This is a genomic window from Paenibacillus radicis (ex Xue et al. 2023) (assembly GCF_024722015.1).
GTDB lineage: Bacteria > Bacillota > Bacilli > Paenibacillales > NBRC-103111 > Paenibacillus_S.
In genome coordinates, this window is sequence record NZ_JANQBD010000027.1 from 57,672 (window position 1) to 115,342 (window position 57,671).

At 41.9% G+C, this 57,671-nt stretch carries 53 protein-coding genes and 1 riboswitch (1 of these 54 only partly in view); of the genes, 46 read left to right on the top strand and 7 right to left on the bottom strand.

Annotation, left to right across the window (positions count from 1 at the left end; genetic code table 11):
* The first annotated feature begins 343 nt into the window (after window positions 1–343).
* The 13 genes from NV381_RS29690 to NV381_RS29750 all read left to right on the top strand — a co-directional run bounded on the left by NV381_RS29690 (window position 344) and on the right by NV381_RS29750 (window position 13,697).
* The gene (locus NV381_RS29690; RefSeq protein ID WP_258216932.1) at window positions 344–982 is read left to right on the top strand and encodes a NeuD/PglB/VioB family sugar acetyltransferase; all 639 of its coding nucleotides are present in this window, start codon (window positions 344–346) and stop codon (window positions 980–982) included.
* Window positions 983–1,191: 209 nt separating this feature from the next.
* Entirely contained in the window at window positions 1,192–1,926 is a 735-nt protein-coding gene (locus tag NV381_RS29695; protein WP_258216933.1) for a glycosyltransferase family 32 protein, read from the top strand.
* Window positions 1,927–1,951: 25 nt separating this feature from the next.
* Window positions 1,952–2,584, top strand: coding sequence for an acyltransferase (locus NV381_RS29700; protein ID WP_258216934.1), 633 nt, complete (start codon window positions 1,952–1,954; stop codon window positions 2,582–2,584).
* A 32-nt stretch (window positions 2,585–2,616) separates the two neighbouring features.
* Window positions 2,617–3,843: a glycosyltransferase gene (locus NV381_RS29705; RefSeq protein WP_258216935.1), complete on the top strand. Its 1,227-nt coding sequence runs from the start codon at window positions 2,617–2,619 to the stop codon at window positions 3,841–3,843.
* Window positions 3,844–3,845: 2 nt separating this feature from the next.
* Window positions 3,846–4,889 (top strand): glycosyltransferase, encoded by a 1,044-nt coding sequence (locus tag NV381_RS29710; protein ID WP_258216936.1) that lies wholly within the window; start codon window positions 3,846–3,848, stop codon window positions 4,887–4,889.
* 1 nt (window position 4,890) lies between these two features.
* Entirely contained in the window at window positions 4,891–6,051 is a 1,161-nt protein-coding gene (locus NV381_RS29715; RefSeq protein ID WP_258216937.1) for a polysaccharide pyruvyl transferase family protein, read from the top strand.
* A 15-nt stretch (window positions 6,052–6,066) separates the two neighbouring features.
* Complete coding sequence (locus tag NV381_RS29720) at window positions 6,067–7,263, top strand: glycosyltransferase (protein ID WP_258216938.1); 1,197 nt, start codon at window positions 6,067–6,069, stop codon at window positions 7,261–7,263.
* A gap of 6 nt (window positions 7,264–7,269) precedes the next feature.
* Window positions 7,270–8,451: a glycosyltransferase gene (locus NV381_RS29725; protein WP_258216939.1), complete on the top strand. Its 1,182-nt coding sequence runs from the start codon at window positions 7,270–7,272 to the stop codon at window positions 8,449–8,451.
* 24 nt (window positions 8,452–8,475) lie between these two features.
* Window positions 8,476–9,648, top strand: a complete 1,173-nt coding sequence (locus NV381_RS29730) for a glycoside hydrolase family 88 protein (protein WP_258216940.1) — start codon at window positions 8,476–8,478, stop codon at window positions 9,646–9,648.
* 19 nt (window positions 9,649–9,667) lie between these two features.
* Window positions 9,668–10,213, top strand: a complete 546-nt coding sequence (locus tag NV381_RS29735; protein WP_258216941.1) for an acyltransferase — start codon at window positions 9,668–9,670, stop codon at window positions 10,211–10,213.
* A 25-nt stretch (window positions 10,214–10,238) separates the two neighbouring features.
* The gene (locus tag NV381_RS29740) at window positions 10,239–11,801 is read left to right on the top strand and encodes a lipopolysaccharide biosynthesis protein (protein ID WP_258216942.1); all 1,563 of its coding nucleotides are present in this window, start codon (window positions 10,239–10,241) and stop codon (window positions 11,799–11,801) included.
* A 52-nt stretch (window positions 11,802–11,853) separates the two neighbouring features.
* The gene (locus tag NV381_RS29745; protein WP_258216987.1) at window positions 11,854–12,600 is read left to right on the top strand and encodes a glycosyltransferase family 32 protein; all 747 of its coding nucleotides are present in this window, start codon (window positions 11,854–11,856) and stop codon (window positions 12,598–12,600) included.
* Window positions 12,601–12,638: 38 nt separating this feature from the next.
* Entirely contained in the window at window positions 12,639–13,697 is a 1,059-nt protein-coding gene (locus NV381_RS29750; protein ID WP_258216988.1) for a glycosyltransferase family 2 protein, read from the top strand.
* Between the two features lie 92 nt (window positions 13,698–13,789).
* On the opposite strand, the gene NV381_RS29755 is transcribed toward NV381_RS29750, so the two are convergent.
* Window positions 13,790–16,210: a right-handed parallel beta-helix repeat-containing protein gene (locus NV381_RS29755; RefSeq protein ID WP_258216943.1), complete on the bottom strand. Its 2,421-nt coding sequence runs from the start codon at window positions 16,208–16,210 to the stop codon at window positions 13,790–13,792.
* Between the two features lie 201 nt (window positions 16,211–16,411).
* Between NV381_RS29755 and NV381_RS29760 the strand changes: the two genes are divergently transcribed.
* The 13 genes from NV381_RS29760 to NV381_RS29820 all read left to right on the top strand — a co-directional run bounded on the left by NV381_RS29760 (window position 16,412) and on the right by NV381_RS29820 (window position 30,551).
* Window positions 16,412–16,702, top strand: coding sequence for a hypothetical protein (locus tag NV381_RS29760; RefSeq protein ID WP_258216944.1), 291 nt, complete (start codon window positions 16,412–16,414; stop codon window positions 16,700–16,702).
* Window positions 16,703–17,231: 529 nt separating this feature from the next.
* Window positions 17,232–19,058 carry a polysaccharide biosynthesis protein gene (locus tag NV381_RS29765; RefSeq protein ID WP_258216945.1) on the top strand — a complete coding sequence of 609 codons (1,827 nt, stop codon included), beginning with the start codon at window positions 17,232–17,234 and terminating at the stop codon, window positions 19,056–19,058.
* 30 nt (window positions 19,059–19,088) lie between these two features.
* The gene (gene galU / locus NV381_RS29770; protein WP_258216946.1) at window positions 19,089–19,967 is read left to right on the top strand and encodes a UTP--glucose-1-phosphate uridylyltransferase GalU; all 879 of its coding nucleotides are present in this window, start codon (window positions 19,089–19,091) and stop codon (window positions 19,965–19,967) included.
* Between the two features lie 41 nt (window positions 19,968–20,008).
* A complete protein-coding gene (locus tag NV381_RS29775) occupies window positions 20,009–21,163 on the top strand; it encodes a glycosyltransferase family 4 protein (protein ID WP_258216947.1) in 1,155 nt (384 codons plus the stop codon).
* A complete protein-coding gene (locus NV381_RS29780) occupies window positions 21,148–22,257 on the top strand; it encodes a glycosyltransferase family 1 protein (protein ID WP_258216948.1) in 1,110 nt (369 codons plus the stop codon). Before NV381_RS29775 ends, NV381_RS29780 begins: the two co-directional genes overlap by 16 nt.
* A gap of 5 nt (window positions 22,258–22,262) precedes the next feature.
* On the top strand, window positions 22,263–23,159 hold the full coding sequence (locus tag NV381_RS29785; protein WP_258216949.1) for a glycosyltransferase family 2 protein: 897 nt from the start codon (window positions 22,263–22,265) through the stop codon (window positions 23,157–23,159).
* Between the two features lie 28 nt (window positions 23,160–23,187).
* Window positions 23,188–24,270: an EpsG family protein gene (locus NV381_RS29790; protein WP_258216950.1), complete on the top strand. Its 1,083-nt coding sequence runs from the start codon at window positions 23,188–23,190 to the stop codon at window positions 24,268–24,270.
* Window positions 24,271–24,283: 13 nt separating this feature from the next.
* The gene (gene galE / locus NV381_RS29795; protein WP_258216951.1) at window positions 24,284–25,330 is read left to right on the top strand and encodes a UDP-glucose 4-epimerase GalE; all 1,047 of its coding nucleotides are present in this window, start codon (window positions 24,284–24,286) and stop codon (window positions 25,328–25,330) included.
* Between the two features lie 188 nt (window positions 25,331–25,518).
* Window positions 25,519–26,496 carry a hypothetical protein gene (locus NV381_RS29800; RefSeq protein ID WP_258216952.1) on the top strand — a complete coding sequence of 326 codons (978 nt, stop codon included), beginning with the start codon at window positions 25,519–25,521 and terminating at the stop codon, window positions 26,494–26,496.
* A gap of 30 nt (window positions 26,497–26,526) precedes the next feature.
* Window positions 26,527–27,126, top strand: coding sequence for a sugar transferase (locus NV381_RS29805; protein ID WP_258216953.1), 600 nt, complete (start codon window positions 26,527–26,529; stop codon window positions 27,124–27,126).
* A gap of 45 nt (window positions 27,127–27,171) precedes the next feature.
* Entirely contained in the window at window positions 27,172–28,344 is a 1,173-nt protein-coding gene (locus NV381_RS29810; RefSeq protein WP_258216954.1) for a DegT/DnrJ/EryC1/StrS family aminotransferase, read from the top strand.
* A 52-nt stretch (window positions 28,345–28,396) separates the two neighbouring features.
* The gene (glmS, locus tag NV381_RS29815) at window positions 28,397–30,202 is read left to right on the top strand and encodes a glutamine--fructose-6-phosphate transaminase (isomerizing) (protein WP_258216955.1); all 1,806 of its coding nucleotides are present in this window, start codon (window positions 28,397–28,399) and stop codon (window positions 30,200–30,202) included.
* A 4-nt stretch (window positions 30,203–30,206) separates the two neighbouring features.
* Window positions 30,207–30,551 carry a helix-turn-helix domain-containing protein gene (locus NV381_RS29820; protein ID WP_258216956.1) on the top strand — a complete coding sequence of 115 codons (345 nt, stop codon included), beginning with the start codon at window positions 30,207–30,209 and terminating at the stop codon, window positions 30,549–30,551.
* Between the two features lie 19 nt (window positions 30,552–30,570).
* On the opposite strand, the gene NV381_RS29825 is transcribed toward NV381_RS29820, so the two are convergent.
* A complete protein-coding gene (locus NV381_RS29825; RefSeq protein ID WP_258216957.1) occupies window positions 30,571–30,726 on the bottom strand; it encodes an anti-repressor SinI family protein in 156 nt (51 codons plus the stop codon).
* Window positions 30,727–30,977: 251 nt separating this feature from the next.
* Between NV381_RS29825 and NV381_RS29830 the strand changes: the two genes are divergently transcribed.
* The 8 genes from NV381_RS29830 to NV381_RS29865 all read left to right on the top strand — a co-directional run bounded on the left by NV381_RS29830 (window position 30,978) and on the right by NV381_RS29865 (window position 36,694).
* On the top strand, window positions 30,978–31,313 hold the full coding sequence (locus tag NV381_RS29830) for a helix-turn-helix domain-containing protein (protein ID WP_258216958.1): 336 nt from the start codon (window positions 30,978–30,980) through the stop codon (window positions 31,311–31,313).
* Between the two features lie 272 nt (window positions 31,314–31,585).
* Window positions 31,586–31,670, top strand: a riboswitch (cyclic di-GMP riboswitch).
* Between the two features lie 38 nt (window positions 31,671–31,708).
* Entirely contained in the window at window positions 31,709–31,951 is a 243-nt protein-coding gene (locus NV381_RS29835; protein ID WP_258216959.1) for an anti-repressor SinI family protein, read from the top strand.
* A 52-nt stretch (window positions 31,952–32,003) separates the two neighbouring features.
* On the top strand, window positions 32,004–32,186 hold the full coding sequence (locus NV381_RS29840; RefSeq protein ID WP_258216960.1) for a hypothetical protein: 183 nt from the start codon (window positions 32,004–32,006) through the stop codon (window positions 32,184–32,186).
* An 89-nt stretch (window positions 32,187–32,275) separates the two neighbouring features.
* Complete coding sequence (locus NV381_RS29845; RefSeq protein WP_258216961.1) at window positions 32,276–33,058, top strand: hypothetical protein; 783 nt, start codon at window positions 32,276–32,278, stop codon at window positions 33,056–33,058.
* Window positions 33,055–33,324, top strand: a complete 270-nt coding sequence (locus NV381_RS29850) for a PqqD family protein (protein WP_258216962.1) — start codon at window positions 33,055–33,057, stop codon at window positions 33,322–33,324. Before NV381_RS29845 ends, NV381_RS29850 begins: the two co-directional genes overlap by 4 nt.
* A complete protein-coding gene (locus NV381_RS29855; protein WP_258216963.1) occupies window positions 33,299–33,781 on the top strand; it encodes a signal peptidase I in 483 nt (160 codons plus the stop codon). The genes NV381_RS29850 and NV381_RS29855 overlap by 26 nt, the downstream gene beginning before the upstream one ends.
* Window positions 33,778–35,580, top strand: a complete 1,803-nt coding sequence (locus NV381_RS29860; RefSeq protein WP_258216964.1) for an ABC transporter ATP-binding protein — start codon at window positions 33,778–33,780, stop codon at window positions 35,578–35,580. Before NV381_RS29855 ends, NV381_RS29860 begins: the two co-directional genes overlap by 4 nt.
* Window positions 35,570–36,694, top strand: coding sequence for a nucleotidyltransferase family protein (locus NV381_RS29865; protein WP_258216965.1), 1,125 nt, complete (start codon window positions 35,570–35,572; stop codon window positions 36,692–36,694). The genes NV381_RS29860 and NV381_RS29865 overlap by 11 nt, the downstream gene beginning before the upstream one ends.
* On the opposite strand, the gene NV381_RS29870 is transcribed toward NV381_RS29865, so the two are convergent.
* The gene (locus NV381_RS29870; protein WP_258216966.1) at window positions 36,672–37,523 is read right to left on the bottom strand and encodes a metallophosphoesterase; all 852 of its coding nucleotides are present in this window, start codon (window positions 37,521–37,523) and stop codon (window positions 36,672–36,674) included. The genes NV381_RS29865 and NV381_RS29870 overlap by 23 nt on opposite strands.
* 237 nt (window positions 37,524–37,760) lie before the next feature.
* On the opposite strand from NV381_RS29870, the gene NV381_RS29875 reads away from it, so the two are divergent.
* From NV381_RS29875 to NV381_RS29885, 3 genes are all read left to right on the top strand, one after another.
* Complete coding sequence (locus tag NV381_RS29875; protein ID WP_258216967.1) at window positions 37,761–38,402, top strand: futalosine hydrolase; 642 nt, start codon at window positions 37,761–37,763, stop codon at window positions 38,400–38,402.
* On the top strand, window positions 38,399–39,238 hold the full coding sequence (locus NV381_RS29880) for a 1,4-dihydroxy-6-naphthoate synthase (protein WP_258216968.1): 840 nt from the start codon (window positions 38,399–38,401) through the stop codon (window positions 39,236–39,238). The genes NV381_RS29875 and NV381_RS29880 overlap by 4 nt, the downstream gene beginning before the upstream one ends.
* 388 nt (window positions 39,239–39,626) lie before the next feature.
* Window positions 39,627–39,842 (top strand): hypothetical protein, encoded by a 216-nt coding sequence (locus tag NV381_RS29885; RefSeq protein WP_258216969.1) that lies wholly within the window; start codon window positions 39,627–39,629, stop codon window positions 39,840–39,842.
* Between the two features lie 553 nt (window positions 39,843–40,395).
* On the opposite strand, the gene NV381_RS29890 is transcribed toward NV381_RS29885, so the two are convergent.
* A complete protein-coding gene (locus NV381_RS29890; RefSeq protein ID WP_258216970.1) occupies window positions 40,396–44,775 on the bottom strand; it encodes an NEAT domain-containing protein in 4,380 nt (1,459 codons plus the stop codon).
* Window positions 44,776–44,887: 112 nt separating this feature from the next.
* Window positions 44,888–45,289, bottom strand: coding sequence for a hypothetical protein (locus NV381_RS29895; RefSeq protein WP_258216971.1), 402 nt, complete (start codon window positions 45,287–45,289; stop codon window positions 44,888–44,890).
* A gap of 541 nt (window positions 45,290–45,830) precedes the next feature.
* On the opposite strand from NV381_RS29895, the gene NV381_RS29900 reads away from it, so the two are divergent.
* Window positions 45,831–46,628 (top strand): hypothetical protein, encoded by a 798-nt coding sequence (locus NV381_RS29900; RefSeq protein WP_258216972.1) that lies wholly within the window; start codon window positions 45,831–45,833, stop codon window positions 46,626–46,628.
* Between the two features lie 77 nt (window positions 46,629–46,705).
* On the opposite strand, the gene NV381_RS29905 is transcribed toward NV381_RS29900, so the two are convergent.
* Window positions 46,706–48,073: an MATE family efflux transporter gene (locus tag NV381_RS29905; RefSeq protein ID WP_258216973.1), complete on the bottom strand. Its 1,368-nt coding sequence runs from the start codon at window positions 48,071–48,073 to the stop codon at window positions 46,706–46,708.
* A gap of 155 nt (window positions 48,074–48,228) precedes the next feature.
* Here NV381_RS29905 and NV381_RS29910 point away from each other — a divergent pair, with 155 nt between their 5' ends.
* The 6 genes from NV381_RS29910 to gudD all read left to right on the top strand — a co-directional run bounded on the left by NV381_RS29910 (window position 48,229) and on the right by gudD (window position 54,783).
* Window positions 48,229–49,104: a helix-turn-helix transcriptional regulator gene (locus NV381_RS29910; protein ID WP_258216974.1), complete on the top strand. Its 876-nt coding sequence runs from the start codon at window positions 48,229–48,231 to the stop codon at window positions 49,102–49,104.
* Window positions 49,105–49,144: 40 nt separating this feature from the next.
* Window positions 49,145–50,164, top strand: coding sequence for an SDR family oxidoreductase (locus tag NV381_RS29915; RefSeq protein WP_258216975.1), 1,020 nt, complete (start codon window positions 49,145–49,147; stop codon window positions 50,162–50,164).
* 78 nt (window positions 50,165–50,242) lie between these two features.
* Window positions 50,243–51,415: an acyl-CoA dehydrogenase family protein gene (locus NV381_RS29920; protein WP_258216976.1), complete on the top strand. Its 1,173-nt coding sequence runs from the start codon at window positions 50,243–50,245 to the stop codon at window positions 51,413–51,415.
* Between the two features lie 351 nt (window positions 51,416–51,766).
* Window positions 51,767–52,450, top strand: coding sequence for a FadR/GntR family transcriptional regulator (locus tag NV381_RS29925; protein ID WP_419182316.1), 684 nt, complete (start codon window positions 51,767–51,769; stop codon window positions 52,448–52,450).
* A gap of 29 nt (window positions 52,451–52,479) precedes the next feature.
* Window positions 52,480–53,403 (top strand): 5-dehydro-4-deoxyglucarate dehydratase, encoded by a 924-nt coding sequence (gene kdgD, locus NV381_RS29930; RefSeq protein ID WP_258216978.1) that lies wholly within the window; start codon window positions 52,480–52,482, stop codon window positions 53,401–53,403.
* Window positions 53,404–53,427: 24 nt separating this feature from the next.
* Window positions 53,428–54,783, top strand: a complete 1,356-nt coding sequence (gene gudD, locus NV381_RS29935; protein WP_258216979.1) for a glucarate dehydratase — start codon at window positions 53,428–53,430, stop codon at window positions 54,781–54,783.
* Window positions 54,784–56,102: 1,319 nt separating this feature from the next.
* Here gudD and NV381_RS29940 read toward each other — a convergent pair.
* Window positions 56,103–56,684: a TetR/AcrR family transcriptional regulator gene (locus tag NV381_RS29940; RefSeq protein WP_258216980.1), complete on the bottom strand. Its 582-nt coding sequence runs from the start codon at window positions 56,682–56,684 to the stop codon at window positions 56,103–56,105.
* A gap of 99 nt (window positions 56,685–56,783) precedes the next feature.
* Here NV381_RS29940 and NV381_RS29945 point away from each other — a divergent pair, with 99 nt between their 5' ends.
* Together NV381_RS29945 and NV381_RS29950 are read left to right on the top strand one after the other, a co-directional pair.
* Window positions 56,784–57,428 carry an NADPH-dependent F420 reductase gene (locus NV381_RS29945; protein ID WP_258216981.1) on the top strand — a complete coding sequence of 215 codons (645 nt, stop codon included), beginning with the start codon at window positions 56,784–56,786 and terminating at the stop codon, window positions 57,426–57,428.
* Between the two features lie 155 nt (window positions 57,429–57,583).
* On the top strand, window positions 57,584–57,671 hold the start of the coding sequence (locus tag NV381_RS29950) for an MraY family glycosyltransferase (RefSeq protein ID WP_258216982.1). The gene runs 881 nt beyond the window's last position; the window shows 88 of its 969 coding nt (coding positions 1–88); its start codon is at window positions 57,584–57,586; the stop codon falls past the right edge of the window.

The following is a 57,671-nucleotide window of genomic DNA, read 5'->3' on the forward strand; positions in this document are numbered from 1 at the left end:
GATGGGAAATATTGTATTGACACGTTCTCTATAAAGAACTAATATAAGATTGTAAGCAGCGAAATATAGTTCAGTGGAAAAAATTTTTGCGTCATCGTTCTATATATAGAACGACATGCAATGGAGTTTATTATATTTTGGTGATGTCTCCTAACCATTATCGATGGAGGCACTCGATCATGCTGTGGGTTGAAATAAACCTTAGACGCCAGTCGTCGGTAGTGTGGTGTGAGGGAGGGTTAGATGCCCTGCTTTAAAGTTTTTAACTATGTGATTTTTGATAAAGACCCTGTAGTTAAGAACTTTAATCAAACAGTAACATTTGAGAATAGGTGGTTAAAGGATGTCGGGATTATTAATACTTGGCGCTGGGGGACTTGGTAAGGTTATTGCCGAAATTGCTGTGTTGATGGGGAAATGGGAGAGGATAGCTTTTCTGGATGACAGGGTCGAGCTCAAGGAAGTCATGGGTTTCCCTGTGATTGGCAAGCTTACAGATTTGGATTCTTATATCAAGGATTACAATAATGCCTTTGTAGCCATAGGTCATAATCATACAAGATTAATGTGGCTGCAACTGATCGGAATTTCCGGATTTATTATTCCTGCATTAATTCATCCGTTAAGCATAGTAAGCAAGTTTAGTTCCATAGGTGAAGGCACTGCCGTAATGGCGGGGGCCGTAATTAATACAGATGCTACTATAGGCAGAGGCTGTATTATCAATACGTGTGCAAGCATAGATCATGATTGTACTCTGGAGGATGGGATTCATGTTTCTCCTGGAGCACGTGTCAGCGGCACAGTAAACATTGGTCGATGCAGCTGGGTATGTGTTGGTTCGACTATTGCTAATGATATTAGAATTGGCAGTCATGTTATTGTTGCAGCAGGAGCGGTTGTCGTTCGCAATGTACCCGATAATGTTATGGTAGCCGGAGTACCTGCAATGCTAAAAAAGGTGATAGCTGTCAGGAATTGATGAGGGGCTGTACGTATATCATGAGGTGGTGATGTTAGGCATGATAATGGTTTATTGCATGAAATGCCAAAAGTTGGTTGATGAAAAGCTGGCTGTCGGAATAATGAAAACCGGTTTCTATAAAAAAGATATTCCTGTTGCATTACAATGCGTCGATTGCATTGAGAACGGAAACAGAAAGCAAGAATCTTCCTGAAGGAGAAATTATTATGGACGCGAGTAAGGATAAAATCGACAAAATTCTTCATTATTGTTGGTTTGGCGGGAAAGAAAAACCTGACATAGTAAAACGATGTATGGATAGCTGGAAGCAAAATTTATCGAACTATGAAATCATCGAGTGGAATGAGGATAACTTTGATATTAGTTCTATTACATACGTAAGAGAGGCTTACGAAGCAAGGAAATTTGCATTTGTCAGTGATTACGTAAGAGTATATGCCTTATATCATTTTGGCGGAATTTACCTGGATACAGATGTTGAGGTATTCAAACCCTTCGATGATTTATTGCATCATGATTCGTTCTGGGGGTTTGAGCAAGAGAATTATGTGGCTACAAGCACGATAGGCGCGGCTAAAGGGAATCAACTGATAAAGACATTTTTAGATTCATATGAGCAAAAAGCTTTTATCAAGGATGATGGCACACAGGATGACTTAACGAATGTGGCTATCATAACCCGAATCCTTCAAGACATAGGCGTTAAAGCTAATGGAGAATATCAAGAATTAGAGGGTTTAGCAGCATTTTATCCTCAAACTTACTTTTCTCCCTATGATTATATCAACTGCAGAAAGTTTATAACTGCGGACACTTATGCTATGCACCATTTTCACAAAAGCTGGCTGCCGCCTAAAGCGAGATTGAAAAGTCGAGTCAAGCTGGCATTAGCCAAAATTATTGGTGGCGACAATATTGCAAGACTGAGGAAGTACATATAGATGCCGCTTTTTAAGGAGAATGAACATGGTACACCTATTGAAAAAAATAATGTCGGTACTTGCGGCTGAATGTCGTACAAGGGGTGTTTATTTAACCTTAATTATGAATATCTCTCATGTAATAGGCTTCGTCAGAGGCTGCTTATTCAAGCTGCTGTATTTCAAAAATATTCGATCCTCCTTATTCTCTCTTCAGGCCCATAGCAGAATTGAGATTTTTAACAAGAAATCCAGAGTCTACATAGGGAAATTTGTTTTTATAAGAAAAAATGCAAGCATCCGGGTAGATTTTAACGGGGAGCTCACGATTGAAGAAAAGGTTTTTATCAATGATAACTGCAACATTAATTGTGTGAATAAAGTATGGATTGGCAGAAATACCAAAATTGCTCCTAACGTGTGTATAAATGATCATGATCATAATTATAAAAATACGGCAGATGGCCACCTGATAATGGGTGAGGTCATAATTGGGGAGAATGTTTGGATTGGTTCCAATGTAGTTGTTCTGAAGGATACCACTATAGGGGATAATGCCGTGATTGCAGCTGGGAGCGTTGTTAAGGGAAATGTCCCCGCTAATACTCTTTTTCTTAACAAGAGAGAAAATAAATGCATACCGTACGGTGTATCCAAACCATTATCTGAGGTTATCTAAGGAGAACACTACATGAATTAGAGGGGAAAAATATGAAGAAGAATATTTTAATTTCTGTTTATGATATGGAAATTGGCGGTATTGAAAGAAGCTTAATTAACATGCTGGAAAGCTTTGATTATGACAGGTATAAGGTCGATTTATTCATTTGTAATCATGCAGGTGACTTCATGAGCCTAATACCTAAGCAAGTTCATGTGCTGCCGCAAATCCACAACTACTCGGTTTATAGAAAGCCCATACTTCAATGTATAAAAGAAGGCCATTATTCGACCTCGATCATAAGAGTCTTGTGCAAATATATAGCCAAAATTAAAGCTTTGTTCAGAAATTTGAAAGAAGGCTCCGGGTATATTCAAATGCAGCTTGTTTCCAAGTACACCTCTTATTGGATGCCCAAAATAGCTCAGAAGTATGATCTCGCCATCAGCTACGCATGGCCTCATGACCTCATTGCTCAAAAAGTAACGGCGGATAGGAAAATTGCCTGGATTCATACCGATTACAGCGAGCTGGAAATCGATAATAAACTGGATTTGAATGTTTGGAATAAATTTGATTCCATAGCGGCGGTTTCGGAGGCTTGCAGCAGCTCCTTTCTGACGGTATATCCTTCTCTGGAAAAAAAAGTGATAGTGGTGGAAAACATAACTTCACCTGCATTCATTAAAAAAATGGCTGCGGAGACCAACTCTATCCCTAAGAATACAGCTGAGGCTTTTCATATTGTATCCGTGGGCCGATTGTCCTTTGTGAAAGGCTTTGATATGGCGGTTGAAGCCTTGAAGAAGCTTCATGTTAAAGGATATACGAATATTAAATGGTATGTCATTGGTTATGGCGGGTATGAAAATGAACTGAAACAAATAATAGCTGGTTTTAAATTGGAGGATAGCTTCATCCTGCTGGGGAAGCAAACCAACCCGTATCCATATATCCAGGCCTGTGATTTATATGTGCAGCCTTCCAGATATGAGGGGAAAGCCGTTACTGTTACGGAGGCCCAAATATTAGGAAAGCCTATACTGATAACTAATTACCCGACAGCGAAAAGTCAAGTTGAAGATGGTGTGGACGGGTACATTTGTGAATTAAGTGTCGATGGAATTGTTGAAGGCGTACAGAAATTTGTTGAAAACGATGAATTAAGGAGAACGCTAACGGATCGAATAAAAGATAAGGATTATAGCAATACATTCGAGCTGGATAAGCTGTACGAAATCATGGAGGATGTAAGGCTTAGCAAAGGTGTGATATAACGATGTACAAGGTTAGTGTAATAATTCCTGTATACAATGCAGATGCATATATCTCCGAATGTATAGAGTCGCTATTGAATCAGACGCTGCAGGAATGTGAATTCATATTTATCAATGATGGCTCGACGGATAACAGCAGACAAATTATCGAGAGCTATATGAACAGCAGCACGAGAATTAAGCTGATCAATCAAGCAAATCAAGGTGTGAGCATAGCGAGGAATAGGGGGCTGCAAATAGCTGCTGGAGAATATACGGGATTTGTAGATGCTGACGACTATATTAAACCGGATATGTATGAAACCTTATACAATGCGGCCAAACAAGGCGATTGCGATGTAGTGATTTCCAATTTTGAAGGTGAGCTAGATGGACATAGGGTTAGCTACAAATATCTGTTTCCTGACAATGTGGTTCTTCCGCGAGCATACATAGAAGAGGAGATGCTGCCCTACTTCATCAAGACGGATAATTTAAATACCGCATGTAATAAAATCTACAGACAACAAATAATAAAAGAACATAACTTATCCTTTCCAGAGAAGGTTGCTTTGGGCGAGGATGGTATGTTTAACATGCTTTTTTTTAGTTATGCCCTCAATATGAAATATATCGATTATTCAGGCTATTATTACCGGGAAGTAGCGGGAAGCGCAACAAGAAACTTGATGGAAAAGGATTATTTTGAACGAGCGCTTGAAGTGTTCAAGCTGGAATTGCCTGAAATCCATACAGGTAAACTCGATAGGGTTAAGCTTTATCGGCTAAAGTCCATCAAGCTTATACGAAGCGTAATGTCGTACATTCATATTTATTTTATTCCGTCCAAGGAAATAAGCTTCAACCAAAGATATACGTATGTCAAAAATATGATTAGTAATAAATATGTCAGAGATGCATTATCCGTCTATTACAGCGAAAGCTACAGCACTTCAGCGAGATATGAAAAATTAGTAACAGACATGATCCGAAGTCAATCTGCTGTCGGATTATATTGCGTTACAGCTTACAGCAGACTTAGAAACAGGGATGGAAGGGGCAGATGAAATGAAAATAATGATGTTTGCGCACGACGGAAGCCTGAATAGAGGATGTGAGGCTATTGTACGGTCTTCAACGAGCTTGATTAAAGAGAAAATAAATGGCGCTCAGGTCTATCTGGCATCAGGAAAGCCTGAAACCGATGAAATGATTTCCAAGCTCGATGGAATCTACGATGGATCTGCTAGCGGGATTAAAAAATATTCGTATGAATGGTTATTTTCCGCAGTGAAAGTGAAGCTTTTTAATGACGAGACTTATGCATTGGGTAAAATCCACAACAATATTGTTAAGCATATTCATAACATGGATGTATGTTTATCGATAGGCGGGGATAATTACTGCTACGGAGAACAGCCTGGTTGGTATGAGATCAATCGACGGGTGAAAGCCCAAGGTAAAAAGCTTGTCTTATGGGGCTGCTCGATCGGTCCAGAGGACATGTCGGACAGGAAGCTTCAGGATCTTAAGCAGTTTGATTTGATACTGGCGCGTGAAAGCCTGACTTACCTTATGCTGAAAAGCAAAGGCTTAAAGAATGTGAAGCTTTGTGCGGATTCCGCTTTTACCATGGAGAAGGAAGAGCTGGAGCTGCCGGAGGGCTGGCAGGTGGGGAACACGGTAGGTCTTAATTTCAGCCCCTTGGTTTGGAAAAGAAATAAGGAATCACAAACGGCGGTTAAAGACCTTATCAACCATATTTTATCTACTACGGATATGACGATCGCGCTGACCCCGCATGTTATGGAAGACGGCAATAATGACTATGAAATTCTTCACAATTATTATGAGCAATTTAAAACCAATAGCAGGGTTCTTCTTTTGCCTAATCATTTAAATGCCATTCAATATAAGGGATTTATCTCACGAATGAGGTTTTTTGTAGGTGCCCGAACTCATGCGACAATAGCAGCTTACTCCAACTTTGTTCCAACCATGGTGTTAGGCTACAGTGTTAAGTCCAAAGGTATATCCAAAGATATTTTCGGTGAAGAGAAATTGGTATTAAGCATAGATGAAATATCGAATAGCAGCAAGCTTAAATCCAAGTTTGATGAAATGGTAAGAGAGGAAAAGGAAATCAGACGAAAGCTGCAAAAATCTATTCCTAATATTAAGAAAATGTCCTACAAAGCAGTAGAGTATTTAGATAAGCTAATTCAATAAAAATTGAGGTATATGATGAAAAAAAATTTACTGTTTATTATGCCCAACTTGACCTCGGGCGGTGGAGAGAAAAGCTTGGTCACCTTGCTGAGCAAGATCGATTACAATCTGTACAATGTGGACTTGTTTTTATTGTATCATAGTGGCCTATTCCTGGAGTTTATCCCGAAGGAAGTGCGGCTTATCCCAATATCGGAGAACTTTCAGTTGTTTACTCTGCCTTTATTACAAGCTGTCAAGAAGCTTCTACTGAAGGGAAAGGTCAGCTTGGCCTATAACCGGTTGATGTTTTCCTTGAGGCATAGAAACATCTCTAACGTTTCCCAAAGAGAGCAGTACAATTGGAAATACCTTGCTAAATCATTAACTAAAAATGAGAAGAAATATGATGTAGCCATTGGATTTCTGGAGAAGACGGCAAGCTATTATTGTGTGGATAAAGTAGATGCTGCCAAGAAAATAGGTTGGGTGCATATTGATTATGATCAGCTCGGTATGGATCCTCAATTCGACCACAAGTATTTTGAGCATATGGATAGCATCGTTACGGTGTCAGAGGAATGTGCCCAAATACTCAAAAACCGATTTCCCGATCAAAAAAATAAGGTGAAGGTTATTTATAACATTGTTTCGCCAACGATGATCTATCAAATGGCCAATCAGGATAATAACGATGTATTCAACCGCAAGGATGATGAATTCAACATTCTTTCCATCGGTCGGCTGCATTATCAAAAAGCTTTTGAAATAGCGGTTGAGGCTTGCAGGAAGCTGATTGATCGTGGCTATAAAATAAAGTGGAACATTATTGGCGACGGCGAAGAAAGGGAAAAGTTGACGCAGTTAATTGAGCAAAATCAATTGGAAAATCATTTTAAATTACTGGGCTTAAAAACGAATCCCTACCCTTATTTGAAACAAACCGATATCTATGCTCAAACCTCCAGATTTGAAGGAAAGTCAATAGCTATCGATGAGGCCAAAATATTGCACAAGCCGATTATAGTTACGAATTTCAATACGGCGAAGGATCAGATTAATGATGGAACGGATGGACTGATTGTCGATATGAATGCGGATGCCATGGCTGTCGGGATTGAGAAGCTGATTAATGATACAAGCTTGAGAAGTAAGCTGAGCTTGAACTTGGCGAGTTTAAAATTAGGAACGGAAGAAGAGATACATAAGTTCTACAATCTTCTGAACAGGTGAGAAGCTATGAAGAAAAAAGTGCTTTTTGTTATCAATAATTTAAGCTGCGGCGGGGCGGAGAAGGCTCTTATCTCTTTATTAGAGACGATGGATTATACGGAATATGAGGTTGATCTGTTTTTGTTCGAGCATACAGGATTGTTCCTGGGAAAAATTCCGGACCAGGTGAATTTGTTGAAAGAACAGCGTGAGTACCGTTACTATGATATGCCTGTAAAGCATGCCGTGTTAGACTGCCTGAAACGAGGCAGAGTTAATATGGCTCTATCCAGAATTCGTGCGGGTTATATTTATAAAACCGAAAAGAAGAGAGTTCGATGTCAGCAAAGGGTTTGGAAATACATATCGAAGTCGTTGAAAAACATAGATCAAAGCTATGATATCGCTGTGGGGTATCTGGAGAAAAACCCCATCTATTTTTGCATTGATAAAGTAAAAGCAGCCAAGAAAATAGGATTTATCCATAATGACTACGACAAGCTTGGAATGGATCCGTACTTGGATCAAGCTTATTTCGAACAGTTGGATCATCTGGTCACTGTATCCGAGGAATGCGGTAATATTCTAAAAAAAAGATTTCCTATGTATGAACGCAAAGTAAAAATTATGTACAACATCGTATCTCCTGCGGCCATCCATAATTTATCGTTAGAAAAGACGGACATAAGCGATCATACCATCAAATTGGTTTCAGTAGGCAGGCTCAATGATCAAAAAGGCTTTACGCTTGCTATTGAAGCCTGCAGAGAGCTTGTTCAGAATGGTTACAATGTAAAGTGGTATGTAATTGGCGAAGGTGAAGAGAGAGGTAAGCTTGAGCAGCTGATCGAGGAGAACGGCCTTCAAGGAATTTTCAACTTGCTCGGAAACAAGGAAAATCCATATCCTTATATTAAAGCCGCCGATATTTACGTGCAGCCTTCGCGGTTTGAAGGGAAGTCTATAGCCGTAGATGAAGCCAAGATATTGCATAAGCCCATAGTTGTAACTAATTTTAATACAGCCAAAGATCAAATCAATGATAAGGAGAATGGATTAATTGTTGAAATGAATCCCAGATCGGTTTTTGAAGGCATTAAAGCGTTAATAGACGATGAGCAGTTAAGGGAACATTTTAAAGCAAATTTGTCCAAAGAAAAGCTGGGAACGGAATCGGAGATTCACAAATTATATGCGTTATTCAAGTAGTCAAGAAAGGAAAGATTAAGTGTTATGCAAATCATAAGCCTTCTGCTTTTGGGTATTGTGTGCGTGGTTATTCTCATTGATCTGGTTCCATTAGGGAAAGATTGGTTGTACCGAATTCATATTGGCAGGTATCAGGACAAACAGGCATGGAATAAATCGATAACTCGGATTGGCGCCAAGTGGCTTAATACAACACCCAAGATTAAGGTGACGGACAATACGAGATGGGTTGTCATCGATATGCTGAAGGGAAATTATACGAAGCACGCCATACAGCATTGGCAAGAAGCCTCATTGCTGCTAGGTCTGTCGGAGTATTTAAAAACGAATAAGGATCAGGAGGTCGAACGGGAGCTGAAGAAGTTTTTGAGCTCGAAATTCGATCGGACCGGCCAGTGGCTCCAAATGCCTAAGGAAGTAGACGGGGCTATTCTTGCTTATGCCGTAATTACATTAGGCTTTATTAATCCGGATTTCTATAAAAAAGCCTTTGATTCCACTTGGGAGATGATTCAAGAGCATATCGGGGATGAAGGCACCGTACAATATCGCAAATTTATGAAAAACTATAGATATGTGGATACTATTGGTTTTATTTGTCCTTTTTTAGTTGCCTACGGCATCCGCTATCAAAAGAAGGAATGTGTGGAGCTCGCTGTCAAGCAAATTAAAGCGTACGAAGAATACGGAATGCTGGAGCAGCATTATATTCCAAGCCATGCTTACCAAGTCGAAAATAAAGCTCCACTTGGCTTATACGGGTGGGGAAGAGGGCTGGGTTGGTTCGCCATAGGCCTTATTGATGCCTGGAATGAGCTGCCCCCAGACCATGAATATAAACCGGTTATGGAGGAAAGTGTGAAGAGGTTCGCCAAAGCAGCGATTGCGTTTCAGCAGGATCAGGGAAATTGGAACTGGACGGTTGCGAGGGGGGAATGCAGGCCGGATTCTTCAACCACTGCGACATTGGGCTGGTTCTTGTTAAATGCAGCCAAGATAGAGGAGATTGCAACACCTTGTCTAGATAGTGCGGATAAAGCGATTCAATATTTGATGAGAGTGACCAGACGAAACGGAGAAGTCGATTTCTCGCAGGGGGATACGAAGGATATAGGTGTATACTCCATGTTGTTTAACATACTTCCTTTTACCCAGGGCTTCTGTATCAGACAAATTAATTTATATCAAAATAGATAATCTAGAGTGGGTGATTGAGTTGATAGCAAGATTGGTGACTTCGGTAAAAGCTCGAATTAGGAATAAATGGTTTCCCAAAACAGAAATCGAGGTGTTAAAGGAAAGAGGGCTGAAGGTTGGAAAAAATTTTAACTTTTTTAACAGTCATATCGATTATGGTCATTGCTGGCTCATTGAGATAGGCGATGATGTAACCATAACGAACAGCTCCATATTGGCTCATGATGCAAGTACTAAGTATTATTTGGGCAAGTCGAAGATCGGAAGGGTTAAGATTGGGGATCGAGTGTTTATTGGATGGAATAGTGTCGTATTGTGCAATGTGAGGATTGGAAATGATGTTTTGGTTGCCGCTGGCTCGATTGTTACCAAGGATATTCCCGACAATAGCGTGGTTGCAGGGAATCCGGCGAGAGTCGTTGGAAAAACATCGGATTATTTGGATAGACATAAGCAAAATTTAATTGATAAACGTGTCTACGATACTTATTGGCCTTATAAAACGCAAGAACAGATGAATACAATAAGAAAAGAATTAGAAAATGATTTTGGATATGATTTATAAATATCAATGAGAGTACGGAGAAACGATGAGAGTAAAACATTCTGTTCTTAATATTTCCACCGGCTTAGGCAGTCAGCTTATTATTACGCTGCTAAGCTTTTTTTCACGTACAGTGTTTATTAATAGCCTTGGCATTGAATATTTAGGGGTAAATGGACTGTTCACGAATATTTTGGCTATGCTTTCCTTGGCTGAGGTAGGTATTGGTTCGAGTATTGTGTACAGCCTTTACAAGCCGGTGGCGGAAAATGACAAAGAGAAAATCAATGCGCTTATGAAGCTGTATAAAAAGGCGTATTTGGTCATAGCCCTGGTCATTTTAGTGCTGGGACTCGCGATGATGCCATTTCTGAAGTATTTTGTCAAAGATACTAGCGTTGATCAGATTTACTTGATCTATCTCATTTTTTTGATCAATACCGTGGCCCCCTACTTCTTTCAGCATAAAAGCTCGTTCCTCAATGTTTGCCAGAAAAGCTATATTATAACAGGGCTTTTTTCGGTATCGGCGATTGTCTCTACATCCTTAAAAATATGGATCCTGAATACGACTCAAAATTATATTTTATATTTAATTGTTGAAAGCCTGATTACAATAATTAATAGCGTCATCTTATCCGTAATAGTTGATCGAATGTATCCCTTCTTGAAGGAAAAGCTGGTAGCTACATTAGATGCTGTCGTCAAGAAAGACATTATCAAAAATGTTAAGGCCATTATGCTGCAAAATATAGGTACCTATCTGATCTTTGGTACAGACAACATCATTATCTCTTCATTTGTGAGCGTAACGGCAGTCGGACTGTATTCAAACTATAATATGTTGATCGATATATGCAGAACCTTTATTAATCAAGTTTTTAACAATATATATCACAGCATAGGGAACTTAGTCGCCAACGAAAATAAAGAAAAAATATATAGTTTGTTTAAGGTTTATTGGCTGCTTAATTTTTGGTTGTACTCTCTTTTCTCCATATTTCTTTATATCATTATTGAGCCCTTTATCTCATTATGGATCGGCTCCTCATTCATTATGGGGAAGACGATTTTAGTCGTGTTAATGATTACTTTCTATGAGCGGGGCATGAGAAATGCTATTACTACATTAAAAACAACAGCAGGTATTTTTCATGAAGATAGGTACGTACCGTTATATCAAGCGGCAATTAACCTTGGATTTTCAATATGGTTGGTACATGAATTAGGATTGCCAGGAGTCTTCATCGGAACACTCATCAGTGCTATAGCCGTTCCGTTCTGGACTACGCCTTATTACGTTTATAAAAAAGTGTTCCATAAGCCGCTGCTGCGTTACTTTGTTAGATACGGTTACTTCGCAGCCGTTGGTTTGGGAACATGTCTGGTTACAAGCGTGCTGTGCAATATGATCACGGCTGATCATCTAGTACCTTTATTGCTGAAGGCACTGGTCGGAATTGTTTTACCCAACGTGATTTATGTAATCATTTTCTATCGTACTGAAGAGTTTAAATATTTGTTTGGAGTATTTCTTACTATTGTGGGTAACTTCCAGAAGAAAATTAAGCGAATGCAAAGACGAGATTTATCTGGTGATGTTCAATGAGTTTCAGTTCAGGGACGCAGAAGAAAATAATATGGAGGTCATTTAATTGGAAATGCCTATTCCCAAAATCATACACTATTGCTGGTTTGGCCGCGGAAAAAAGCCGTCACAGGCTTATAAATGTATTAGCAGCTGGAGAAAGCATTTGCCTGACTATCAGATTATAGAGTGGAATGAAGATAACTTTGATGTAAATGTCAACCTTTACTGTAAGCAGGCTTATGATGCCGGGAAATATGCCTTCGTTACGGACTATGTCAGACTTCACGTTATTTACTATCATGGCGGCATATACATGGACACGGATGTTGAGGTGTTAAAAAGTCTGGATAAATTTCTGGATACATCCGCTTTTTCTGGCTTTGAAAGTAATGAATATATACCAACAGGCATTATGGGGAGTGCAAAAGGACATCCTTGGGTAGGCAGACTTTTAGATTTTTACAAAAACCATGTTTTCTATAAAAGCGATGGAAGCATGGATGTAACGACCAATACAAGTGTTATAACTAGCATCACTAAGGATGAGTACAATTTAGTAATAGGAAACCATATGCAAATTTTAAAGGATGAAGTACATATTTATCCGAGTGATTACTTTTGCCCCAAAAACTGGATGACAGGAGAAATGCAGCTTACTTACAATTCACATGTTATTCATCATTTTGCTGGTTCATGGCTCCCTCAAAAAAGACGATTAAGAATTAAAATAACGGGTTGGATTATTAGAGCACTTAAAATTTCGATGGGTAAAAACAATTATTTTAAATTCACCAAATTCATAAAAAATTACTTATAACCAAGGTTTGTATTGGGGAGGTCTTGCTTTTGAGCAAAGTGAGTGTAGTAGTGCCTATCTATAATGCAGGAAAAGGAAAAAGACTCGATAAATGCATTAAATCAATACTAAGCCAAACGTTCATAGATATTGAAGTGATGTTGGTGAATGACGGTTCAACCGATAATAGCTTGGAGGTATGCAGAAAGTATCAAAAAGAAGATGGACGGATAGTCATTATTGACAAGAAAAATGGGGGGTGTATTGCTGCTCGGAGAACGGGGGTAGAGGCTTCAACCTCTGAATTCGTTATGTTTGTAGATGCCGATGATTGGCTCGATAAAAATACGGTGGATGTCCTCTACAATAAATGTATGGAAAGCTCAGCAGATATTTCAGTTTGCAATATGTATAAAGTTTTAGGCCGAGGAGCGCTAATCAAAAGAAAAAATGACAACCAATATTTTTATGAAGACAGGCTTTATAATAAAGATGCCATTATGAGAGACCTGGTGACCTCCTATTTCTATGGGCATTCATTCCCATCGTCATTATGCGGCAAGCTGTATAAAAGAGAGCTGCTGATCAATAACGGAAAATATTTGGATCGCATATGCTTTCTGGGGGAGGACCTGTTTTATAATCTGGAAATACTCGTTCATACGAATAGAGTCAAGGTAATTGACCAAGCATTGTATTATTACAGAGTGGGTGGATCTACAAGCAAATATATGTCCTATTTGTTTGATGATATGATTAATGGCTATCGAATACAAAAGGAAGTCATCCATGAATATTATTTAGATACTAAACAGAAGCAATACAATGGAATTAGTATTATGCTGTTGAATACGTTCAGGACTTGTTTGTGCAACATAATCAACAGCAAGCTGAGTGAAACTAAAATTAAAGATACCATAACCGAATATGTGTCGAATGAATGTGTAAGTGAATGTTTGGTTAACGAAGGTTCCGTCGCCTATTTTCCACAGGAGTATTTAAATGCAATAAAAGATAAGGACATCGATTATTTATATGAAATGGGGAAAAAAATGTACAAAAAGAGAAGAGCAAAAACGATGATAATGGATATCTTCTCCAAGTTATCTGTGGTCTAAATGGTTCAAAGTTAGCTTAATGTGAAGGGAGCTGCGGCACCGAATATGATCTGGTACTGCCAGCCCCCCGAATGGTTATATAAAAGAATAGCCTATATAGTTGTGTTATCTATCATTAAAGTGCTGGCATTAGTTGCTGTTGTTACATTTTTGAACACACATTTAGCAATTGTCATCGAATTTGGTTGTGTTAACCAGTGAAAGCCAATGGACGTATCTTCCAGATAGCTGCTGGTAAGTGCGGCGGAGTAATTATTGTCAGATTTATCGATGATACAATTCAAATAGGTGCTGTTGTTGTTGGTCGCATTCCCCTCGAACCGTACCTGCACATTCTGGAACATACAGTTGCTCGCGATAACTTTCCGTGAAAAGAGTGGATTGTTTTGGCCGAAGTAGACGTCTCCGCCCATAGCTTTTGTTTTCGTGCGTATGAATGTGCCATTAGTTAAAATGCATGCTCCGAAGATAGCGGTATCCTCAATAACTGTAATTTCATCAAGTGTATTAGGCCGGCCTACATAATTTTCAACCGCAACAACCGTCAGGTCCGCATTTTTAGCCGTGACATTTTTCACTACGCCACCAGATAAGGTCAGATTGAATCGGGTCTCTCCGGTTGTAGTGCTGTCAAGCCAGTCTCTTTCTACTACAATATCCGATATATATACACGCCCGTAATTATAGCGGCTTATATTGAATCCGCCCACTCCCGCATCAGTAATAGCAACAGGAGTTCCACTCTTATTCTCTGCTACCTGGAAGCTTGTAGAGGTAACATTAACGGTATAGTACAGTTTATCGACACTGATTCCTGCAGGAACCGTTCCTACCCATTGCTCGAAGCATACTTTGGCGCCATTGCCCATTCCGTGAGGTGCTGTATATGTGAAGACTCCACTCGGCACATCAACTTTGGCCGGTGTTCCAAAATATCCATTCGCTTCATAGCCATAAAAAGTGCCATTCTGAATATGACAGTTCTGAATATATGCACCTGAAATATCGAACAGCTTAATGTTAGCGCCTCTGCAATCCGCTCCATTTACGAAATTATCTCCTTGAACCATCAGCTCAGTTGATATAAAGGTGTTGTTCAAATACTTCACATACCAGTTAGCTGAATAGGAGGTAATTCCGCCAACGTTCCAGCCCTCGAAGGTATTGCCTTCTATGGTTACATTTATTCCGTCAGCATTTACAAAATGGCCATTTTGGTTGCTGTGGATATAATTGTTATAAACATAGATTCTGGTGTTGAGCTCGAAGCCAGTCTGGTTTAATTCAGGTCTCCAGGTCGGAATATTGGTTTCAGACCACATTGACTCAATATCGATGCCAAACATGGGCTGCGTTCCATCTACGGTTCCATCGTCAGCTTGACCAATATTGTGAATATTATTGTTGTATATATAAGTGTCGTTGGAGCCTGCAAGAGAAATTCCTTGCCTTCTGCAATTATGGAGATCGCAATCGTGAATATAGATGTGGGAACCCATCTCTTCTTGTGTATATAGACTAGGATCTTCCCTGTGATCCAATATGGTCGTAATTATGGCGTCCCCTGTGCAATCGCATATTTCTACGTCGCTAATTTCAACATAATTAGAACCTGATATGCTTATGCCTTCCCCCCATTCATGCGTCCAGCTCTCATTATCCACTTTTGCATTGATTTGAGCCAGCTGTTCAGCAGTCAAGGGAGAGCTAGCAATATTAATGGTAAACACCATTTTATTTGCCTTATCAATGACATCGAACCATCCGCGACCTGTCGGTGCCGATGGTGCAAACAAGCCATTATTTCGATAATTTACGAAGGTGCTGCTGGATACCGTATCCTTGTACTGATAAAAGTTATAGCCTGGCGCTGTAACTCCATCTATACTCCATAGTCGAAACTTGCTTAGCAGTCCAGGGTTCGCATATCGGTCGATGGTTTCACTGCGGATAAAATTGGGATCATCATTTAGTGAACCATCAGGATTTACTCCGCCTCTAACGAATTTAACACCGATCTGATAAATATGGGAGGGTCTGTCCCCGATAATCTTTCCACCCGTAAGCTTTGTATTACTTAGCCCCTTCAATAAAAAAATATTGTAATAAGGGGATGAATTGGCATCAAGCTTTAGTACACAGCCATTCTCCATTTCGAAATGAAAGTTGCTGTAAAGGACTATGCAATTAAGCGTCGAAGGGTCAGCTTGTAAAGCATAGGTTCCGCTTTTTAGAAATACATGATTATACCCTTGAGCTTTGGCCCATCCCAAAGCATCGTTAATTCCTTTGGTTGTGCCAGCTGAATTGGTTCCATCATTATTGATTTTCCACCTGTCCAATTCAATAGTGTAGGTTGAACCAGGACCTGAGGAAACTACACCGGCTCCAACGGGTACGGGAATCCACTTCGATGATTTACTGTCGTAAGTAAGTGAATCATTATTAGAGGGAAGCTTGGTAGTTAGGTCTACGTCACTAAGATCACCGAGATTAGCGTTCACCTCAATCATAAATTTCACACCTCTTTTCCATTTTATATAGCGTATGTTATGCCTCAGAGAAATAATTGGATCAATACCTAGGGTTATCCATACATTTTAATGAGAAAATAAGAGATTATCGTGAATTTTCCGTTCTCAAACTAGTAAAACTAAGGTATAATTCTTAATAACGAACATTTGTCACTTTTTATAGGGAAGGAGGTCAGGGCAATGCATAATCTGAAAAGAATCATTTTTCTAACTCTTATTATTGGTGCATTAATGGTACCAACTTCGGCTTTTGCAGCATCGAACGGAAGCAATTCGTCAGAAGCCAAGAGAAGCAGTTTTGAGCTTTTTATTTCATCCTTGTTAGGAAATCATGGACGGAATGATGATTTGTATAACTATTGGGGAAACAATAAAGACAAAAACGATTGGCACTGGAAATGGAACTTTAAAGATTGGAATGATAAAAACCTGGAGTCGTATGATATATGGGAAAGATGGTACTGTTACTAATCAGCTTGCTGCTGTTCCGTCGGCTTGCCGACGTTTTTTTTATGTGTAAATGGCTGGAGAATATGCACTATGAAAGCAAAAGTTTGTATTGACACGTTCTTTATAAAGAACTACAATAAGGGTACAGATTACTGGTTCTATTTTACTATTATACCGATATATAACAGTTAGTATATGATTAACAGGTTAAGACATTATGGATATAGGATAAAAGAAGACAAATTTTTTTTGACACATCGTTCTCTATAACGAATTTTAATCATTAGCCTATTTTCAATCATGATTCGGTGATGTCTCCTTATCGTTATCAATGGAGGTACTCGACCATGCTGTGGGTTGAAATATACCTTAGACGCGAGTCGTCGAAAGTGTGGTGTGAGGTGGGGTTGGATGCCCTTTTTAAAGTTCTTAACTATAGGGTTTTTTACCAGAAAAGACCTTATAGTTAAGAACTTTAATTTTTTCATTTCATTTTGAATTTATATTTGACTAAAGGACCAAATTAGCATCAATCGAAAGGGTGATTGTATTGGCGTACCGGCAGAGGCTACCGTTATTAATCTTAATGGATTCGCTTATTGTGTTAACCGCAATTTTCTTCAGTCAATTTTTGGTGAATGCTACTTTTCATGTTATAACGTTACCATTAGTAGTTAGTTCAATAATGCTCCTGCTTAGTCACCATGTTTTTTCCATCATTTATAAGCTATATAAAAAGGCTTGGGAGTATGCAAGCATATCCGAGTTATTAATGATTTTTAAAGCGGTCACCTTTTCAATTGTTACCGTAGCTATTGTACAGGAGATTATGGTTCAAGCTATTTACTTGCGACTTCTTGTTGTAACGTGGCTGCTGCATATTTTGCTAATCGGAGGCTCGCGTTTTTGTTGGAGAATGATTCGGGATATCTACATTAAAAAAGTACACAACAAGAAACGAACGCTGATTGTCGGAGCGGGTGCTGCAGGAACTATGGTTGCAAGGCAATTGATTACGAATAATGATACTGAATTATTGCCCACCGCTTTTATTGATGATAATGTCAAAAAACATAATTTGGATATATTGGGCATTCCGGTATTTGGTGGAATTAATCGAATTGAAAGTGCCGTTCAAGAGTTGAACATTGATAACATAATTATTGCGATTCCTTCGCTTAATAAAAAAGAATTGAATCGAATTTTTCAGGAATGTGCGAAAACAAACGCCAAGGCGCAAATTCTTCCGATGCTGGAGGATCTGGTGACCGGTAAAGTTTCCGTTAATCAATTCCGGGATGTACAGGTTGAAGATTTGCTAGGGAGAGAACCCGTTGACCTGCATATCGACAGTATTTCCGGCTATATTACGAATAAGGTGATTCTGGTTACGGGTGCTGGAGGATCCATTGGTTCGGAAATATGCCGGCAAATATGCAAGTTTAATCCTGAAAAATTAATTTTACTTGGCCACGGGGAGAATAGCATTTATTCCATTGAAATGGAACTGAAGGATACTTTCCAGGAAACAGAAATCAAATTTATAACGGAAGTTGCGGACATACAAGATGCTAATAAAATGATGTCCATAATGAATACCTACCGGCCTCAAGTTGTATACCACGCTGCGGCTCATAAACATGTGCCTCTGATGGAACGAAATCCCGAGGAAGCTGTGAAAAACAATGTGATTGGAACGATGAATCTTGCAAAAGCAGCTAACCGGCATGGTGTGGAAATATTCGTGATGATCTCCACGGATAAGGCAGTAAATCCAACAAGTGTTATGGGGGCCACGAAAAGGCTGGCTGAAATGATCATTCAGAACTTCGACAAAACAAGCTTTACAAAGTTTGTTGCCGTTCGGTTCGGGAATGTATTAGGCAGTCGTGGGAGCGTAATTCCATTATTTAAGAGACAAATTCAAAAGGGTGGACCGGTCACGGTTACTCATCCGGATATGATTCGCTACTTTATGACGATTCCGGAAGCGTCGAGGCTTGTTATACAAGCGGGTTCACTCGCAAAAGGCGGAGAGATTTTCGTGCTCGATATGGGGGAACCTGTAAAAATTGTTGATCTTGCCAAAAACTTGATCAAACTATCAGGCAATTCCATTGAGGAAATTGGTATTGAATTTACAGGAATGAGACCGGGAGAAAAGCTCTTCGAGGAATTGCTGCAAAAAGGGGAGGTTCATGAACAGCAGGTTCATCCCAAAATTTATATTGGTAAAACTGCGGACTTGTATATGGAAGAAATTGCCGAAATCATCTCTACGTATTCAACTTTAGAGAAGCCCAAGCTAAGAGAGAAATTACTTAATTTAGCGAACAATAAACATAGCGTGTCACCAAAGCTGGTATCCATCAGCTAAGCTTTTATATAAAAAAGGAGTGTCCTATTTATGAAGGTAAGAAAAGCGATCATACCAGCAGCAGGGCTTGGCACAAGATTTCTTCCCGCAACAAAGGCAATGCCCAAGGAGATGCTGCCGATTGTTGATAAGCCCACTATTCAATACATTGTAGAAGAAGCAATGGAATCAGGGATTGAAGATATTCTCATCGTGACCGGGAAAGGAAAAAGGGCTATTGAGGATCATTTCGATAACTCATTTGAGCTGGAGCAAAATTTATTCGAGAAAGGGAAGTTTGATTTACTAAACGAGGTACAGAAGTCATCCAAAATGGTTGATATCCATTATATTCGCCAGAAGGAAGCCAAGGGACTGGGGCATGCCGTTTGGTGCGCTCGGAAGTTTATCGGCAATGAACCGTTTGCTGTTTTATTAGGCGATGATATTGTCAAGGCCGATAAACCTTGTCTGAGGCAGATGATTGAGCAATACGAGCGATATCATTCATCAGTGATTGGAGTTAAGCATGTACCCGATGATGAGGTATCCCGGTACGGTATTGTAGATGGAATCAGGATAGAGGATCGCTTCTATGGGGTCAGCCATCTGGTTGAAAAGCCGAGGAAGGAAGACGCTCCATCCAATCTTGCGATTATGGGCCGTTATATTCTTAGCCCACGGATTTTTGACATTCTGGGCAATCAAGCTCCAGGGGCAGGGGGAGAAATACAGCTGACCGATGCTATTGCGGCATTGAATCTGCATGAGGCGGTATATGCTTACGAGTTCGAAGGTATTCGTTATGACGTTGGGGAAAAGATGGGTTTTATACAGACTACAATTGAATTCGCCTTGCAGCGTGAAGACATCAGGTACGGTTTACTCGATTATCTGGCTAAGGTTTTGGATAAAGAATTAATTAAGTGAGCCTGTATCTAACGGGTTAATACTTCGAATGGGTGATAGAGGTGCCAAAAAAAGTATTGTTCTGTGCAACGGTTGATTTTCATTTTAAAGCGTTCCATTTGCCTTATCTGCAATGGTTTAAAGAGCAGGGCTGGGAGGTTCATGTTGCTGCTAACGGTGATTTGGAGCTTCCCTATACGGATAGGAAGTACAGCATACCGATCCAAAGGTCACCTTTGAAAAAGGAAAATATTAAAGCTTATAGTGAATTGAAAGCCATAATGGATAAAAACGAATATGAGATCATTCATTGTCATACGCCAATGGGGGGAGCTCTTGCACGTTTGGCTGCACGACAAGCAAGAAAACAAGGAACCAAGGTAATCTATACGGCTCATGGGTTTCATTTTTGCAAGGGAGCCCCTCTTATTAACTGGGCTTTGTATTATCCAATTGAGAAATTGTTGGCTCATTATACCGATTGCCTGATAACGATTAATGATGAAGATTACAAATTATGCATACAGCACGGGTTTAAGGCGAGGCGAATTGAGAAGGTTCATGGGGTGGGGATCGATCCTATGCGATTTTGCCCGGTGACTGATGATTATAAAGCCGAGCTAAAGCAAAAAAACGGTTATAAAACAGAAGATTTTCTTATGTTCTATGCTGCAGAGTTTAATGCGAATAAAAATCAACAGCTTCTTATAAGGGCTTTGGCCCTTATTAAGCAAGAGGTTCCTTATGCCCGGCTTTTGCTGGCTGGTAAGGGGCCTCTTTTTAATGAAAGCTATGAGCTTGCCAATAAACTGGGTGTTGCAGACAGGGTTGATTTTCTTGGCTATAGAACGGACATTGATGGGATACTGCCGATGTGTGATGTCGCTGTCGCCTCCAGTCTCCGTGAGGGCTTGCCGGTTAATATTATGGAAGCTATGTCCTGTGGTTTACCGGTTGTAGCGACGGATAATAGAGGGCATAGAGAACTGATTTGCAATGATGAGAACGGCTGGGTCATGAGTCCGAATGACTTAGCGGGAATGTCTGACAAGATTAGAGCCCTTGCAGGTAATGAGGATTTGAGGATGAAGCTTGGAAGCTCAGGTCGCAGCAGAATTGAGAGCATGTATTCTATTAACAAAGTAATGGTGGAGAAGAGCGATATATATGCCAGCTTTATGGACGAATTGGAGGTGGTGAAGTGGGCGGTCCAATAAGGATTTTGCATGTAGTAGTAAATATGAACCGTGGCGGTGCAGAAACCCTCTTAATGAATTTGTATCGCAATATAGATCGCTCGAAGGTTCAATTTGATTTCCTGACCTGTAATGGTGGTGTTTTTGACGCAGAAATAGTGGAGCTGGGAGGGTTGATCCATCGGATTCCATATGTTAGTGATATTGGTCATTTTGGATATCTGAAAGCTTTGGATCAGTTCTTTGCGGCGCACCCTATTTATAAGGTTGTACATTCCCATATGGATAAAATGAGTGGATGGGTGCTCCGTTCAGCCAAAAAGGCCGGAATTCCTATGAGAATCGCACATAGCCATAGCACCAAAAGCGAGGGCGGAATAGCCAAGCAGATTTATAAATGGTTTGCAGGTCAGTTCATCTTGCCTAATGCAACGGATTTATTAGCATGCTCCAATAAAGCTGCCAATTGGCTGTTTCCAACAAAAACTTATAAGATTTCTATCTTAAATAATGGTATCGTGCCGGAGCAGTTTGCTTTTTCATTACAGGTCAAACAAGAGGTAAGAAACGAACTTCATATTTCTGAAACTAATTTGGTTGTAGGGCATGTCGGCAGATTTGATAAACCGAAAAACCATGCTTTTCTCATCGACATTTTTGCGGAGCTGAGTAAAGAGAAGCCGGATTCCATTCTCGTATTAGCTGGTGATGGTCCATTACGCTTAAATATTGAAAAAAAAGTGGCTGACTTGAATTTAGAGGAAAAAGTAAAATTTCTTGGCGTACGCAATGATATCAATCGATTGCTACAAGCATTCGATGTATTCGTATTTCCATCCGTGCATGAGGGTTTGCCTGTCACTCTTATAGAAGCGCAAGGAGCCGGTCTTCCCTGTGTTATATCGGATGTGATATCACAGGAGGTTGATATGGAAATTGGTTTGATTGAATACAATCCATTGTTAAACAGTAAAATTTGGGTTGATAAAATTAAACTTGCAGCAGCGAAGAAACTATCGCGAAATATACCTGCCACTACGTTATCCGAGAAAGGGTACGATATAAAAAAAATCGCAGAACGGACGCAAGACTTTTACTTAGTGATGTCGAGGTGAATGTATTGAAGCAGTTGACTGTGTTTACTCCTACTTATAATCGAGCCTATTGTCTTGGAAATTGCTATGAGAGTCTTAAACGTCAAACATCCAAAAAATTTGTGTGGCTAATCATTGATGATGGTTCCACAGATCATACGAAAGAGCTGGTAAACAGCTGGATAGCTGAGAATATCATACCTATTAGCTATCACTGGCAGGAGAATCAAGGAATGCATGGAGCACATAATACGGCTTATGAGCTCATCATTACTGAATTAAATGTATGCATTGATTCAGATGATTATATGCCGGATGACGCAATTGAAAAAATCATTACGTTTTGGAATCAATATGGAAATGATAGAGTGGGGGGAATAATAGGACTTGATTCGTACACGGATGGACGGGTGATCGGCTCCAGGATGCCAGACCAATTAAAGAGCTCAACCCTTTTTAATCTGTATAACCTGCATGGAGTTACGGGTGATAAGAAGCTTGTATATCGGTCGGAACTGACACGGAATTACCCATATCCTCTTTTCCGAAATGAAAAATATGTGGGATTGGCTTATAAATATTACATGCTTGATGAGCAATATGAAATGCTTCTAATGAATGAGGTTTTATGCTGTGTGGAATATTTGCCTGATGGTTCAACGAAGAACATGCTAAATCAATATCGAAGAAATCCCCAAGGTTTTGCTTTTTATCGTAAGGAGTTAATGAAGCTATCCTTTGTTGGCTTGCTGTTTAAGTTTAAACAGTCCGTACATTATGTGTCGAGTAGTTTGATGGCCAAGAACCGAAGCTTCCTCAAGGAATCACCTTGTAAAATAGTTACAATTACAGCTATTCCACTCGGGATTATGCTGTATTGCTTTGTTAAGTCTAAAACCAGAAGCATCAAGATTGAAGGTTAATAAAGTATATGTTGAAGGGAAATTATAGATGGCAATACTTTGGATAAATCTTGTCGTAGTGTACATATTCTCATTATTTTCAAGGTATTTGGTGAAGCATAGAACTATTTATGCTGGATCCGGTATTCCTATGTTTGAGAAGCCGAATAAGATAATGGTTGCATTTGTTATTGCCGTTTTGGTGTTAGTATCAGGTCTTCGGAATAACATCGGGGATACCTATACTTATATAGACATTTATAAAAATACTACCTTTACCTGGTCCTATATTGTGTCCAAAAAAGATATGGGATTCGGCATATTTCAAATGATTTTAAAGAAATTTACAGAAGACCCTCAGATGCTAATTTTTATTTGCGCACTTATAACGAATCTACTTATCGTACTCGTTTTATATAAATACACCCGATTATTTGAACTAAGCATTTACGTTTATATTACGTCTGGAATGTATGTCGTCTCCATGAACGGCATTAGGCAGTATCTTGCTGCTGCTATAATTTTTGCTGCGACCAAATACATTATGGATGGAAATTGGAAAAAATACACTTTAGTTATTTTATTTGCATCTTTGTTCCATGGAACCGCGTTAATCTTAATTCCGATGTATTTTATTGTGAGAAGGAAAGCCTGGACGACTACAACCTTTTTAATCCTTAGCTTTGCGGTGCTTTTTGCCATGGGATATAGTCAGCTCTCCGGATTGTTTTTTTCAGCTATAGAAGATACTCAATATGCGGAATATAGTAAATTCTCAGAAGGCGGAGCTAATATAATAAGAGTTTTTATTTATATTATACCTATAGCACTTTCTTACCTGGGTAGAGAAAAGCTTAGAGAGTTATTTCCTAATAGTGATTACATTGTAAATATGACGATTTTGGGTGCCGTTTTTATGGTGATTTCGACGCAAAACTGGATTTTTGCAAGGTTTTCCATTTATTTTGGGCTGTATAATTTAATCATTATTTCATGGATAGTCCAATTATTCGTTCGTAGAGAGCAGAAACTGATCTACTATTCGATTCTCGTTTTTTACTTCCTGTACTGCTTTTATGAACAAGTAATTAGTTTGGGAATCCTCTATAGGAGCAATTTCATTCAATTATAAGGAGGCGAAAGCAATGGCGATTCTTGTAACCGGAGGGGCCGGCTATATCGGAAGTCATACGTGCATCGAATTATTGAATGCAGGCTATGAAATAGTCGTGGTAGACAATCTTTCTAACAGCAGCCTGGAATCATTGAATAGGGTCAAGCAAATAACAAGTAGGGATTTCCAATTTTACAAGCTGGATATATTGGATAAGGACGGACTTGATGCCGTTTTTTCCAAAAATACGATAGAGGCGGTTATCCATTTCGCAGGGCTCAAGGCCGTGGGGGAATCGGTCCATTCACCGATCTGGTATTATCACAATAATATTACCGGAACACTTGTATTATGCGAGATTATGAAGAAATACAACGTGCACAGAATGGTTTTCAGCTCCTCTGCTACCGTATACGGAATGCCCGAAAGCGTACCAATCTCTGAGGATTTCCAGCTCGCAGCAACGAACCCCTACGGTCGAACCAAGCTGGTGATTGAAGAGATATTACGTGATTTGTATGTCTCAAATAATAATTGGGGAATAGCACTCCTGCGATACTTCAACCCGATTGGGGCACATAAAAGCGGCTGGATAGGAGAGGACCCGGGCGGTACTCCGAATAATCTGATGCCCTACATTACACAGGTTGCAATAGGGAAATTGGAGCAGCTGAATATATTCGGTAACGATTACTTGACAGTCGATGGTACTGGCGTCCGAGATTACATCCATGTTGTTGATCTTGCAATTGGGCATTTGAGAGCTCTTGAGAAGGTCATGACAGCATCGGGTGTGGAAGCCTACAATCTGGGAACGGGTATTGGATACAGTGTTTTGGAATTAATTGCTGCATTCGAGCGAGCGTCAGGCTTGAAAATTTCGTATGCTATTGCAGAAAGAAGACCGGGGGATGTTGCAATATGCTTTGCTGACTCCAGTAAAGCCAACAAGGATTTAGGCTGGGAAGCCACTAGAGGCATTCAAGAGATGTGCGAAGATTCATGGAGATGGCAATCCAACAATCCGAATGGTTACGGAGCAGCTAAAGTATTAACAGAAATCCGGGCTGCCGAATAATACAACAAAGCGAGGATAATTAAATGGACATAGGCCAATTAACTCAAACACAATTAAAAGAGATACTCATCAGTATCAAGAAAAAAGGTGATGAATCCGAGGATATGAACGCTATAGATTTAATTAATGAAATAAAACGGGAAATTATATGCGCAATAACTTCATCCGAGTGATTAGGGAGGAAACAAATGTCCTTAGTAAAGGCAATGCCTCTAGGCAAGATCAAAAACGTACTTTCTCTGCTTCGAGGAGGAATGGTTTCTAATATATGGGCAATTAAAGTATTTAGCGCAGATTCGGCGGTTATCGCTGAAGCTCCGCATGAAAGCCGCCTGGATCAACCGTCTTTGCAAGCATCAGACATCGATGATGCACCGGCAGAGTTTGTTGCCGATCCATTTATTATCCGGCATGAGTCCAAATTTTATATGTTTTTTGAGGTGTTGAATAAAGCGTCAGGACGTGGCGAGATTGGATTGGCCGTGAGTGATGATGGTGAGAAATGGGATTATGAAAAAATAGTGCTCAAGGAAAAATACCATTTATCATATCCCCAAGTATTCAAGGTGAATGATGACATATTTATGCTGCCTGAAACGATTGAAACGAAAAAGGTGCTGTTATATAAGGCCAAGCGTTTTCCATTTGAATGGGAAATAGCTTGCGAGCTGTTTAGCGGCAGCTATGTGGATCCGTCTATATTTAAATATGAGAACAAATGGTGGTTGTTTGCCGGGTCCAATCAAGGAAAGAATCTGCATCTGTTTTATTCAGACCACTTAGAAGGCACATGGACGGAGCATCCACAGAGTCCCTTAATTTCCAACAATATTAGCATTACCAGACCCGGAGGCCGAATTATAGTATCTGATACAAATATCTATAGATATACTCAGGACGGCAATCCTTACTATGGCAGCGCTATGCGGGTTTTTAAAATTAATGAGCTATCAGTGACCGAATATAAGGAAGAATTAGTCGATATGATATTAAGTGGCACCAATAAGGAAAGCGACTGGAGAAAAGATGGAATGCATCATATTGACCAGCTCCAAATTAATGAGAATCAATGGCTTATTGCGGTTGATGGGCATAAATCGAAGAGATGGAACTATGTGGTCTGGAAGCTTGACCGTGTTATATCAAGGCTTAGAAAATATGCTTGATCGTAATTTGATACAGGAGCTTGATTATTGATGAAGAGACTATTTGACTTGATGGTTTCCACCTCACTGTTGCTGCTGCTATTTCCGATTATGATCATTGTGGCTATTTTGGTGAGAGTAAAGTTAGGGTCTCCCGTCATATTTAAGCAACAGCGACCTGGATTATATAGCCGATTGTTCTATCTTTATAAGTTTCGGACCATGACGGATGCAAGAGACAATGACGGCAATTTATCGCCTGATTATATGAGATTAACTGCCTTTGGTAAATTACTTAGAAAATATAGTCTCGACGAATTGCCCCAATTAATAAATGTTGTAAAAGGGGATTTAAGCCTGGTAGGTCCGAGGCCTCTATTGACGGATTACTTACCCTTATATACGGAAGAACAGACGAAGCGGCATAATGTAAAGCCTGGGATAACAGGATGGGCGCAGGTGAACGGGAGAAATACGATTTCATGGGAAGATAAATTCAAGCTGGATGTGTGGTATGTGGAACATCGAAGCTTCTTTCTCGATTTAAAAATTTTAAGTTTAACCTTTTTCAAAGTGTTGAAAACAGAAGGAGTAAGCCATAAAAACCATGTCACTATGGAGAAGTTCACGGGTACGACAAGCGCTGAATAATCTTTGCTTTCTTTAATTATTAAACCAGGGAGAAGGTTGTGTTGGATGCAAGCTGTTAGCGGTAAGCAAAGAATTTATCTTTCTTCGCCTCACATGAGCGGGAATGAGCAGAAATATATCCAGGAAGCCTTTAACACGAATTGGATCGCTCCCTTGGGGCCAAATGTAGATGCATTTGAAGAAGAGCTTGCAGATTACGTAGGGATTGGCGATGCTGCAGCAGTTAGCTCAGGGACAGCTGCCATTCATTTGGCATTGAAATTGTTGGATGTACATGAAGGAGATACCGTATTTTGTTCAAGTCTTACTTTTGTGGCAAGTGCAAATCCAGTTATTTATCTCGGGGCAGAGCCTGTATTTATTGACTCTGAAGCTGAAACATGGAATATGTCGCCTCAGGCTTTAGGGCGTGCCCTGGAAGAAGCGGCTCAAGCGAGAAAATTGCCGAAAGCCGTTATCGTTGTAAATTTATATGGACAAAGTGCGCAAATGGACGAAATTGTCTCGTTATGCGATACCTACAGAGTGCCGATAATTGAGGATGCAGCGGAATCACTCGGCTCTACCTATAAGGGCCAAGCTAGCGGAACATTTGGTAAATTTGGCGTGTATTCATTTAATGGGAACAAAATAATAACGACCTCCGGTGGAGGCATGCTGGTCTCCAATGATCTTGAAGCTTTGAAAAAAGCGCGTTTTTTAGCAACCCAAGCAAGGGATCAGGCGGAGCACTATGAACATAGCCAGATGGGATATAATTATCGGTTAAGCAATGTATTGGCGGGAATAGGCAGGGCGCAATTGGAAGTGCTTGCGGAAAGAGTAGTTGCGAGACGCGCCATATTTAATCGGTATTACAGAGAGCTCTCCGAAATACCGGGCATTCAATTTATGCCGGAACTTGAAGGCTCCTGGTCTAATCGCTGGCTTACGGCGTTGACCATAGACGAACAACAAGCTGGCATATCCAGAGACCAATTATTAAGGTCTTTGGCTGAAGAAAATATTGAAGCTCGTCCTGTTTGGAAGCCGCTGCATTTGCAGCCTCTCTTTGAAGGAACCCGATTGTATGCCCATAGTGAAAATAATATTGTATCCGAGCAATTGTTTGAATCAGGTTTATGCTTGCCATCGGGATCGAATATGACCGAAGAAGAACAAATGAGAATAATTGCTTGTATGAAAAACGTGCTGAAGAAACACATTGCACTAAATTAAAATAACGGCTTGCGAAGCAGGTTTTCGATGTAAATTTAAGGAGGAGAATAGGATGTGCGGTATTGTAGGGTATGTAGGTAGTCAAGACGCTGCAGAAATTTTATTGAAAGGATTAGAAAAATTAGAATACAGAGGCTACGATTCGGCGGGAATTGCCTTGTTAAATAAAGGGGGGGTGCATGTATTCAAAGAAAAAGGGCGCATTGCAGCGCTGCGAAAAGCTGTAGATCAGAGCGCCTCCGGCCATCTGGGGATTGGTCATACAAGATGGGCCACACATGGCGAACCCAATCGTAGAAATGCACATCCACATCAGAGCAGCAATACCCGGTTTACCATCGTACATAACGGAGTTATTGAAAATTATAAAGAAATCAAGCAGGAGCTTTTAGGTGGAATCCAATTTAATAGTGAGACGGATACAGAAGTTATTGTGCAGCTTATGGAGAGGTTTGTAGATGATAAAGGTTTGCAGGTTGAAGAAGCCTTCCGGGAAACGTTAAGCGTTCTGAAAGGTTCTTATGCCATAGCTTTGATGGATAGTGAAAATGACCACACCATCTACGTTGGGAAAAATAAAAGTCCGCTGCTTATAGGTATAGGGCAAGATTTCCATGTTATCGCGAGCGATGCAATGGCTGCCCTGCAGTTAACTAACCAATTTGTTGAGCTTATGGATGAGGAAATCGTTATTGTTCAAAACTCATCCAAAACGATTAAAAATTTATCAGGACAAATGATTCATAGGAGCCCTTTTACCGTAAAGCTTGATGCAAAGGATATTGAAAAAGGACCATATCCGCATTATATGCTCAAAGAGATTGACGAGCAGCCCTTTGTCATTCGCAAGCTGGTAACTAAATATCAAAATGGCGATGGTGAAATTACAATAGATGAAAACATACGTGAGGCACTGCAAGAAACAGACCGTATTTATATTGTTGCTTGTGGTACAAGCTATCATGCCGGTCTGGTGGGCAAGCAGCTATTTGAGCGCATAGCCCATATACCGGTGGAAGTGCATATCGCGAGTGAATTTTTATATAACAGGCCGCTTTTATCCAGTCATCCTATGTTTATTTTTATTTCTCAGAGCGGTGAAACCGCAGACAGCCGGGGGGTATTAGTTGATATTAAGAAATCGGGATATCGAGCCTTAGCATTAACCAATGTACCTGGATCAACCTTATCACGTGAGTCCGATTTTACCTTAATCACGCATGCAGGCCCAGAAATAGCGGTCGCCTCAACCAAAGCCTATACAGCGCAAATTGCGGTATTAGCTATACTTGCTTCTGATTGTGCAAGAAATAGAGGCATTCAACGTAATTTCGATCTTTTTAAAGAGCTGGGATTAGCAGCTAACGCTATGGAAATTATGATTAACAGAAAAGAACAAATAGAGGAAATTGTGTGGAAATACTTAAGCGTCTCGCGCAACTGCTTTTTCATAGGACGAAGTGTTGACTATTATGTATGTCTGGAGGGAGCTTTAAAATTAAAGGAGATCTCTTACATTCAGGCGGAAGGGTTCGCAGGCGGAGAATTGAAGCATGGAACTATTGCATTAATAGAGGAAGGTACTCCGGTTATAGCTCTTCTAACACAGCCGCATGTCAGTGGAAACATTAGAAGTAATGTACAGGAGGTCATGGCGAGGGGGGCTAATGTTTGTATGATTAGTATCGAGGGAATTGAAGATAAGAACGACCAGCTCGTTGTCCCACATATTCACGAATACCTAACTCCGCTTGTTTCTGTGATCCCTCTACAATTAATTGCTTATTATGCTGCCTTGTATAGAGGGTGCGATGTTGACAAACCGAGAAATCTCGCCAAAAGCGTTACTGTGGAGTGACCCTATGATAGGTAAAAATATATATAAAATCCGAAAACAAAGAGGATATACACTTTCTGAGCTTGCAGAGCGAACCGGTATTTCGAAGTCCTATTTAAGTAATATCGAAAGAAATCTGAAGCAGAATCCATCCATTCAAGTGGTGGAGAAAATTGCTTTGGTGCTGAAGGTTGAGCTCAAAACCTTACTTAAGCTTAGTACAGATTCAGAAAGCAAGCAGCAGATTGAAAATGAATGGATCGATTTTATTTATGAAATGAAGAAAATGGGAATCGAGAAAGAGCGGATTCATGAATATAAAATATTAATCGAGTTTATGCAATGGTACAATAGCAAAATTCATGAGTAACGATCGGAAAGCGGAGTACCTATGATTTCTTGTCTCCGTTTTCCTTAATCGGACATTGCTTGAGAAATTGTCGTATTTCTTCAACCGAAATTCCCATCTTACGCGAAAGCAGGATCAGCGAGGTCCATTCCATATCCAGTTTTTCATCTATGGCTTTCTGGTAAATTAGATTCATTGTACGCCTCCACGGATACAGGTTATGCGGTATGTTAGCAGATAAGTGTTGTAGGAATATAATACTAGTCAGCCTTCGAAAAGTATGTCACTTTTTGGGGGGGCCAAATAAATATTTTACGGGAACTTTTATGTGTTTTTATGAGTGTTTACAAGGGATTTTTATACATATGGATTTGTTCGTTTGTATAAAATTTGGTATAATGACGTAGCGATCAAGGCATTATCACTACGTTAAAAAGGAAGATCCTCATGATTGGTAAACGTGTAAGGCAACTGCGTAAAGAAAAAGGAATGTCTCTTTCTGAGCTGGCGGAACGTGCCGGTGTTGCTAAGTCATACATAAGCAATTTAGAGCGGGATATTCAAAAAAACCCATCGATTCTGTTTCTCGAAAAAATCGGGGCTGTTCTTGCTGTACCTGTAGACAAGCTTATAGATCAACAAGATTCTCCATCAGAGGATAAAGAACTTGATCAGGAATGGTACGAGCTCATCAAAGAAGCAATGACATCAGGCGTAGACAAGGAGCAGTTTCGTGAGTTTCTGGAACTCAATAAATGGCGTTTGAATCGACCCAAGCAATAATACTCCAGTATGCCCGCTTATAACTCCTCTGTTTCTATCGTAAGTATCTGCCTCCGTTATTGATGTCGGGGAACATAAGAATTCCCCTTTACCTCACCTCTCGTCAAATTCCATCATGATCCAACTCCCTAAACTGACAAAACCCCCTAAGTCCAGCCTCCTTAAAGTGACACACTTTTTATTTCAATACTAGTATTATATATATAGTACCAAAATGAGTTGTAATACTAGAATTATTACAACATATAGATGAATTATTTTACATAACTCTTTCAGTAAAAAGGTAAACCTGTCTGAAAAGCAGGGACACAAAGTCACAGGTCTAAGGTCAACGACTACGACAGCTGGACTGCCTGATTAAGCAATTTCATTGTTTATTTAGGAGGAGTCTTAAGATGAATGTAGCAAATCTGTCGGATAATAAGGAATTGGATGAGGAGTGGGTCGAACTCATTTTAGCTGCACGTGATCTTGAGCTTAGTATTGATGAAATTCGAGCATTTATTAAACGACCAACCTATATGGCGGAAAATTTGGTACATTTGATTGTCGCAAACCAAGATATCCCTTCGCATAAGCCTTCTCTGTGCAATGATGTTAAAGAAGTTGGAAGCTCCGTAAGCTATGAGTATACCTAATGGTTCTCTATAGAGAACTTTATGCATAATAATATATATTTGAGGTGAACTAATGGATAAGGAAACAGTGGACCTTAAGAGGAAAGCGTACTTTCGCCCGATGGTATTGAGCCACCAGCCTGTAAGCTTCGAAACAGCCCAGAGCTGGAACAAGGGGAAGGGCAATAAAGACCATAAAGGTAAAGGCAATGGCGGAATTAAGTATCCCAATGACCCCAGACCCTCCAAAAAGTAAGGGAATGCCTAAAACGAGGTCAATGGTAGTCTACCTTTGACCTCTGTTTGTGCATGAGCCGTCTGTTCATTTATTCTAAGGAGCTTGTTATGGATACCGTACATGTAAGAATCGGAGAGCATTTGATGCAAGCTTCAGGTGATTCACTGAAGCTTATGAATATGTTTAAAAAAAGCTTGATTACATCACCCGTTGTGTACGAGCAGCCTGATCTCATTATCCATATTAGAGAAGGCTACGGAATCCCATTCGTAGACTACGAGGTAGATATTACTAAAGTGGCAGGCAAAATTTTATTCCGAAGGGCAGATTATTTAATCGAAGCCGCTTCGGATTATCGAAATGCCTTTATTTATGTACAAGATGAGTTGGCTTTAAAGCATGCTTTAATCAACTTATACAGCTCATTCATTGTCTCCAACAACTGGGGTCTCCTGATTCATTCATCCTGTGTTATAGAAGATGGAAAGGCACATATATTTGCAGGTGAATCTGGTGCAGGGAAATCAACGGCTGCCGAGTTGTCCTATCCACGAGAGCTTTTGTCGGATGAAGCCACCCTTGTGAAAATTACGGCCGATGAGATTACCGTGTACAACTCTCCCTTTCGAAGTGAAATCGAAATGAAGGGCGAGAACCGGTTCTGCTCATTAGCCAGTATAAATATTTTGCACCAGGCCCCCCATAATCAAAGAATCACATTACGGAAGTCCAATGGTCTGCTTCTTCTGATGGATAAAGTATTTTACTGGGCTCACGATGCCAAAGAAACAGACGGAATTATAGGACTATTGAAGATTTTAGCTAATGGTGTTCCTATTTACGAGCTTCATTTTCAAAAAAATGATACCTTCTGGGAGTTGATATCATGAAGCCACTGTATGTGCAGACAAGTAATTGCGAAGCTGTCGAACTGGATGGGGAATGGATTATTCTCAATACAGATGAGTTTACGGTTACCAAATTAAATGAAATGGGCGGCTTTTGCTGGTCGCTGCTTAGCCAAAGCCAGAGTATCTTCTCTATGATCGAAGCCATCCACGATCATTATGAGTTGGACGATAATAAGGCTGAACAAGATATGGAAGCTTTTTTGGCCGACATGATGAAGTATGGACTCGTTCAAAATGCTGTTTAGCAAGGAAGTTATCCATCTTCTAACCTATGCAATCTCAAAGTACGGGTCGATTGAGCTTCCAGCCCAAGGTAACAGTATGTTTCCTTTTATCCGTAAAGGAGATATTTGCAGGTTTATTCCGTGCGATGCTTCAGCCTTGAAAAAGGGGGATATTATTTTATTTCACACCGCGACAGGACAATTAATAGCGCATCGCTATTATGAACTAAAGCCCATCAACAATCAGATCCAATACCTGTTTAAGGGCGATACCAATCTGGGCTTCGACAAGCCGGTTAGCAGGGAGCAGATCATTGGTAAACTGATTCAAATTCAAAAGAATAAAAGGCCAATTCTCGTAACCGATTGGGCAGCCTATTTCTGGGGCAAGCTGATCCTTGCCTTCCCGATTATATCTTACCTGCTAAGAAAATATTTGAATTTTAAAGAAAACAGACCCTCTGGAGCGACCCTATGATTGAAAGATTTCGTTGCCACCTGCTTGTTATTAAACAGTATTTTTCCTTGCATGACATCCAAAGAGCCTTCTCCATATTGCTGCCGTATATTGCCGGTCAGTGGAAGGCTTATTTGGGTCTTTTTGTATGTGTACTTATTGACATTAGCCTTACCTTGTCGTTTGCCTGGTTTTTGGGAGATGTCACAGATACCGTGGTTCAAGGTCAATTATATCGAATGAAATGGCTGATTCCGCTTGGAGCAGCCCTCATTGTGTTGAGCATTATTTCAACCTATTATGATATTTATTTTGAAGCTGTTGCCGTAAATGCTGTAAAGAAGGAATTGAAAACCAATTTATATCAGCATATACTTCTTCTCCCCATTAAGAATGTTTCCAGCTTCCATTCCGGGCAATTACTTTCTAACTTTACGAATGATATTCATAGCATCGATGGAGTCATAGGGAGAAGCCTTGTGGATCTAATTAAATTACCTTTAATATCCATCGCTGTTTTTATTTATTTGGTACAAATTAGTTGGGAATTATCTTTGATCAGTCTGCTTATTGCTCCTGCAGCTATTATAAGCGGAGCTGTATTCGGACTTATGCTGCGTCGCAACAGCTCGAACATTCTTAATTTGGCGGGTAGCATGAACAGTTTGCTTAATGAGACCTTTCAGGGCTTCTTTGTTATTCGCGCCTTTACACTGGAGCATTTATTCCATAAAAAATACAGCAGCCAAAATCGGGAGCTGTTCGCATTAGAGATAAAGGATGCTAAAATTCGTGGAAGGTTTCATGCAGGAGGAGACGGCATCGGTTCCATGGTGTATCTGATGTGCCTTTGTTTGGGTGCTTATTTTGTGTCCAGCAATGTCATTACTGTAGGCTCGTTATTAGCGTTCGTCAATTTAACGAATCATTTGGTATATCCATTAACAGGACTTGCTGCATTATGGGCCGGGTTTCAAAGATCAGTTTCGGCCGTCGAAAGAATATCCAAAGTTTTGGAGCAGCCGGTCGATTCAACGGTTCTGCCTCAAAATCTGCTGCCCCAACCGTTTCTTAAATCGATCCAATTTCACAACATCACGTTTAGCTATGACGGACAACATAATCTATTTGACGATTTCAATCTGATTATACCGGCTGGAAAAGTAGTAGCCATTGTTGGAGCAAGCGGTGCGGGTAAATCCACTTTGTTTAATCTGCTGCAAGGGTTCTATAAACCACAGTCGGGTGTTATTCTAGTCGATGATAAATCTACAGAAGAGCTTTCGGATTCGCAATTAAGGAGCTACTTTGCCCATGTTCCGCAGGAAACATTTCTATTCGACGGTACGGTTATGGACAATCTATTAGTTGCCAGGCGGGGCATTACAAGGTCTGACATCGTGCAAGCGGCTGCCATTGCTAACATTCATTCTTTTATACAATCGCTTCCCGACGGATATGAAACGCATATTGGTGAAAGAGGGGTGCGATTATCCGGAGGGCAAAAGCAGCGAATAGCGATTGCGCGGGCAATTTTGAAAAATTCTCCTATCCTTTTAATGGATGAAGCCACATCCGCATTGGATAGTGAAACGGAATATCAGGTTAAAGAAGCGCTCGATCATCTAATGATTAATCGTACAACGCTTGTTATTGCACATCGATTATCAACCATACGGAATGCGGATTGGATCATTGTGTTGGATCAAGGAAAGATTGTGCAGACAGGAAGACATGAAGAGCTGATCACAAGGCAGGGAATGTACCGGAATTTATACGATAGCTTTGTGAGGAAGGGAGTGGCGGCTGTTGGTCGTTAATTTGATACAAGCTATCTATGATTCACGGCTGCCGTGGCCTGATCCCAATGATGGAATGTTCTATGAGCAAGCTTTAGCGGATATCCATTTTTTCGAAATAGGCTCCCAAGTTTATTTTTTACTAAAGCAGAGGGGGCTGCTGGAGCAAACCCCGCTTTTTTTCCAAGAAGCTCTTAAGGAAACATTTACGGAAGTGTTATACCAAAATATGCTTATAAAAAATCAGACCGTACAAATGATGGAGAAGTTTGAAGAGGCCGGAATTCAGATGATTCCACTTAAAGGCGTCATATTTGCTGAAACCTACTTTGGTCATATCGGTGCTAGATGGACTTCAGATATTGACCTGTTAATAAAGCGCTCAGATCTAGACAAGGCGATACAGGCTGTGAAATCATTAGGCTTTACTTACGAAGAAGAATGTGTCTCCACTCACTTTCACTGGAGCTTCAGCAAGAGTATGCCGGGAGCTTCAATTCCGCTAACGGTTGAATTGCATTGGGATTTGCTGAAAGCCGGCACCTCACAGTTTAAGATCGATGAGGTATGGGATCAGGCAGCCTCCTTGGAGTCCTATACATTTATTCAACAATTGTCCGAGTTTCATACCTTCTATATGATATGTCTTCATGGGTGGCGGCATCATTTGAGCTCGTTGAAGTATTTTATCGATATTATTCAACTGATTTACTATTTAAAGGACCGGGTAGCGTATAGTCGTTTGTTGGAAAGTGCAGCTGGCCATAAAACCTACAAAAGAATAAGCAGAACTTTACGTATTGTTTATCGTGAGTTTCCGCAGTTAGAGTATATAGTCAAGCTCCCGCTTGAACGAAGAACTAACTTGTGGTGGGATTACAGCGCTATAAGGGATTCAAATAACAGTTCACTTAAATATTACCTTAATTATATGACTTTCCATTTGATGGATTTCGACCTTTGGAAGCATTGTGTTGCAGGTATAATGGAATGGCTGATGCCTTCCAAAGCTGCGATTGGCTATGAATTAGGGAGACATGATAAGGGGAATTCGCTAGTCTTTGATTATTTGATGCTTTATAAGAAAAGATTTTTTAACTTCTTTCGTACTATCAGGATAAATAAAACACCGTAATTTCGGGTCTGCAAAAAAAACGTATAGGCAGGTTAGTTGTACCAATCCCCCGATTCACATATACAGGCATTTTATTTTCCCCAACCGTATACAAGCCATCGTCATATTGTTCCGCCATTTTATTAGTAAAAAGGGGTCCGAAGAAAGGCAACCGAATTTGACCGCCATGAGAATGACCGGAAAATTGAGCGCTAATGTTATAGGTAGAGCTTAATTCCGCAATATCGGGCTCATGTGCCAGAAACAGAACGCAATCCTGAGCAGATAATGTTTGAACAGCCTCTTCAATACTGTAATTGCCATACATAACATCATCTATTCCGGCTATGTATAATCGCTGTCCTTCAAATTCAATATAGCTGTGTTGATTAACTAGCAATTTAAATTGTGAGCTTTCAAGCGTCTTGATTACTTTAGCTCTTGTCATATAATCGTGATTGCCAAGAACAGCCCATTTTCCCCCACGGGGGGCACTCAGCTCCTGAAGTAAAGGGATAGCAAGCTCGGGTGACTCATATTTGGTATTCACGAGATCGCCTGTGAAAAATATGATATCGGGCTGCAAGCGGTTAATCATTTTTACAACACGGCGAAATTCGTCAACACCATAATGAAAGCCAAAATGGACATCGCTGAATTGCACAATTTTCCAACCCTTATAAGCTTTAGGGAGATTGCGGACGGTAAGATGAACTTCTTTTATTTGATACCAGAATCGTTCTCCTATGAAAGGGTAAGCTCCAATCATTCCTATCCCGAGCAAGCTTAATCCTACTTTCAATCCTTTTCGTAAAAAGGAGCGACGATTCATCAGGTTAGGGGTGGTCATTAGGAACTCCTTTCATTATGATTCGATAGGAAAATTGTACCAAATTACTGCGGTTTGATCAAACCGGATGAAATCTGCTAAAGCGGATCAATCGATGAGTAACTTGGCTAATACAGATGGTTAATTTATAATGGAAAGAATGGGTCTCCAAGGGGACTTTAAGTATTCATATAGTGAGAGTTTAAAATGGTAACTTTTTGAACTACCTCTTATAAGAAGTTAGAGGAGGCATTGGGCATGCGTGCACTTGTAATGACAGCTGTCGAGGCTGAGAGAGAGGCTGTATTGCGCGGGCTTAACGGCGACAGCAGGTTTGAAGTAAGCCTGGCAGGTGTCGGTCCCATAGCGGCCGCAATCAATACGGCTACGATGCTGGCTTCGGCAAACTATGACTTGGTCGTAAGTGCGGGGATCGGAGGCGGCTTTGTTGGACAAGCAGAGGTAGGCTCCCTTGTTGTTGCGAGCGAGATTATTGCTGCTGACCTGGGAGTCCAGACTCAAGAGGGCTTCATGAGCTTGGATGAGCTGGGCTTCGGCTCCACTCGAGTGCAAGTAAGTTCGGCTCTAGCGGCTCGTTTAACGGCAGCGATGCTGACTGCCGGGTTACCGGTTCATTCCGGCCCCGTGCTCACCGTATCGACTGCGACGGGTACAGCGGCAGCCGCTTCAGAGCTTGCCACTCGTGTACCAGGCGCAGCAGCGGAGGCGATGGAAGGCTACGGCGTTGCTGCTGCAGCCAATGGTCGAGGAATTCCTGTCCTGGAAATACGTGCTATCTCCAATGCTGTCGGCCCTCGAGACAGAGAGGCATGGCGCATCGGAGATGCTTTGAAGGCTTTAGAAGCTGCAAGCTCAGTAATTGTGGAGGTGTTGGAATGAATATTGCATTTTCTCCTTGCCCTAATGACACATTTGTTTTTGATGCCTTGGTCCATGGGAAAATCCCCGGCGCACCTAAGCTGAATGTTCTATATGCGGATATCGATATTACGAACAATTTGGCCGCTAGCTCTGATGGGCCTGATGTACTGAAGATTTCATACGCGGCCTTGCCGTGGGTGCTGTCTGAGTACGCGCTGCTGCCATGCGGCGGAGCGTTGGGTAGAGGCTGCGGACCACTGGTGCTGACGGCTAGTGAAGAGGCAGCCACTAAGGGGCCGGCAGTATTAACAGGTCGTAAGGTTGCTGTACCCAGTGAGCGGTCAACCGCTTACTTGCTGTTCAGGCTGTGGGCTGCCCAGAATGTTCCGGGTGGCGTGGGCGAGATTGTTATTATGCCGTTTCATGAGATCATGCCGGCAGTACGCGATGGATTAGTAGATGCCGGTTTAGTCATTCATGAGGCACGCTTCACTTATCCAAACTATGGACTAACCATGTTGACCGATTTAGGCAGCTGGTGGGAGGCGGATACGAACCTGCCGATTCCATTAGGTGCGATCATTGCCCGGAGATCGCTGGATCTAAAGGCCATCTCCGGATGGATTCGCGCTTCGGTTGAATATGCCTGGGCGCATCCGGAGGAGTCGAGGGAATATGTGCTAAGCCATTCTCAGGAGCTGGCTCCGGAAGTGGCGCAAGCGCATATTGATCTGTATGTAAACGAGTTTACGGCTGATCTGGGAGAAGCAGGTTATGCCGCGATTGCTGCTTTGCTAAGCCGTGCTGCCCAAGAAGGCCTGGTGCCACCGATAGATCTCGCGGCATTGCGGTAGCAAGAGCAAAAGAGCGACTCATAGTAATACTGTTGTAAAAAAGCCCCCCTCTCAATGAATTTCATGAGAGGGGGGCTTTTGGATTAACATTATAGTATAAGTTTATAGAGAGGACGTAAGGATTCCGCCTTTTTAATACTATTTTGTCTCAAAACCAAAATCAGCGCTTGACGAAGTCATTCGATTTCATCTCCATGTCCAGCCTAGCCCTAGACAAAAACTTAAGAATGGTAATGACAGCTCACACGACTTTATTCGACTCGAAGCTATTGCCTGCTCCCAAAAATCTGCGTTTATACATCCTTTGGCCGGTAATATCCGAAGTCTTATTAAATTCATGCAAATGTGCAGTTATTATTTTATTCTTAGCTGAACCGGAGCATTTTCCATGGAAATAGATGTACTTTTGCAGGTTTATTCTCTCTACAGCAATTTCGATAGGAAAATAACTGCATGTTTGCAGGAATTTGTGAGGACTAGTGTCGGGGGAGGGGCAAGTACTGATTTTGAGGTTGAGCCCATATTTGAAGGCTATAAATTTGAAGCGGAAGTTAACCTTCCTATTACAAGTATCCGGAGATGCCTCACCGGAATTTGTATATGACCAATCATATGGAACGCACCGTTAAAGAGTTTCGGTAACGATTGAAAACCATGAACAGCCTGACTCCTATTTAAGCTGCAGAAAAGATCATCTATCTGACCGTCAAAGATTACAACGACACGTGGTCGGGCCGTGTGGTACGCGGCTTCGGAGATGCAGCAGTCGTCCAGAACATACAAGAAATGTTTGATGAAGTAAGAAAGCAGCACAAAGCACAGAGTAGAACAAAAAAGGGCATGGGTGTGGGATGGAGGAGCGATAGCGTCCGCCCTGGTCGTCACCTCCGGTGACTGCTCGGGTATGCAACCTACCTTTGAAGCTCGTGTTCCAACCGCTGCAAGCCTACCATTCAAGGAACACGACTTCAACAGCGGCCGGAATCCCACATCCATGCCCTTCAAACGAACAAACGTAGATCGTGCTTGATTAAAATGGTGAAAAATGTATATTTCAAACGAATTTTGTTCACAATTGAAACTTTTGTGTTTGCAATTGTGAAAAAAAGGACGAGCAACCGTCAATTGATGTGATAGTTGCCCGGTGAATAAACGGATTACTTCAGTATTGCGTTCTGAAGTGCCATAACAAGAGAGACTGCTTCAGCACGAGTTGCGCTTTCGTTAGGGGCAAACAGGTTGTTATCCCGCCCGCTAATAATCCCCTGCTTATGAGCTTCAGCGACTGCTGCTTTAGCCCACTGTGGTATGCTGTCCGCATCCGAGAAGGTTGACTGTGTGTTGGTATCCACATTCAGCTTTAGGGCGCGCACGATGATAACGGCTAGTTCCGCACGGCTTATTTTACGCTCAGCACGGAACGTCCCGTCCTCATAACCACTAATAATTCCTGCTTGCACTACAGGAGCTAAATACGGCTTCACCCACTGTGGAATGCTATTTAAATCTGTGAAGCTCAGAGCGTTCGAGCTTGGCTCCAGCTTCAAAGCTTTGTTCAGCAACGTAGCGAACTCGGCACGGTTAATATTGGCATCTGGACGGAAGGTTCCATCCTCATAGCCGTTTACTACACCAAGAGCGACTGCACGTTCGATGTTCGCTTGTGCCCAGTGATTGTGAAGATCGGAGAAGCTCAGGCCAGCAGCAGTCCCAGGTTGTTGACCTGGTATTTCAATCGATTGGATGCTGTCCTGGTTAAAGGAGAAATCGGCTTCATATTCGCCATTGTACTTGTCAGGTACCAATAGTTTAAATTGGGCATACACTTTGGACGCAGCATTCTGAATTTCAAAACGTAATGTCTTCTCGTTCAGACTTTCGTTCACAGAAAGAACCTCAGCATCTTTCCACGTACCTGTAGAGCTTGCTATTTTCAATCCGGTTACTTCTTTACTTGCAACGGTCAATACGACATAGCTCTTGCCGTCTTTAATTTCCAGCTTGGCCGGATGCTTAACGAACTCATTCGCACTAGAGGTTTGCGATGTGCTTCTCAAATACAAGGCATAATCGATAGTGTAGGTTCCTGCTTTTAACGTTTCGGCTAATGTTGGAACGACTGTGGCTACGCCGCCGCCTCCTCCACCGCCGCCACGACCACCGCCACTACCCGTAGTAGGAGTAGTAGGAGTTGTACCTGTTCCAGTATCCGTGACTGGAGTTAAGCTGATTCCAGGGAAATCAATTTCGAATGTACGCTCTGTTTGAGCAGCATCCAGCAGGCTTAACACATATACCGCAGAACGGTCCTTAACCTCAAAGCTTACAGAGGTTGTAGCACTGTCCGTAGCAAGAGCTTTCACGATTCCTGCTTGCTTGGCTGCAGCGATTGTAGAAGCATCTTCCAGACTCCCGTCTGCTTTTTTCAATTGAAGCTTTTTAAAAGTAACTCCATTAACCAGATTGATAGTTACTATTTGTTTCCCACTGCCTACTTTCATACTTGCATTTGATGAAATGAAGTTCGTGAGTGGTGTTCCAGTTCCGTCCTTAATCGTCGAAGGCCAATTGAAAGTGTAGCTGGCGTCGGCCAAAATCACAGAAGCAAGGAAGATGGAGACTGATTTTTTCAAAGCTGTGACAGCCGCATCTATCACTAGCTGAGTCGCCGTTGTACTGGAACTAACAGATGCTGCCTGATTAATCGCTGCTTCCAAGAGAGCCTTGGCGCCGACTTTGTATTGACCGGCTATGCTGCCTTCAACAGCTGCGGTCAGCTTGGCTTTGGCCGCTTCAATTTCGCTGGTCAACAGCGTCTTATTTCCAGCTGGCAGCTGGGTGCTAAAGCCCAACTCTACATCATACTCGTGATCATATACCCCGATTGGAGCTGGAAGGACCCAATAAATTTTGACCCAGCCGTTCAAGCGGGCGTTTATGTCAGCTATTTCAAAGCGGACTACGCGAGTATTAGCAGCTGCATTAGAGCTAACCGTCTCTGTTTCTGTTAACACACCATTTTTTTCCGTTTTGAAAGATTTGATTTCCTCGCCTTGCAACAATGTGAAGGATATATACTTTTTGCCACCCGTTACTGTTAATTTCCCGCTGGTTGGGTCCACATAAGTATACATGACTGAGTGCTCATTAGAGCCTTTTTTGTAGATTACAAAACTAATCGGGTTCTCGCTGTCGGGAATTCCCGGATCAGGATTGCCGACAATTACGGAAGCTTTGAAGGTGTTGAAAGCTTGCTGTAAAGCCTGAAGGGCGGCAGCTGATTGAGCAGCTGTACCCGTTAACCGGGAAGCTTCGGTTCCGGCAGCAGTAATGGCTGTTTGAAGTGCAGTCTTGGCTGCTTCAGGATATTGACCTGGAAGTGTTCCTGTTACAGCAGCTCGATTGGCATTCGTTGCATCTGTAACTAGCTGTGCCAGAGCGCTATTGTCTACATTATTAAAATTTAAACGAATATCATGTGTGCGGTCATAGCTTTGTGCAGGGATAACGACACGCACCTGTGCATCTATTAAAGCAGACAAGCTATCCACTTTGAATTTAATCACTCTGGTATTGGCTGTCGTATTCTCGCTAACCACAGTTGAGTCGACATATTGATTGCCTGTTTTTACTTTGAATTCTTTAATTGTCGAGCTATCCTTTAATGCTGCGGTAACATAAGTTGAATAGGTAACAGACCCGACTGTTGAAATAGTCGCCGGTTTCAAGAAGTAGCTATCTAATGTTGAAAATGCATCGCTCGTTGCATGAACCGTCGAGAAGTGGAGCGGGTATGTCACCGTTGTTTTGAAGGCAGCTAACGCTTGGTCTAAAGCTGTTTTGGCTGCTGTGATTTGCGGACGAGTAGCTGCCAAGTTCTGAGCTGTGTCCTTAGCTGCGGTAATTTTACTTTGCAGAGCTGTCTTCGCAGCCGTATAAGCTGTCTCAGCTCCCGGTGTGACTGGTGCTTCATCCTGCAGCTTTTGTGCAGCTGATGCGGCCAGGCTCAGTGCATCCAACTGCTCTGCATTGTAGCTGAGATATACTTCCTTGGTTACACTGTCAAGCTTGTAGCGGATATACGATAGACCCTGCCAAGTGGCATCGGAATAATTTACTCCACGAATGATCACTTGATATACTTTCTTTTGTTGATCGGAGCTTTTGGTGAGCAGAACCGCCTGATTACCTTCATTCGTATAACTTAATCCGGCAGTTGTGAAGCCTCCGGTCGACCTGACAAGAGAGGACTGAACCATCTCTTGAGGAGGTTTTTCTCCATTGAAGGTAATGTTGGCTCTGGTGTTATCAAGTATTCCTTTGCCATTATTGGTGATGAGCACGGTTGTATCGGCAATTTCAGGGGCTTGCTGTGAAGGAATGGATGTCCGATTCAATGAATCCAGGACAATTAGCTTAAACGGCTTGGAAGCAACATAATAGTCCACTTTATAGTAATTGTAATCGCTGGCAAGGTTATATATGGCTTGGTCAACCTCTGTCTGTGTAGCTTTGACTTTGTTTAATATTTCTTTGGCCTGATCTACATTTTCTTGCAAAAATGTCTTGGAGCCTTTATAGTACTCTCCCGGAGTCACAGGCGCATAAGTATAGCCTAGCTTGCCTTCTGTAAATCCTATTTCATTCATTTTCTCCAGGTATGCCGATACTGCAATGATGAGTGAATTCAAATTTGTTTTATTTGCAGAAACAATTAATGATTTATAAGTGTTCAAAGCCGCTAACAATTCATTATAAGCTGCCTTGATTGCCGCAGCTGAAGTATTTCCGGAAGCAATGAAGCTTTCAGCTGACAAAATCTTTGCATTAAATGGCTGTTTAGAGCCTGCCGGGGCATCTCCTAAATTAGTTCCTTCACTTGTATCTGCATATAGCTTGCGGGAATCGGTTATTAATGTATTTAGTTGGCCGATAGTAATCGGCTGCTCGGTACCGCCATCACCACCACCGCCTTCCAGTGGCAAGCTGCTTGTATTGATCTCCAACTGAACATTGTACCAATAATCGTACACAAACCCGGCAGGATAATGGGGATCGTTCTTGATAACTACATGCATAAGAACATCAGGTTTCTTTGTAATGTCCTCTACATCTATTGTTGCTATCCAATTGCCTGTACCATCCATAGAGGGCCTGACCGGGTAGGATTGATAGCCCTCAATTCCTTGAACGGCTTGCGTACTGGAATCAATTACTGCTTTGACGGCTCCGGCTTTGCGAAAGCTAAGATGTTGGAAATAGCTGTAATACTTTTGGGTGATTTGATGTTCAAACTTCATTTTTCCATCTTTAACGATAAGCTTGCCTGAATTAAGTACAGACAAATAACCATTGGCTGCGGATGAATCGATGGTATTATCTTTTAAGTATCTGTAGCTCACCGAATATTCATTGTCAGGGAGCGTGACGGCAGCCTCTGCTGTCCCCATATTTATATGTAAGACAGACAAGAGAGAGGATAGAAATAAGGCCAGAGTAAGACAGAGGGCGATGGATTGCTTTAAATTGCTCTTCAACGTATGTACACTCCTTCTATATAAGTCTTGATCAAACGTCAAAACGAAAAGCAGCCTGGATCAGGCCCACTTTTCGTCTTGAAACATTTATTATTAAGCTACAACCGATTTATTAGTTCCAGTGAATGGTAAGCGGATATTCGGCTGAGTGAGGTCCAGCTTCAACATAAAGCTTAACTTGAATATCTGATGTTGGGTTAGAGTTAGTGAAAGTGAAGGTAGTATCACCGTTAGCATCCGTACCTTGTGTTGCAGCTACGAATGTGCCGGAGCCATTATTAGCGTTCAAATAACCATAGTTCTGGTCATCCAAAGTGATGGTAACCGTTGTTCCTGTTACGTCAGCAGTACCTACAATGTACGAGTTAACATGAGCGTTGTAAGGGGAAGTGGAGCTGCCTCCATAATAGAACTCATAGGATTTGCTAGCTGCGGAAGCTGGGATTGCAAACGCAAGAGCAAGAACGAATACCAACAGCATCATGGAAAGGGATTTTTTGATAGACAAATTCATGAATAAACACACTCCTTGGATTTTTTTAGTTTGGTGTAGCTACAACGAAAACGATGTTGCATGAGTACAAGTCAATATGATTGCAATTTGCCCTTAAAGCGGTAAAACCATGAATGGACGTTCACTCTCCCCTCCTGGTAAAGGAATGCCACAGAAGTACAAGATATGTAGATAATGATAATCATTATCAATCATGGTGTAAAAAAAATTCTGCGGCCCGAGGTTGCTGCTTCAAGAAAGCCACCCCGTCTTCAGAATGTCGATAATGTGTGCACCAACTACCGACACACCTATCTTATATTTGGATTCTAAATTTTGTCAATCCCAAATTTAACCTTTTTTTAAACGAAATATGCTCAAAATTTGTAAAAAACCTTTGAATTTATTGGAAAAATAGATGATAACCATTATCATTTATATTTTTTTGAAAAATGTTAATTCCTGTACTTAACAATCTAATTTGACAATCCTGATATGAATGATTATCATTATCAAGTAGAGGTTGCAAATTCCACTTATATGTGAAGGAGACGGCCATTTCATGAACATAACGGAACACTGCTCATGGGCATCCGCCTATCGCATTTTCTTTTCAGAGAAAACTGAAGGGACACAATTTGCACAGAAGAACTTGGATCAAGATGCTGAACTGCTGATTTTCTTAGATGAATTTGCAAATGCTTTACAATCACCTGCGTTGCAGGTAACAGGATCACTGTTTATTAAGCGCTACAGCTCACTTATAGTTGGGGTCATGCACGGCTTTATTAGAAACCGGGAAGCTATAGATTTGACACCGGAACGCGTAACATTGGTCTGGAAAGATACTACACTGCAATTTGTAATCGACCCAGTGGAGTTCCCTTCGTTCCTAAACGGATTGACTGAAGAAGAACAGAGAGAGCGTTATTTCGATCATGTATTTGCCGATCAGGCAGGAACCATGCTGCGGCGTGTGGCTGAGCTAACCCGGATTGATATAGATACACTTTGGGGGAACTTATCTTACTCTCTAGCTTATTGGATTCAGGAGTGGCTGAAGAGCGATTCCTTAACTGAAGCAGAATGTAAGAGAATCAATAATGATTATTCGGAGCTGGTTGGCAACTTTCGACAGGAGAGGTTTCCAAACCTGCCCAAAAATCCCGTTATCAGTAATTTCCGGATTGTAGACAACCCATTGGATACGCACAAGCCGATTTCTGTTCGTTCCAAATGCTGTTTATACTATTGCTTGCCATCAAGCAGCAAGAAGTATTGTTATACTTGTCCGCGAATTACGGATGAGAAGCGTATTGAATACTATGGCGAAATTCATGAGAGCAGGAGTACCAGTTAACGGGAAGTTGACTGTTAGATATAGATACAGCAATTGCTGCGCCAGTCCATGGGGCAGCAATTGCTGTATAAATAGCTTCATTGTATTACTACTGCCTTATTTGTTTGTACATCGGCAGTAGATTTAATCATAAACCGCTTGGCTCGCCAACGAACAAGCACGAGCAGTCCGCGCAGTAATTCGTCAGCAATCATCGCTGCATAAATACCGTGTAAGCCCCAGCCTAATCGAATTCCCATATAATATGAACCGCCCACTGCAACAAGCCACATAACAATGAAGCCTACAATCATGACATATCGGGTATCGCCAACGGCTGTCAATGCATTGACAATAGCCATATTTACCATTTTGGCAGGCTGCAGCAGCAGATTGATAGCCAGAAGGGATACGCCAAACATAATGATTTCAGGATCGTTTGTGAAAAACCGAATGGCTTCTTCTCCAAACCAGTAGAGCAGCAATGCATTGGCTTGAACAAGCACAAGGCCGACCCAGATCACTTGGTAAGCACATCGGTAAGCAGCTTGATGCTCACCGGAGCCGTAGAGATGGGCGATTCGAATTTGTCCTGCCAATGCGATGGAGAAGCCGATCAGGAAACAAAAGGACTCCATTGTGTTCATATAAGTGCGAGCACTCAATTCCTTGGATCCTATCATCGCTATAAGGGCAAAGATGACGAGCTGGGTGAAGCACCAAGACGACATGCTGATACCCAGAGGCCAGCTTATTTTTAATGTTTCTTTAAATAAAGGCCGGTTAAACAAGCGAAAATCCTTCCACTCAATACGCTGTTGGAAGCAGCTGCAGAATACAGCGATCATCGTTGCAGCTCCAGCTAAGCGGCTAATCGTTGTAGACCAGGCGACCCCTTCCAGCCCCAGTGGAGGAATGCCGAAAGCGCCATAAATAACCACATAGTTCATTCCAATATGGATAATATTCATTCCAATTGCGATATACATGGGGCTTCTGGTGTTGCCGGTGTTGCGGATAACCGTTCCCAGGCCAGCCATGGCAGCCATGAATATCATGCCTCCGCCAACGATAGAAATATAAGTTTCTCCCAGTGGTTGAAGCTCTGTTGGAAGCTGCAGCATACGGACGATAGGCCCTGCTCCAAAGTAGAGCAGCACACTGAGCAGTGCTCCAAGTCCCAGGCAAAGCTTGGCGCCAATAATGCCAATGAGTCTTCCTTCTGCTTCTTTCTTGGCCCCGAGCCTTTGGGCTACAAGGATTCCAGCGCCGCTCGCAACAGCCATAAACAGAATATTGACGGCTGCAAACAATTGACTGGATATACCGATTACCGCTACGGCGTCATCGGAGATGTGGCTGACCATTAAAGTATCCGCCGTGCCAAGTAAAAACTGCAAAAACATTTCGAGAAAGACCGGCCACGCAAGCATCCAAAGGGACATTCCCCGCTCTTTTCCCAACATATAAATTCCTCCACTCCCATGAAACCTATATTCTCTATTTATCTTTAAGACCGAACTGGTCATTTCACATTATAAACGTTATACTGATTTCGAAGTATAAGTTTCTGAACCAAAACTTTCATTATTCCAACTTCGTGTGATCGGAGGTAGGCGGCTTGTCTATACTTCAATTTACTTCTCCGCCTTTGCCGCATTATATTGCGGGGGGGTTATCAATCTTTCAACTGGGTCGGAAGCATTTAAATCGCAGAAACATTGGTGTATTCGATTTACTGGTCGTAACACAGGGCTGCTTGTATATCGGAGAGGAGGATAGACAATATGAGGTTTCTGCAGGTCACGCTCTAATTCTTAGGCCGGACAGGCATCATTACCCCACAGAAGGCTGTCGAGTGGTTACAGAAAGCTTCTGGCTCCACTTTAACACTGGAGGGAAGTGGGGAAGCACGGAGCATGCTGTGGATGTACCGGAAATAGACTGTACAGCTGCTCATAATGAATTAACGGTGCAAACATTTACCATGCAAATTCCCCAGTTTGTACGTCTTTTACAACCCGCTTCGGTTTACGAGAAATTAAAGCAATTAACAGAATTGGAACTTGAGTCACATAACAACTGGGCACGCTGGAAGCATCAATTGATTTTTCAACAAATTCTTGAGCTTCTTAATGCTTCGCTTGATCTACATACAGTTTTGCCGGGGGCTAATGTTGCAGATCAGGCTGCCGCGTTTTTACGCACCCGCTACAAGGAAGACATTAAGGCGCAGATGCTCGGGGAGGTATTGAATTTCCATCCTGTGTACATAGCCCGTTGTATGCAAAAGGAGTTTGGCTGCTCTCCCTTCGAGTATTTAATGAGGTACCGTTTGGAGCAAGCTAAGCTGCTCCTTCTGCAAACTGATCTTCCTGTAGCAAGAATTGCTGAGAACGTCGGCTTTAACCAGCCTTCTTATTTCAGCTCAAGCTTCGTTAAATACGAAGGTCTTACTCCGCGGGATTACCGAAGGAGTTTCCAGATAGTGAAGTAACGGATGCGTTATAAATAACAGAAGAGAGCGGTGGGTTAAAATGAAAGTTCTATTTATTGGAGGAACAGGATTAATTAGTCAAGCGGTTTCGAGGCTGGCAGTGGAGCGAGGAATCGAATTGTATCTGTTGAACCGGGGACAAAGAAATGATAATGTGCCCGAGGGAGCACATATTATTACAGGCGATATCAGAGATACAACTGCTGTTGCAGAAGCGCTGGCAAATTATGAATTTGATTCTGTAGTGGACTGGATTTCTTTTACGCCGGAGGAGGTCAAAGCCAATATCGGACTGCTGAAAGGAAAAACAGCGCAATATATTTTTATTAGCTCTGCTTCAGCCTATCAGAAGCCGCCCACGCATTATTTAATCACAGAATCTACACCATTGGCCAACCCATATTGGCAGTACTCGCGAGATAAAATTGCGTGTGAGAATTTGTTGATGGATGAATACCGGAATGATGGTTTCCCTATAACAATAGTACGGCCCTCCTTCACCTATGGGGATACGATGATACCCGCTGGACTAAACAGCTGGAATCATCCTTGGTCATTGATTGACAGAATGCGGAGTGGCCAAAAAATTATCGTTCATGGAGATGGAACTTCATTATGGACGATGACTCATAACTCGGATTTTGCCAAAGGAATAGTCGGTCTTATCGGCCATCATCAATCAATCGGGCACGCATTTCATATTACATCAGACGAAGTTCTGAATTGGAATCAAATCTACCGGGCGATTGGGGCGGCAGCAGGTGTAGAGCCTAACATCGTTCACATTGCCACAGATTTTATTACTGCCTTTTCTCCTGAAAGCACGGGAGGATTACTTGGTGATAAAGCAGTGAGCGCCGTGTTTGACAATAGTAAGATCAAACGATTTGTTCCTGATTTTATTGCAACAACCCCTTTTCATCAAGGGATCAAGCGGACCGTACAATGGTTTGAAGCCCGTCCTGAGAAATGCACCATTGATCAGAGCTGGAATGATTTAATGGACCGCATCGTAGCGGCTAATGAGGCTGGAGCTGCGAGGGCGATTAATGACAAGTGAGTTTATACATACAAAAAAATGAGTGCTATTATTGTTACAATCGCAAGATGATTAATCACGTGAGAAGGGAGTTTTGGCATGACCTTAAAAAGCACGGAGATTTACATTGAGCTTGCCGAGCAACTGAGCCAGCGTCTGGCCGAAACGGCTGTGGAACGAGACCGGCAAGGAGGAACTGCAATACGGGAGCGTGAATGGATCAGGGAAAGCGGATTATTAAAGCTGCTTATTCCCCAAAAAAATGGCGGTCATGGTGAGACATGGATAACTGTACTAAAAATTGTCCGCCGCTTGGCAGAAGTGGACAGCTCAGTCGCGCACTTATTTGGCTTTCATCATCTTAACCTGATTTCCCCCCATATTTATGGCGATCAAGGACAGAAGGAATTTTATTACACAGAAACGGCTCGGCACAATTGGTTTTGGGGAAACGCCTTTAATCCATCAGTATCCGATGTGAAAGCTATGAGGCAAGACAATGGTTTCATTATTAACGGAACCAAGGGCTTCTGCTCAGGAGCAAGCGATTCGGATATACTCATCGTTTCTGCGGAGCGCGAAGATGGAGGGACGATGTTTAAAGCGGTAATACCTACCAATCGCAAGGGCATTCTGATCCACAACGATTGGGATAGTTTTGGACAACGCCAAACCGATAGTGGGCGGGTTACCTTTAATCAAGTTGAAGTGGAGGAAGGAGAGCTATTGTTGAAGCATGATCCCCAGAACTATTTTATGAAGTTGAGGGGAACTTTACCAAAGCTAATCTTGGGTCACTTATATATGGGGCTTGCCGAAGGAGCGTTTAAAGAAGTGAAAAAGTACACCAATTCACTTTCGCGAATGTGGCATGCGTCCGGTACCCGGGCAGCTGAAGACCCTTATAATCTGCGACATTTTGGCGATTACTGGGTACAGCTGACGGCAGCCAAGCTATTGTCTGACCGGGCAGCAGAACGGTTTCAGGATGCTTGGGACATGGAGGCGGACTTGCAGGAGGGCCAATATGGGGAGACGGTGGAAGCAATTCTCACTGCTAATGCAATGGCAACTAAAGTTGGTTTGGAGATAAGCTCTCGAATGTTCGAGGTGATGGAAGCAAGATCTACGGCTTCTCAATACGGTTTTGACAGATATTGGCGTAATTTGCGTACGCATACGCTTCACGATCCATACGATTATAAGCTGAAGGAACTTGGCCATTGGGCTCTTAACGGCTATTTTAAAGCGGATGCTCGGCTGGACAAATAAATATAGAAGTTTCTCTTAGTCTTGTTTAGATCAATTAGGCGCGCTGTTTCCTCTGGAGGCAGGCGCTTTATTTTTTATCGGCTGTCTCCCGCGGGGCAAGGGTTGTCTCTTCCCTTATTTATGTATAAATTCAATTGTGTTTTCTTGGGAAATGATTTGTTGTTTAATATGTTGAATTAGCTTTTTTGTAGAAGCAGTTAACATGCATAACAGAGGCAAGCCTGAGCAAACCAAGTAAAAAAATCAAATTGACGAACAATTTAATTTGTCTTACAATATGATTTATGAAATATAAATGAATTATCGCTAAATGAGGTTATGGATGTGGAAGTTAATAATAAGCAATTAAAGATGAAGACGGTTAAACGCCAAACAATGTCGAAGCAGGTGGTTGATCAAATTATTGAGCTGCTGACAAGTCGTCAGCTGAATCCGGGAGATAAGCTTCCGACAGAAAACGAGCTTACTGATCTTTTATTCGTAAGCAGACCTGTTCTTAGGGAAGCTCTAAGCTCATTGGAGACGATGGGTATCATTCAACGGAAAACGCGGGAAGGCACTTATTTTGCCAATAAAATTGGCAGTAAGCCTTTCTCCATTATGCTCGCATTATCAGCTGGGGACATTCCCGCGGTTATGGAAGCACGGATGGCTCTGGAGCTCGGTTTAGTAACGATGGCTGCTGAGAAAATAACGGACAACCAGCTGGCGGCGTTGGAAGCGCTCTTACAAACGATGTCTTCAAGCAAAGAGGATTATTTGGACATTGATAGGGAGTTCCATAGAACGATTGCTTACAGCGCAAATAATCCGATTCTTGAAGGAAGTATTGATCCTTTGCTGAGCATGTTCGATGAAACTTTAAATCAAATTGCTTTAACGGACAGGGACCACGCGGTTACTCTTCAGGAGCACCAGAATATTTTCGAAGCGCTTAAAAAGAGAGAACCGATTGCAGCGTACACCAGCATGTACCATCATCTTAATCATGTGCGTGAGAAAGTAATGAAAAAATTGAATGAGAATCGAATTTAAAAATAAAAAGTTGGAAGGCGGCACAAATAATGACTAGTATCGCGAGAAAAGCACCTGCAGGTATTTTGGGATTTCCGGTTGCTCCTATGGACCAGAATGGAAAGCTGGTTGTCACCGCACTGGAGAAAAACATTCAGTTTCTTATCGAGGAAGGATTATCCTCTATTTTTATAGCGTGTGGTTCGGGAGAGTTTCATGCTCTTTCTAACAATGAATACCAAACGATGGTTGAAACTGCAATCTCCGTGGCCAAAGGGAAAGTGCCTGTATATACCGGAGTGGGGGGAAACATTAGTCATGCGCTGGAATTGACAAAGCTGTCCCAAGAGCTGGGAGCGGACGGCTACCTAATTCTACCTCCTTATTTGATCGAGCCGGAGCAGGAAGGCTTATATAATTACTTGAGTGCTATTATCCAGAGTACTGAATTGAACGCGGTTGTTTACCAGCGCGATAATTGTGTGCTGACGCTGCCAACGCTTCAAAGATTGGTGGAGCATCCGCAGCTTGTAGGCTTCAAAGACGGTCTCGGAAATATGGATACGAATATTGAGCTGACGCAAACCATAGGAGATCGCTTGGGCTGGTTAAACGGAATGCCAATGGCTGAGGTAACGATGCCGGCTTATGTCAATCTCGGTTTTACTTCCTATTCATCCGCTATATCGAACTACATACCTCATATTTCGGCAACGTTCTATCAAGCATTGCTTAGTCAAAACAAGCCATTATTGAATGAACTTTATCTGAATGTCATCCTGCCGATTAACCGTATTCGGAGACAAAAGAAAGGCTACGCTGTAGCTTTAATTAAAGCTGGAATGGAAATCGTCGGCTTGCCTGTTGGAACGCAGGTTCGTGCACCGATTGTTCAGGTGGAGAAGGATCACTATCAACAAATGGAGCAAATAATTAAGGTAGCATTTGATAAGTTTCCGAAGGACAAGAAATAAGTATTGTCGGAGAGGGGCATAATCATGAATCATTCAATGGCCAAAGAAAGCTTGACAGCTTCACCTATTATAACTGAAATGCTGGTAATTCCAGTTGCAGGGCATGACAGTATGCTGCTCAATCTTAGCGGAGCTCACGGCCCTTTTTTCACCCGCAACGTTGTTATTCTTAAAGATAATGCTGGCCACACAGGTGTAGGCGAGGTTCCTGGCGGAGAGGGCATTCGACAAACGTTGGAGGATGCAAAAAGCTTGGTTATAGGCCAATCCATTGGCAACTATAACAACATTCTTAATACAGTGCGGCAACGTTTTAATGATAGGGATACAGGTGGACGCGGCTTACAAACATTCGACTTGAGGATTACGATTCATGCCGTCACAGCGCTTGAAGCCTCATTACTGGATTTGCTTGGGCAGTTTCTTAATGTGCCGGTAGCGGCGCTCTTGGGTACGGGACAGCAGCGCAGTGCGGTGGAGATGCTTGGTTATCTGTTCTACATCGGTGACCGGAACAAGACCGATCTGCCTTATCTCCAAGCACAGGATGCGTCAGATGACTGGTTCCGTTTGCGCCATGAAGAAGCGCTTACAGTGGAGTCGATCGTGCGTTTGGCTGAAGCTGCGCGTGAACGCTATGGTTTTAATGATTTCAAGCTCAAAGGCGGCGTGCTGCGAGGCGCTGAGGAGATCGAGGCTGTGACTGCGCTCGCCGAGCGCTTCCCACAGGCGCGGATTACATTGGATCCGAACGGCGCTTGGTCACTGGAAGAAGCGATTAACCTGTGCCGCAATCAGCATCATGTACTCGCTTATGCAGAGGATCCTTGCGGCGCCGAGAAAGGATATTCAGGCCGCGAGGTGATGGCTGAGTTCCGACGCGCAACCGGACTTCCAACGGCTACCAATATGATCGCTACCGATTGGCGTGAGATGGGACATACCATCCAGTTGAATGCGGTGGATATCCCTCTTGCCGATCCGCATTTCTGGACGATGCAGGGCTCGGTGCGAGTAGCTCAGATGTGTAATGATTGGGGACTCACCTGGGGCTCGCATTCCAACAATCATTTTGACATTTCGCTTGCCATGTTCACTCATGTTGCAGCTGCTGCCCCAGGTAAAATCACAGCCATCGACACCCACTGGATTTGGCAGGATGGCCAACGCCTGACTAAAGAACCGCTTCAAATTGTGGGCGGGATGGTCAATGTTCCTGATAAGCCCGGCTTAGGGATTGAAGTAGACATGGAGCAGCTTGAGAAAGCACATCAGCTGTATAAGGAAAAAGGATTAGGCGCTCGCAATGATGCAGACGCTATGCAATATTTGATCTCAGGCTGGAAGTTTGACAACAAACGTCCTTGTCTGGTTCGCTAAGGGTTGTTCATTTAGCCCGTGCCTTATTTGTCTAAGCCTGCTGATAGATCATGGGATGACAATGACCCGTTTAGAAGGGGGCAGATCCAACAGGCATATTGCGATAGCCTACCTGCCACATTACCCGAATATTGGGTTGCAAAAGAACCTTCAAATCCAACTTTGATAGTGGATTTGAAGGTTCTTTTTGCACATCATATAGAATTCGCTCAATAGAGTTCATCCTTTTGAGACAGCCCCTTCTTGGGTGTTCTTAGCATGTGCGAATCTCGGGCGTCTGCCACGGCGTTGCATTGCGGTCGGTCGAACCCCACGAGAGATGAGGTCACTTTCCAAGACGTACTAATCTTTCTCTCGGGTTCTGGAAGCGAGGTTTGGTTACGTCATTGTATGGCGGTCGGTCGAACCCCGCGAGAGATGAGACTTTCCAAGACGTACTAATCTTTCTCACGGGTTTGGGATGCGAGTATCGGTTACGTCATTGCATGGCGGTCGGTCGAACCCCCCGAGAGATGAGGTCACTTTCCAACACGTACTAATCTTTCTCTCGGGTTAGGGATGCGAGTATCGGTTACGTCATTGCAAGGCGGTCGGTCGAACCCCGCGAGAGATGAGGTCACTTTCCAACACGTACTAATCTTTCTCTCGGGTTAGGGATGCGAGTATCGGTTACGTCATTGCATAGCAATCTAGCGAGTCCCACGCAAATAACAGGAAAATGTCCGGTTATTTGCCCCGAAAATAGCGTTCCAAGCCCTATAGCTGGAATTTCTCATGCTAATTCTACGTATTTTGATTAAAATCACCAATATTATCTATATTAGCGGTAGTTTTTCCAGTTAAAATGATTTCCAACAATATTTAGGCGGGATTAACGTGAGGAATTCCATCTAATCTCTTCCTTTAGGCAACTGCCAGAGCCCCTAGAATGAAAGCAACGTTTAACATTTATGAAGTCCGTACGCATCTCCGCCGTGACCTGCTGCCCCATTTACACAAGCTATCAGAGAAAAGTTTCGTGAAAGCAAGGCATAGGTGAAAAGTTGCGCGATACAGCAATCCATCGGTGTAAAGTTGCACGATACAGAAAGCCATAGGAGAAAAGTTGCGTGTTCCAGCAAGCCTTTGAAAGTCGAGTGGCTTTCGTTTGCCCAACAATTTGTTGAAAAACGCATCGATCGGTTTCAAAAGGTTGGCGGTAAAGGGCAAGGTTAATCCCTTGTGCCAGCTGATCTTTCATAAAGTTCTCTTTTGGAGAGTAAAAGGAGGGCTGTCCTCTAGTTGTTATAGCTTTGGGTCAGCTTCTTCATTTTGTTTGGTTAGCGATATGACTTGATCAACGTGATTGCAGCATTAACAACATCTGCCACGGGGCTATCCGCACCAAAAAATCGGGAAGACATACAAAACCCTTCCAAAAGTAGAAACAGCTGCAAAGCAAGGAGCTCTGGTGAATGTAGTCCAGCTTGTTTACATATGGATTCCAGACGCTTAACAACGGATTGTTTATGAGCTACAGCCGCTTTATTCACAATATGTTCGGGAAATGGGAACTCAACAGCAACGCCCTGATATAGGCAAAAAGTCGACATGGGAGAGGAGGAATGCCGCTCTGCAACCGCCTCAAAAATGGCGATGAGCTGGTTTTCCGGTTCAGTAACTTGATGAATCGTGCTCTCAAACCATTCCCAGTACAACTCGTCAGAACGCTCCAATATAGCGACAATCAGGTGATCCTTTGAAGGGAAATGCTTGTACATCGTCATTTTCGTAATCCCTGATTCAGCTGCAATCATATCTACGCCTACAGCATGGAATCCATTCTGAAAAAATAACTTGCTTGCAGTAACCAGCAGCTGCTCGCGGGCAACTGATTTCTTTCCATCCGTTTTTTTCATCATAGCCATCACCTCTTATTAGTTGACATTATACAGATCGGTATATATACTGTCAATATAAGTATACAGACCTGTATGTATACTATGAGGAGGGGAATATTAATGAAAATTGGAATTGTTGGTTCCGGAAATGCAGCACAAACTTTGGGTAGTGCGCTTGTTAAACAGGGGCACGAAGTTAAATTAGGAACTAGAAGCCCTCAGAAGCTGGACGAATGGTTAAGACAAGTTAAGGATTGCAGGGCTACGGTTGGTTCTTTCGAGGAGGCCGCTGCACACGGGCATCTTGTTTTTAATGCCACTTCAGGAGCAGGGGCACTGGATGCTTTAAATGCGGCAGGCAGTCATAATTTAAGCGGTAAAATATTGATCGACATTTCCCTTCCGCTGGATTTTTCCAATGGGACGCTGACTTTATTCGTAGCGAATACAGATTCTCTCGGCGAACAAATTCAACAGGCTTTTCCCGATGCAAAAGTAGTGAAGACCTTAAATACGGTCGCCGCCGCGCTAATGGTAAATCCACGCAGCCTTGCGGGTGGTCAGCATGATCTGTTCATAAGCGGGAATGATGCTGATGCGAGAAATGAAGTAATTGGGTATTTGAAGGAATGGTTTGGTTGGGAAAGTATAATTGATTTGGGGGACATCTCTTCTGCACGCGGTACCGAAATGATATTAGCTCTTTTAGCCAGAGTGCATATGACCGTGGGTCATTCGCATTTCAACTTCAAAGTAGTCCGATAAGAACGGGACTGTAGGGTAGGGGGCTTCAGAGGATGTAACTCAGATTTTTACTGGGTAGTTAAAAAAATATTTGCAACAGGACATGAATCGACAGGAGAGGCTCTTCTTGTGTATAATTGAACTTGCGGCAACTTTTTCTAAAATTTGTATTGGGGATGGTAATCATAATCTACGCAGCTGCTTTTCTAATCTCTTTTTTGATCGTATACTTACTCATTCCTCCGCTTGGGAAATTGGCATTCC

What these genes read in the sequence shown, in the direction of transcription:
- NV381_RS29940 (WP_258216980.1), bottom strand. Translation starts at nt 56,684, where the DNA reads ATGATGAAAAAAACGGATGGAAAGAAATCAGTTGCCCGCGAGCAGCTG.
- NV381_RS29740 (WP_258216942.1), top strand. Translation starts at nt 10,239, where the DNA reads ATGAGAGTAAAACATTCTGTTCTTAATATTTCCACCGGCTTAGGCAGT.
- NV381_RS29925 (WP_419182316.1), top strand. Translation starts at nt 51,767, where the DNA reads ATGAAGACGGTTAAACGCCAAACAATGTCGAAGCAGGTGGTTGATCAA.
- NV381_RS29855 (WP_258216963.1), top strand. Translation starts at nt 33,299, where the DNA reads ATGGACTCGTTCAAAATGCTGTTTAGCAAGGAAGTTATCCATCTTCTA.
- NV381_RS29725 (WP_258216939.1), top strand. Translation starts at nt 7,270, where the DNA reads ATGAAGAAAAAAGTGCTTTTTGTTATCAATAATTTAAGCTGCGGCGGG.
- NV381_RS29875 (WP_258216967.1), top strand. Translation starts at nt 37,761, where the DNA reads ATGCGTGCACTTGTAATGACAGCTGTCGAGGCTGAGAGAGAGGCTGTA.
- NV381_RS29830 (WP_258216958.1), top strand. Translation starts at nt 30,978, where the DNA reads ATGATTGGTAAACGTGTAAGGCAACTGCGTAAAGAAAAAGGAATGTCT.
- NV381_RS29905 (WP_258216973.1), bottom strand. Translation starts at nt 48,073, where the DNA reads ATGTTGGGAAAAGAGCGGGGAATGTCCCTTTGGATGCTTGCGTGGCCG.
- NV381_RS29715 (WP_258216937.1), top strand. Translation starts at nt 4,891, where the DNA reads ATGAAAATAATGATGTTTGCGCACGACGGAAGCCTGAATAGAGGATGT.
- gudD (WP_258216979.1), top strand. Translation starts at nt 53,428, where the DNA reads ATGAATCATTCAATGGCCAAAGAAAGCTTGACAGCTTCACCTATTATA.
- NV381_RS29860 (WP_258216964.1), top strand. Translation starts at nt 33,778, where the DNA reads ATGATTGAAAGATTTCGTTGCCACCTGCTTGTTATTAAACAGTATTTT.
- NV381_RS29870 (WP_258216966.1), bottom strand. Translation starts at nt 37,523, where the DNA reads ATGACCACCCCTAACCTGATGAATCGTCGCTCCTTTTTACGAAAAGGA.
- galU (WP_258216946.1), top strand. Translation starts at nt 19,089, where the DNA reads ATGAAGGTAAGAAAAGCGATCATACCAGCAGCAGGGCTTGGCACAAGA.
- galE (WP_258216951.1), top strand. Translation starts at nt 24,284, where the DNA reads ATGGCGATTCTTGTAACCGGAGGGGCCGGCTATATCGGAAGTCATACG.
- NV381_RS29840 (WP_258216960.1), top strand. Translation starts at nt 32,004, where the DNA reads ATGGATAAGGAAACAGTGGACCTTAAGAGGAAAGCGTACTTTCGCCCG.
- NV381_RS29720 (WP_258216938.1), top strand. Translation starts at nt 6,067, where the DNA reads ATGAAAAAAAATTTACTGTTTATTATGCCCAACTTGACCTCGGGCGGT.
- NV381_RS29745 (WP_258216987.1), top strand. Translation starts at nt 11,854, where the DNA reads ATGCCTATTCCCAAAATCATACACTATTGCTGGTTTGGCCGCGGAAAA.
- NV381_RS29690 (WP_258216932.1), top strand. Translation starts at nt 344, where the DNA reads ATGTCGGGATTATTAATACTTGGCGCTGGGGGACTTGGTAAGGTTATT.
- NV381_RS29945 (WP_258216981.1), top strand. Translation starts at nt 56,784, where the DNA reads ATGAAAATTGGAATTGTTGGTTCCGGAAATGCAGCACAAACTTTGGGT.
- NV381_RS29790 (WP_258216950.1), top strand. Translation starts at nt 23,188, where the DNA reads ATGGCAATACTTTGGATAAATCTTGTCGTAGTGTACATATTCTCATTA.
- NV381_RS29885 (WP_258216969.1), top strand. Translation starts at nt 39,627, where the DNA reads ATGGAAATAGATGTACTTTTGCAGGTTTATTCTCTCTACAGCAATTTC.
- NV381_RS29915 (WP_258216975.1), top strand. Translation starts at nt 49,145, where the DNA reads ATGAAAGTTCTATTTATTGGAGGAACAGGATTAATTAGTCAAGCGGTT.
- NV381_RS29900 (WP_258216972.1), top strand. Translation starts at nt 45,831, where the DNA reads ATGAACATAACGGAACACTGCTCATGGGCATCCGCCTATCGCATTTTC.
- NV381_RS29820 (WP_258216956.1), top strand. Translation starts at nt 30,207, where the DNA reads ATGATAGGTAAAAATATATATAAAATCCGAAAACAAAGAGGATATACA.
- NV381_RS29835 (WP_258216959.1), top strand. Translation starts at nt 31,709, where the DNA reads ATGAATGTAGCAAATCTGTCGGATAATAAGGAATTGGATGAGGAGTGG.
- NV381_RS29800 (WP_258216952.1), top strand. Translation starts at nt 25,519, where the DNA reads ATGTCCTTAGTAAAGGCAATGCCTCTAGGCAAGATCAAAAACGTACTT.
- NV381_RS29710 (WP_258216936.1), top strand. Translation starts at nt 3,846, where the DNA reads ATGTACAAGGTTAGTGTAATAATTCCTGTATACAATGCAGATGCATAT.
- NV381_RS29880 (WP_258216968.1), top strand. Translation starts at nt 38,399, where the DNA reads ATGAATATTGCATTTTCTCCTTGCCCTAATGACACATTTGTTTTTGAT.
- NV381_RS29845 (WP_258216961.1), top strand. Translation starts at nt 32,276, where the DNA reads ATGGATACCGTACATGTAAGAATCGGAGAGCATTTGATGCAAGCTTCA.
- NV381_RS29805 (WP_258216953.1), top strand. Translation starts at nt 26,527, where the DNA reads ATGAAGAGACTATTTGACTTGATGGTTTCCACCTCACTGTTGCTGCTG.
- glmS (WP_258216955.1), top strand. Translation starts at nt 28,397, where the DNA reads ATGTGCGGTATTGTAGGGTATGTAGGTAGTCAAGACGCTGCAGAAATT.
- NV381_RS29700 (WP_258216934.1), top strand. Translation starts at nt 1,952, where the DNA reads ATGGTACACCTATTGAAAAAAATAATGTCGGTACTTGCGGCTGAATGT.
- NV381_RS29895 (WP_258216971.1), bottom strand. Translation starts at nt 45,289, where the DNA reads ATGAATTTGTCTATCAAAAAATCCCTTTCCATGATGCTGTTGGTATTC.
- NV381_RS29810 (WP_258216954.1), top strand. Translation starts at nt 27,172, where the DNA reads ATGCAAGCTGTTAGCGGTAAGCAAAGAATTTATCTTTCTTCGCCTCAC.
- NV381_RS29755 (WP_258216943.1), bottom strand. Translation starts at nt 16,210, where the DNA reads ATGATTGAGGTGAACGCTAATCTCGGTGATCTTAGTGACGTAGACCTA.
- NV381_RS29825 (WP_258216957.1), bottom strand. Translation starts at nt 30,726, where the DNA reads ATGAATCTAATTTACCAGAAAGCCATAGATGAAAAACTGGATATGGAA.
- kdgD (WP_258216978.1), top strand. Translation starts at nt 52,480, where the DNA reads ATGACTAGTATCGCGAGAAAAGCACCTGCAGGTATTTTGGGATTTCCG.
- NV381_RS29730 (WP_258216940.1), top strand. Translation starts at nt 8,476, where the DNA reads ATGCAAATCATAAGCCTTCTGCTTTTGGGTATTGTGTGCGTGGTTATT.
- NV381_RS29705 (WP_258216935.1), top strand. Translation starts at nt 2,617, where the DNA reads ATGAAGAAGAATATTTTAATTTCTGTTTATGATATGGAAATTGGCGGT.
- NV381_RS29760 (WP_258216944.1), top strand. Translation starts at nt 16,412, where the DNA reads ATGCATAATCTGAAAAGAATCATTTTTCTAACTCTTATTATTGGTGCA.
- NV381_RS29920 (WP_258216976.1), top strand. Translation starts at nt 50,243, where the DNA reads ATGACCTTAAAAAGCACGGAGATTTACATTGAGCTTGCCGAGCAACTG.
- NV381_RS29695 (WP_258216933.1), top strand. Translation starts at nt 1,192, where the DNA reads ATGGACGCGAGTAAGGATAAAATCGACAAAATTCTTCATTATTGTTGG.
- NV381_RS29850 (WP_258216962.1), top strand. Translation starts at nt 33,055, where the DNA reads ATGAAGCCACTGTATGTGCAGACAAGTAATTGCGAAGCTGTCGAACTG.